Raw genomic sequence first — 55,405 nt, 5'->3', positions numbered from 1 at the left:
GGTCCGGCGCGCGCCTGGCCGAGGTCCGCCCGCTCGTCCGCGGCGACGGCGTGGACGTGCACGTACGCGTCGACCGCACCGGCGACGCGCCGGTCACCGTCACCGCCGACGTGGCGGGCGTGCGCGCCGAGGTCGAACTGGCCCAGGGCGAGCGCGAGGCCGTGCTCCGCCTCGACGTGCCCGGGGCCGAACGGTGGTGGCCGCGCGGCCACGGCGCCCAGCCCCTCTACCCGCTCACCGTGCGCGCCGGCTCCAACCAGTGGCGGCGCGAGATCGGGTTCCGCACGGTCGACCTTGACACGGACGCCTTCCGCCTGATCGTCAACGGCCGGCCGGTGTTCGTGCGAGGCTTCAACTGGATTCCCGACGACTGCTTCCCCGCCAGGACGACCAGGCAGGACCTGGAGGAGCGCTTCGACCAGGCCGCCGCCACCGGCGCCAACGCGCTGCGGGTGTGGGGCGGCGGCGTCTACGAGTCGGAGGACTTCTACACCCTGGCCGACCGCATGGGCCTGCTCGTCTGGCAGGACTTCACGTTCGCCTGCTCGGCCTACCCCGAGGAGGAGCCGTTCCGCTCGGAGGTCGAGGCCGAGGCGCGGGAGAACGTCGCCAGGCTGGCCGCCCATCCCAGCCTGGTGTTGTGGTGCGGCAACAACGAGAACATCGAGGGCCACCAGCACTGGGACTGGCGCGAGCCGCTGGCCGGCCGGAGCTGGGGCGCCGGGTTCTACTACGACCTGCTGCCCGGCATCGTGGCCGAGCTCGACCCGACGCGGCCGTACTGGCCGGGCAGCCCCTACTCGGGCGCGCCCGACCGCGACGTGCGCGACCCCTCGACCGGCACCGTGCACATCTGGACCGTGTGGGGCCAGGGCCGCGACTACACGCACTACGCCTCCTACGAGCCGCGGTTCGTGGCCGAGTTCGGCTACCAGGGCCCGCCCGCCTACGCCACGCTGCGGGCCGCCGTCTCCGACGAGCCGCTCGATCCCGGCTCGGCCGGCGTCACGCACCACCAGAAGGCGGTCGACGGCAACGCCAAGCTGCTGTCCGGGCTCGGCGACCACCTGCCGCGGCCCGCCACGTTCGACGACTGGCACTACTACACGCAGCTCAACCAGGCCCGCGCGATGGCGTTCGGGATCGAGCGGTTCCGCTCGCTCATGCCCCACTGCATGGGCACCGTGGTGTGGCAGCTCAACGACTGCTGGCCGGTGACGTCCTGGGCCGCCGTGGACGGCGCGGGCCGCAGGAAACCCCTCTGGTACGCCCTGCGCCGCGCCTACGCCGACCGGCTCATCACCCGGCAGGACGGCGAGATCGTGCTGGTCAACGACACCGACGAGGAGTGGGCGGGCACGCTGGAGCTGGCCCCGCGCGACCTGGGAGGACGGGTGCTCGCGGCGCGCGAGCAGCCTGTCGCCGTGCCCGCCCGCGCCGCGCTGCGCGTCACCCCGCCCGATGACCCGGCGGCCGGGCTGCTCACCGCGGAGCTCGGCGGCGAGCGCGCCCTGTTCGTGTTCGCCGAGGATCCGGCCGCCGGCTATCCGCCGGCCGAGTTCGCCGCCGCGGTCGAGCCGGAGCCGGGCGGCGTGGCGGTCACCGTCACCGCCGCGACCATCCTGCGCGAGCTGGCGCTCTTCCCCGACCGGCTCGACCCGGCGGCGGCCGTGGACGACCAGCTGGTCACGCTCCTGCCGGGGGAGAGCGTCACCTTCCACGTCACCACCGGGCGCGACCTGGACCCGGCGGCGCTGACCTCCTATCCGGTGCTGCGCTGCGTCAACGAGCCGCGGCCGTCATCCGCCTAGCGGGGTGCGGGCGAGCGCGCGCTTGAGGATCTTGCCCGTGGGGCTCATCGGCAGCTCGTCCACGAACGACAACCGCCGGGGGTACTTGTAGGCGGCCACGCGTTCCTTGACGAAGTCGCGCAGGTCCTCGCGGGTCACCGGGGCGCGCAGGGTGACCGCCGCCTCGATCTCCTCGCCGAGCTCCGGGTGCGGCACGCCGTACACGGCCGCCTGGCGCACGGCCGGGTGCTCGTACAGGACCTCTTCGACCTCGCGCGGGTAGACCGTGTAGCCGCCGCGGATGATCACGTCGCGGCGGCGGTCGACCAGGAAGAAGTAGCCGTCCTCGTCGACCCGGCCGAGGTCGCCGGTGTGGAACCAGCCGTCGCGGATGGCCTCGGCGGTGGCGGCGGGGTCGTTCCAGTAGCCCTTCATCACGTTGGGGCCGCGGACGACGACCTCGCCGATCTCGCCCGGCGGGGTCTCGGAGCCGTCCTCGTCGACGATCTTCATCTCGACGTCCCTGATGGGCCAGCCGATCGAGCCGGGCCTGCGGTGGGCGCCGCCGCGGTTCGTCGCGGACACCGGGGAGGTCTCGCTGAGGCCGTACCCCTCGATGATCTCGCAGCCGAACCGGGCCTCGTAGGCCCGCAGCACGTCCAGCGGCAGCGCCGCACCGCCGGACGCGCAGACCCGCAACATCGACAGGTCGGAGGCGCCGGGGTGGTCGAGCAGCGCGATGAACATGGTCGGCACGCCCTGGAAGACCGTCACGCCGTCCCGCCTGATGACCTCGAGCGCGCGTCCCGCCTCGAAACGCCGCAGCAGCGTCAGCCGCGCGCCCGCCTGCACGGTCGCGTTGAGCGAGCAGGTCTGGCCGAACGTGTGGTAGAGCGGCAGCGCCCCCAGCACCACGTCGTCCACGCCGAGCGCGTGCATGCGGGCCACGGTCGCGGCGTTGCCCGCCAGGTTCGCGTGGGAAAGTTCGATGCCCTTCGGCCGCCCGGTGGTGCCGGAGGTGTAGTGGATGACCGCGGTGTCGTCGTCGCGCGTGGCGGCGACGTCGCGGTCGGGCGCCACCTGGCGCAGCAGCCTGCGGAACTCCTCGGGGACGACGAAGAAGCAGTCGGCCTTCGTGCCCGCCGACCCCGCCTCCGCCGTCTCCGCGAACGCGTGCCAGGCGATCAGCAGCCGCGCCCCGCAGTCACCCAGGTAGGCCGCGATCTCCCGCCGCTTCAGCAGGGGGTCGAGCGGCACCACCACGGCCCCGACCCGCAGCACCCCGTAGTAGACCACGCCGAACTCGGGCACGTTCGGCAACATGATCGCGACCCGGTCGCCGGGGCCGATCCCGCGGCAGCGCAACAGCCCCGCGAGCCGGGCGCTCAGCTCCGACAGAGCTCCGTACGTGAGCTCCGCCTCGTCCAGCGTGAGAACCGCCCTGCCGCCGAGCCGCTCGGCGGTGGTGAGGAGCCGGTCAGCGAGGTTCATGGAAAGACCGTACGTCCGCTCTCCCGCGCCCCTCATTGGTCGCGGTGGCCAGTCTTTCCCGGCCGGAATTGGTCGGCAGAGAGTCCTGGAGAGCGATCGCGACGAGCAGATCGACGAGATCGGTGATGGAACGCAGGCTCCGGCCCGTGCGCTCCTGGATCCGGCGCATGCGGTATTGGGCGGTGTTGGGATGGATCTGTAACCGCTCGGCCGCGGCCCGCAGGTTCAGGTCGGCGGCGGCGAACGCCCTGATCGTGGCCGTGAGCACGCCGCCGCGCGCGCGGTCCTCCGACAGCAGCGCCGTGATGCGCGGATCGACCAGGTGGCGGGCGGTGTCGTCGGCCTTCAGCGCCAGATACTCGAACGGCGTGAGCCGCGGCAGCGCGGCCACGCCGCCCTCCTCCGGCACGAAGTCCAGCACCGCCCTGGCCTCCTGGTAGGCCTGCGGGATCTGCGCCGGGCCCGCCGCCACCGTGCTGATGCCCATGGCCAGCCTGATGCCCTCGCCGGCCAGGCTCTCCAGCACTTCCTGCAGCCGGTCGCAGAGCCCTCCCGGGTCGGCGCCGGGGCCGAGCACGGGGATCGCCACGATCTCCGACTGGCGCACGACCGACAGCGTACGGGTGCCGTTGCCGCCGGTCCTGGCGATCGCCGCGCAGGCCGCGTAGCGCGCGTCGGCCCCCCGGTCAGGGCCCGTCGTCACCGCCGAAGGCGAGCCGACCAGCACCGCGGTCACGACGAGCAGCGGCGTGCGGGACGCCAGGCCGTGCGCCTGCGCCGCGGCCAGCTCCCTGCCGCGCGTCGGCACGCCGCCCACCAGCAGCGTCTCCAGCAGGTCACGGCTCTCGCGCACCGCCTCGGCGGCGGCGTACTGCTGGAACTCCATGTACGCGTTGGCCGCGTGCGTGCTGGCGAAGTCGCAGTAGCGCATCAGCGGGGACGCCAGCGACAGCGCCGCCTCGCGGCCGGCCGGCGTGTGCCCGGCCCGGTCGACCACCGACTGCCAGAACACCTGCTGCCCGACCCTGAACGCGTTGATGTAGTCGGCCAGCGCCACCCCCGCCCTGGCCCGGCGCATCGCCGCCCGCCGGGTGAAGGCGATGTCGTCGAACGTGACCGTGCGCTCCTCCAGCAGCACGGCCAGCTTGGCGCGGTAGTGCTTGACCACCTGGTCGCGCACGTCCGCGTGGAAGTCGGGGCCCTGCGCCGCGTAGGCGGGGATCTCGTCCCGCATGGTGGCGAGCGCGGCGCCGGCCAGGGACGGGAGGTCGCCGAGGAGTTCGGAGAGGATGCGCGCCCGTTGCGCGCGGACCGCCTCCGCACCAGTGAGCGTTTCCGTGCTGGAACCACTGGACATGCCGGGATGATCCATGGCCATCGGCGGGCGGTCAACGGGTCGTAACCGGTATGAGACCCACGCTGTGCTCAGAGGACAACTCGCCTGGGACATCTTGGGTCACCGTGCCCAATGCGGCGCTTCGCGGCCGGATCCTACGCTGAGCCCAACTTCAGAACATTGTTCTCCAGGAGGCCGGATGCTGGAGGTACACGATCTTACCGTTCGCTTCGGGGGCATCACGGCGCTGGACGGCGTCGGCTTCGACGTGGGGCGCGGTGAGATGGTGGGGCTCATCGGGCCGAACGGCGCCGGCAAGACCACCCTGTTCAACTGCCTGACCCGGCGGTACGAGCCCGGCTCGGGGACGATCACGTACGAGGGCGGCGACCTGACGGCCGTGGCCCCGCACGCCATCGCCGGGCTCGGCATCGCCAGGACGTTCCAGAACCTCGGCCTGTTCCCGCGCCTGTCCGTACGCGACAACGTGCTCGTCGGCGCGCACCACCGGGGCCGGGCCGGCTTCCTGTCGGCCGGGCTGCGCCTGCCGGGCGTGCGCCGCGAGGAGCGCGCGCTGCGCGCCGACGCGGACGGGGTGCTGGAACGCCTCGGCCTGACCGGGGTGGCCGGGCATCCGGCGACCGGGCTGCCGTTCGGCACGCTCAAGCGGGTCGAGCTGGCCCGCGCGCTCGTCGGACGGCCCCGGCTGCTGCTGCTCGACGAGCCGGTGAACGGCCTCAACGCGGCCGAGGTCGAGGAGTTCGCGACCACGCTGAACGCGCTGCGCTCCGAACACGACCTGACCGTCATCGTCGTCGAGCACCACATGGGGTTCGTCATGGGGATCTGCGAGCGCATCGTCTGCCTGGACTTCGGCCGCAAGATCGCCGAGGGCCCGCCCGCCGAGGTGCAGCGCGATCCCGGCGTCATCGAGGCCTACCTGGGGACGGCGCCATGACGGATCTGGTGGTGGAGGAGCTGACGGCCGGATACGGCGACGCCCGCGTGCTGCACGGCGTGAGCCTGACCGTCGGCCAAGGGGAGATCTGCGCGATACTCGGGCCCAACGGCGCGGGCAAGACCACGCTGCTCCGGGCGCTGTCCGGCATGATCAGGGCGCGCGGCACGGTCACCCTGGGCGGCGCCGACCTGACCGGGCGCTCGCCCGACACGCTCGCCCGGCAGGGCATCGCCCACGTCCCCGAGGGGCGCGGCACGTTCATGCCGCTCACCGTCGAGGAGAACCTGCGGCTCGGGGCCTACGTCCGCAGGCGCGGCGCCGGCGTGGAGGCCGACCTCGACCGCATCCACGGCTATTTCCCGGTGCTGAAGACCCGGCTCAAGCAGGCCGCGGGCAGCCTCAGCGGGGGCGAGCAGCAGATGCTGGCCATCGGCCGGGCCCTGATGTCGCGCCCCCGGCTGTTGCTGCTCGACGAGCCGTCGCTCGGCCTGGCTCCGCTGGTCACCCGGGAGTTGTTCCGCATCGTCCAGGCCATCAACGCAGAGGAGCGAACCACCGTGGTCGTCGTCGAGCAGAACGCCCATCTCGCCCTCGGCATCGCCCAGCAGGCGCACGTCCTGGAGACCGGGCGGATCGTCCTGTCGGGCACGGCCGAGGAGATCAGGGCCGACGAGCAGGTCGCCCAGTCCTACCTCGGGTACCGGGTGTAGCCGATGGCCGGATTCCTCCAACAGCTCGTCCAGGGGCTCGGCGCGGGCGCCATCTACGCCAGCCTGGCCCTCGCCCTCGTCCTGATCTACCAGTTCACCGGCATCGTGAACTTCGCCCAGGGCGAGCTGGCCATGTTCTCCACCTACGTCGCCTGGCAGCTCACGGCCGCCGGGCTGCCGTTCTGGCTGGCGCTGGTGATCACGCTCGCGGTGTCGTTCGCCGGCGGGATGCTCATCGAACGGGTGATCATCCGGCCCGTCGAGGGCGCGCCCGAGCTGACCCTCGTGATCGTCACCGTGGGGCTGTTCATCTTCGTCAACGCCGCCGCCGGGTGGATCTGGACGTTCCTCATCAAGGACTTCCCGAACCCGTTCCCCGCAGGCGCGCTGGAGGCGGGCGGGATCACCGTGAGCTTCTCCACGCTCGGCGTGCTGGCCGTCGTGGGCGTCGTCATGGGGCTGCTATACCTGCTCTTCCGGCACACCAAGATCGGGCTGGGGATGCGAGCCGTGGCCGCCAACCCCGAGTCCGCGCGGCTGGTCGGCATCCGGGTGGGCCGGACGCTCGCGCTCGGGTGGGGGCTCGCCTCGACCGTGGGCGCGGTGTCGGGGGTGCTCGTGGCGCCGCTGCTGTTCCTCGAACCCAACATGATGGGCGGCGTCCTCATCTACGCGTTCGCGGCGGCGACGCTCGGCGGGTTCGACAGCCCGCTGGGCGCGGTCGCCGGCGGCCTGATCGTCGGCGTCGCGGAGACGCTCGCCGGGGCGTACGTCGGGTTCATCGGATCCGACCTCAAGGTGGGCGTGCCGCTGATGATCATCCTCGGTGTCCTGCTGCTGCGGCCCCAGGGCCTGTTCGGGCGAGCGGTGGTGGAGCGGGCATGAGCGAGGCCACGAACGCCGCCCGGGCGCGGACCGTCACGCCGCCCCCGCCCCCCGCGCCGCGGCCCGCCGAGTGGTGGCGGTCGGCGCGCTGGCGGTGGGGCGCGGCCGCGCTGCTCGCCGCGGCCGCCTGCTACGCGCCGTTCCAGCTGGTGCCGTTCCACGTCTTCCAGCTCACGATGGTGCTGATCTACGCGGTCGCGCTGCTCGGGCTCAACCTGCTGGTCGGACACGCCGGGCAGATCTCGCTCGGCCACGGCGCGTTCTTCGCCGTCGGCGCCTACACGGCCGCGATCCTGCTCGAACACCAGGCCCTGCCGTACCCGCTGACCCTGCCCGCCGCGGCCGGGGCGGCGTTCCTGCTCGGCCTGGCGTTCGGGGTGCCGGCCATGCGGCTGCGCGGCCTCTACCTGGCGCTCGTGACGCTCGCCATCGCCATCTTCCTCGTCCCGCTGCTCAAGCGGTTCGAGGAGCTGACCGGCGGCTCGATGGGGCTGACGCTCGCCAAGCCCGCGCCGCCCGCGTGGAGCGGCCTGGCCGAGGACCAGTGGCTGTACTTCCTCACCCTGGCCGTCGCCGTCGCCGCGTTCCTGCTCTGCGCCGGACTGCTGCGCTCGCGCGTCGGCCGGGCGCTGCACGCCATCAGGGACAACGAGGGCGCGGCCGAGGTCATGGGCGTGCGGCTGTCGGTCCACAAGACGCTCGCCTTCGCCTGGAGCGCCATGTTCGCCGGGACGGCCGGCTGCGTCTACACGTGGGTGATCGGGTTCGTCTCGCCCGACTCGTTCACCGTCAACCTGTCGATCACGCTGCTGGCCGGCCTGGTCGTCGGCGGGCTCGGCTCGCTGTCGGGGCCCGTGCTCGGGGGCTTGTTCGTGATGTTCGTGCCCAGTCTCGCGCAGGACATCAACGATGCCGCGCCCGGCGTCATCTTCGGCCTGCTGATCATCGCGGTGATGTACGTGGCCCCGACAGGGCTGGCCGGGCTGGCCGGGCGCTTGATCAGGAAAATTCCCCGGAAGGAGTAAGAGGGATGCGAGTATCTGCGATCGGCTGTACGGCGCTGCTCGTGCTCGCCGTCGCCGCATGCGGGGGACGGGACCAGGGCGGTGCCACCGGCACGGCCACGTCGGGCGGCCAGTGCCAGGGGCAGCAGACGACCGGCATCACCGACACGAGCATCAAGCTGGGCGGCATCTACCCGCTGTCCGGCCCCGCCTCCGCCTACGGGGACATCCCCAAGGGCATCAAGGCGTACTTCGACTACGTCAACGCCGAGAAGAACGGCATCGGCGGGCGCAAGGTCGAGTTCGTCATCCGAGACGACGGCTACCAGCCGCCGAAGGCCGTCGAGGAGGCCCGCAGGCTGGTCGAGCAGGAGCAGGTGTTCGCCCTGTTCCAGACGCTCGGCACGCCGTCGACCACGGCGACCTGGGACTACACCAACCAGCGCAAGGTGCCGCAGATCTTCGTCGCCACGGGCGCGTCGAAGTGGGGCGCCGACGCCCAGCACCCGTGGACCATCGGCTGGCAGCCCAACTACATCTCCGAGGCCCGCGTCTACGCCCAATACCTCAAGCAGGAGAAACCGGACGCCAAGGTCGCGGTCCTCTACCAGAACGACGACTTCGGCGAGGACCTGCTCGGCGGCTTCAAACGGGCCATCGAAGGCACCCAGGTCAAGGTCGTGGCCGAGCAGAGCTACGAGGTGAGCGACCCGAGCGTCGACCCGCAGATGCGCAACCTCGCCCAGTCGGAGGCCGACGTGTTCCTGAACGTCACGACGCCCAAGTTCGGCTCGCAGGCGCTGGCCGCCGACGCCAAGAACACCACGTGGAACCCGCTGCACATCGTCAACAACGTCGCCGCCTCGATCACCGTGCTCAAGCCCGTCGGCTTCGAGAACGTCCAGGGCGTCGTGTCCAGTACGTACTACAAGGACCCGAACGACCCGACGTGGCAGGACGACGCGGAGATGAAGCTCTACAAGCAGAAGATGGAGCAGTACGCGCCGGGCGCCGACCCCAACGTGCCGTACCACACCTTCGGCTGGGCCGTGGCCAGCAGTTTCCACAAGGCCATGGAGGCGGCCGCCTGCCCGACCCGCGAGGGGCTGCGTGACTCCGTGCGCAACATGAAGGGGATCGCGGTCGACATGCTGCTGCCCGGCGTGACGATGGACACCGGGCAGGGCGACGGGTTCCCGATCGAGTCGATGCAGCTCATGGAGTTCAAGGGCGAGCGGTGGGAACTGTTCGGCGAGGTGATCGACACGCGCAAGGAATTCGGGCCCATGACCAACTGACCTGTCAGGTCGCGGCGACGATCGTGCCCGTCGCGACCAGCCGGTCACCGTCGCCTTGGGCGGCCCAGATACGCTCCTGATGTCCAGTTTCGGAGGTTAAGGGCTTGTCGGGGGTTGTCGCGGCGTTCGTCGCTCTGGTGTCCGTTGCCGTGCTCGGTTACCTCGTCGGCTGGGGCGGGCTCCTGCGGGCCAGCGACGAACTGGTCCTGTCGCGGCTGGCGTTCTTCGTGGCGACGCCCGCGCTGATGTTCGCCACCGTGTCGCGGGCGGACCTGGGCTCGCTGTTCTCGCCGGTGCTGCTGACCCAGATCGTCGCCGTGGCGTGCGTGCAGCTCGCGTACGTGCTGGTGGCGCGGTTGATCTGGCGCAGGGACAGGCGAGAGTCGACGATCGGCGCGCTCGCCGCGTCCTACGTCAACGCGGGAAACCTGGGCATCCCCATCTCGATCTACGTGCTCGGCGACGGCGCGCTCGTCGCGCCCATCCTGCTCTTCCAGATCCTCGTGCTCACGCCGGTCTCCTTCCTCGTCCTCGACAAGGGGGCCAGGTCGGTCCGGGCGGTGCTGCTGCTTCCGCTGCGCAACCCCCTCACCGTCGCCTCGCTGCTCGGGCTGGCGTTCGCGCTGACCGGGACCTCGCTGCCGGTCACCTTCATGCGCCCGATCGAGCTGCTCGGCGGCGCGGCCGTGCCCGTCGCGCTGCTCGCCTACGGCCTCAGCCTGTACGGCTCCCGGCGCGCGCCCGCGACCTCGGAGGACGGCGGCGTCGGGAAGGAGGTCTTCCTGGTGATCGCGCTCAAGGCGTTCGTCCAGCCGGGCATCGCCTACCTGACCGCCCGCCTCGCCCTCGGGCTGGAGGGCGGCGACCTGCTGGCGGCCACCCTGTTCGCCGCGCTGCCCACGGCCCAGAACATCTACGTGTACGCGGTCACGTACGACACCGGGCGGCGGCTCGCCCGCAGCGCCGTGCTGCTGACCACGGGGTTGTCCATCCCGATCATGACGGCGATCGGCGCGGCCCTGGGCTGACCGCGCGGCCACGCGGGGGCCGGCCCGCGCGGTTCTGGCTCACCCCCGGCCGCAGCGCTCGCGCAGGGTCGCGACGCCGTCGCCGTCGAGCTCGTCGCAGTGGGCGGTGCGCCCGGTGATCGCCATCACCAGCGCCAGCGTGGTGCCGGAGACGAGCGGCCCATCCGCCGCGAGCGCCGCCCGCTCGGCGTGGATCAGCGGCCAGGCGTCTTTACCGTGCTTCGTCATCGTGGGTGCTCTCCTGCTGTGGGGTCCGCCGGGAACCGGCTCGTACGGGGAGAGGACTCCCGGACGCGGACAAAGTCATCGCTGCCCCCGGCCATCGCATCATCGCCATCTGAGGGCAAAAGGGATCTTAGGCGTGAAACGTATATTTCACCGCGCGACCCAGGGAGAACATTTACGTAAATGCGTATGATCGCTCTAGAGGGTGCCCGCCCCGGTTGTTACGGTTCTCGCGATACCGCGACTATCCAGGGGGTTTCATGGGCGAGTCCTCGACCGTCCCACTGCACATGCGGCGGGTGGAGTTCGACCCTTCGCCGGAGCTGACGGCCGCGCGCGACGACGAGCGGGTCAAGCGCATCACCACATCGTTCGGCGACGAAGCCTGGCTCGTGACCCGCTACGCGGACGTACGCGAGGTCCTGGGCGACTCCGAACGGTTCAAGATCGCGCCGCAGGGCATCGCACGGCTGCCCGGATCGCCGAAGATGACCGAGGAACAGCTGGCCAAGGTGCGCGCGGGCAACCTGCTCGGCGTCGACCCGCCCGAGCACACCCGGCTGCGCAGGATGCTCACCGGCGAGTTCACCATCCGCCGCATGCGCCGGCTCGAACCGCGGATCAAGCGCATCGTGGACGATCACCTCGACGCCATGGAGGCCGCCGGCTCGCCCGCCGACCTGGTGTCGTCGTTCGCGCTGCCGATCCCGTCGCTGGTGATCTGCGAGCTGCTCGGCGTCCCGTACGAGGACCGCGAGACCTTCCAGCACCGCACCAGCAGGATGCTGGACATGACGGTGCCGGGCGAGGAGCGGCTGCGCATGCAGTTCGAGCAGCGCGCCTACATGGAGCAGCTGGTCACCCGCATCCAGGCCGACCCCGGCGACGAGCTGCTCGGCATGCTGGTCCGCGAGCACCCCGACGACCTGACGACCGACGAGCTCGTCGGCATCGGCGGCCTGCTGCTGTTCGCCGGGCACGAGACCACCTCCAACATGCTCTCCCTCGGTACGCTCGCCCTGCTGCGCCACCCCGACCAGCTCGAACTGCTGCGCAAGGAGCCCGAGCGCATCGACGCCGCCGTCGAGGAGCTGCTGCGCTGGCTCAGCATCGTGCACTCCGGCACCACCAAGATCACGACGACCGAGGTCGAGATCGGCGGCCAGACCATCGGGCCGGACCAGCTGGTGATCTGCTCGCTGCCCTCCGCCAACCGCGACCCCGAGCTCATGTCCGGCGCCGACACGTTCGACATCACCCGGGGCGCGCCCGGCCACCTCGCCTTCGGCCACGGCGTGCACCACTGCCTCGGCGCCCCGCTGGCCCGCATGGAGATGCGTATCGCGTTCCCCGCCCTGCTCCAGCGCTTCCCCGAGCTGCGCGTCGCCGACTCGGGCACGAACTTCCGCTCCTTCAGCGTCGTGTACGGCATGACCGCGCTGGAGGTCGCCTGGTAGGCGTCGCGAATAAGTCGGCCCGGCCGAGCCGCTTCCCGCCCTTGTTCACGCCGTTTCGTGACCATACGATTACACTGTGCTCGCGGTGAAGGGAGAACACCGAGATGGGAAAGCACAAGGACCCCAGCAGCCCCAAAGACCAGCCGTTCAAGGCCGATCCCAGCAAAGCCACCCCCGACGGTCACCGCAAACCGAAGGGAAAGCATGTGGACGACAAGGGTAAGGGCGGCAAGAAATAGTGGAGGCCGTCGCCCGGCACGTCGAGCGTCTGGTCGAGTATATCGGCGGCTTCGACGATATCCAGGGCTTCGTCCTCGATGCGATCCGCGCCGTGCCTCGCCACCTGTTCATCCCTGATGTGGCGCTGGCTGTGCCCGGCGATTCCGAGCAGCCGTTGGTCATCGACCGCGAGGCCGACCCTGGCACCTGGTGGGACACGGTCTACTCACCCAGTCCCATCGTCACGCAGCTCGACGACGGTGCCACCGGCATCAGGGTGGGGGAGGGTGCGTACACCTCCTCCTCGTCCGCGCCGAGCACGGTCGCGCATCTGCTGCAGCTTCTCGATCCGGAGCCTGACGACAGGGTGATGGAGGTGGGGGCCGGCACGGGCTGGACCGCCGCGCTGCTCGCTCACCTGGCCGGTCCGAACGGCAGCGTGACGACGATCGAAATCGACGAGGTCGTGGCGGAAGGTGCTGCCAAGAATCTCGCCGCGGCCGACGCGCACGCGCATGTGGTCACCGGAGACGGCGCGAAAGGCTTCGCGGCGAGGGCGCCCTTCGACCGGGTCCACGTCACCTGTGGCGTGCGTGCGATCCCCTTCCCGTGGATCGAGCAATGCCGCCCGGGAGGGGTCATCGTCGCCCCCTACTGCCCGGGATTCGGCGACGACCATGCGCTGCGGCTGGTGAGGATGCCGGACGGCACCGCGATAGGCCGCTTTCCCGGTCATGCCTCCTACATGATGATGCGCTCCCAGCGGCCGGCGCCGTGCGCCGCCGATGACGGCAGCGGTGTGAGCAGCCCCACGGAGGTGCACCCGCGGACCATCGGGCTCGCACCGCCCGGCGCGGATCTGGCCATGGCGGCCATCACCGGCCTGTATGCGCATGTCTCCCGTGAGGACCACAGATTCCTGACGTACGTGGTTGACCCGGCTGATCCCGGCCGGTGGGCGGTCGCCGTCCATCGGCGCGGCGAAGCCGAGCACACCGTCTACCAGTTGGGAGACCGCCCGCTGTGGGACGAGGTGACCGAGGCCTATTTCCGCTGGGTCGGCTGGGGCGAGCCAGGACGTGATCGGTTCGGGATGACGGTGACCCGGGACGGGCAGCACATCTGGCTGGACACCCCCGATCGCGTGATCAGCGGGTAGGACGACCGTGCCCGATCCGCGGCCTGCTTGACCAAGGCGTTATCCCGCTGTACTGCCCGAAATTGGCTTTCCGGCCTGCTGCCGCACGCTTTAGGGTGGCGTCGTGACCACTAACGTGATCTTGCTGAATGGTGGGTCCAGCTCGGGGAAGTCCGGCATCGCCCGGTGTCTCCAGGCGGTCCTGCCGGACCCATGGCTGGCTCTCAGCGTCGACACCATGGTCGACGCGATGCCCGCCTCCATGCGGGCGTCGGAGTCCGGGATCGAGATCGCTCCGGACGGCGCCGTGAACGTCGGGCCGGAGTTCATGGCTCTGGACGCGGCGTGGACCGAGGGGGTCGCCGCCATGGCCCGTGCGGGTGCCCGGATCGTCATCGACGACGTCTTCCTCGGGGGAGCGGGGTCCCAGGAACGGTGGCGGAAGGCTCTCGACGGGCTGGACGTGTTGTGGGTCGGCGTCAGGTGCGAGAGCGCGGTCGCGGCCGGCCGCGAGATCGCGAGGGGCGACCGGCCCCAGGGCATGGCCGCTCTGCAGGCGGAGGTGGTCCACCAGGGTGTGACCTATGACCTGGAGGTCGACACCACCCGCACCGAGTCCCTGGAGTGCGCGCGGGTCATCGCCGCCCGGGTCGGCTGAGCGAGGGAATCCCCGGTCGAGGGAAGACACAGATGACCCCAGAGTGATCAAACTGTTACTCATAGTTACTATGGGTCGGGTTGGTGCACGTATGCAGCGTGCAGCCGCGGATCACTCCAGGGGGCTGAAATGACCGATGACACCCGGGCCGAGAAGATGGAGATCGACGCCGAGGAGACGGCGGTGGGGGGCGAGGCCACGCTGCTGCACTCCCAGGACGACCCGGCAGCCTCGGCGGCGGTCGACGAGGCGGTGGCGTCAGAGCTGCTGGAAGACGCCTCCGCCCGCACCGCGGCCGAGGCCAGGCGGGAGAGCGAGAGCCAGATCGCCGCACTCGCCGCGCACGATCAGGAGCGCGTACGCGGGCTCCAGCGCGATCTCCGCGCCATGGGCGCGGAGGTCTGGCCGGTGGCCAGGTGGTGGGGTTTCGAGATCCACCTCAACGAGAGCGCGGCGCTGCTGGCCTCCGAGATCGCCCAACCGGCAGGGGAGCTCTCGGGCGCCGTGCTGGGCTCCTGGCTCGCCCGGATCGTCGAGCACTCGGTACGGGACAAAGCCGCCCGGATCGCCTCGGCCGCCCGGCCGTACGGAGTCCGGCTGGTCTCGCCGTGGACCGCGCCCGCCATGCTCGTCCCCGCCCGTGACGACGACAGGCCCGGCGGCGACGCCCAGCTCTACTGGGCGATGCACGAGCCGGACGAGGGATGGAGCGACGACCAGCCGTTCGTCGACCACTTCAGCGTGTCGGGGCCGGCCCTCGCGGAGTTCCAGGACCGCCTCTATCTGGCGCACCGCGGCGGCGACGGCGACTCCGGCCTGTGGTGGGCGGTCTACGACGCCGAGGAGGGCTGGAGCGAGGACCAGCGGTTCCCCGAGCACTTCAGCGACTCGGGGCCGGCGCTGGCCGCGTACGACGGGCAGCTCCACTGCGTGCACCGGGGCGCGGGCGACGACGCGCTGTGGTGGACACGCTGGGACGGCACCCGCTGGACCCCCGACCAGAAGCTGCCGGGCCATGCCAGCTCCGCCGCCCCCGCGCTGGCCGCGTACGACGGGCAGTTCCACTGCGTGCACCGGGGCGCGGGCGACGAAGCGTTGTGGTGGACGCGGTGGGACGGCGCCGAGTGGAGCCCCGACCGGCGGCTGCCCGTCCACTCCAGCCGGTCGAACCCGGCGCTGGCCGTCTACCAGGGCCACCTCTACTGCGTGCACCGCGGCGCCGGCGAGGACACGTCGTTGTGGTGGACGCGCTGGGACGGCGCCGAGTGGAGCCCCGACCAGAAGCTCCCCCGCCACCACGCCGCGGAGGGCCCGTCGATGGCCGTCTACAAGGACCGCCTCTACTGCGTGCACCGCGGCGACGCCGACCAGAGCCTGTGGTGGACCGCTTTCAACGGCTCCGGCTGGAGCATCGACCAGCGGCTGCCCGGCCACCACAGCGGGGAGAGCCCGGCCGTCATCGCCTACCGCGACAAGAACGCCACCCGCGACCAGCTCATGTGCGTGCACAGGGGCCGCCGCTGAAATGCCGGGTGCCGGCCCGAGCCGGCACCCGGTACGCGGGTCACCACCCCGCGAGCTGCTCCAGGAACCACTCGACCAGGGTCGGGGACACGCTGCTGTGCGCCGAGTTGCCGAGGTCGCAACAGAACGCGTCCAGGAACGTCTCGTCCTTGGGCAGGTCGCTGAGGTCGCGGTAGAGCTCGGCCTGCCACTGGAAGGGGTCCCTGGCCAGGGCGACCGCGCTGACCACGGGGACGAAGCAACTGGCGCGCAGGGCGTTGTCGATCGGCAGGCCCATCGCGTCGGCGAGGCGGCCCCACGAGTCGAGCGTGCCGCCCGGAGCGCCGTCGAACGCGGCCACGTGGCTGGTGGCGCTCGTCCACACCGGCCCGCCGAACCGTACGGTGCCGATGTTCTGCAGCTCGCCCAGGTTCGGCTGGATCCTGGCGGTGAGCTGCAGGGAGTCGTGGCGCAGGTCGAAGACCGGCGTGCCCGGCGGCAGGACGGGGCCCGTGCCGTCGCCGATCCCGTTGGCCATCCCCAGCTTGTACGGGCGCATCGGGAACCAGCCGACCCGGCGCAGGTCGTCGAGGAAGTCGGTGCGCAGCGTGCTGGCGGCGGTGACCGGGCCCGAGTAGTTCTCGTTCTCGACCCAGGCCCACAGCAGTTGCTGCGCGGCCGGGCTGCGGATCAGGTCGGCCTGGCCCGGCCCGTCGGAGGCCGGCTGGATCGACTCGTGCAGGTAGGCCAGCTGCTGGAGCACCAGCGGGATCCAGGCGCCGAGGTGCGGCGTGTCGTAGGAGAAGTACTTGTCCGTCTGGTGGTCGACGCGCTCGCTCTCCATGCGGGCCAGCGCGTACCTGGTGATCATGCCGCCCATGCTGACGCCGCCGACGACCAGCGGATCGTCGCCCCGGCGCTCCTCGATGGCGCGCAGAACGCAGGTGACGGCGACGGCGGCGTTGGCCTGGATGTAGGTGTGGCGCTCGTCGAAGCCGAGCAGCACCACGTCGATGCCCATCATCCTGAGCTGGTCGAGGAACCCGGGGACGTTCTTCTGGTAGGGGGCGTTGAGGTGCAGCCAGAGTGCGTCGAGGTCGCTCGGCCCGTGGTTGAAGCCGTCGGCGATGATCAGCGGCCGCGACAGCGCCGTGTGCCCCTCCGCCAGGTGCACGGCGGCCCGGCCGGTGGCCGTGTGACCCTGGTACGGCTCGTCGCCCACCAGGTCCCAGACGAGGTCGGCCCTGGGCGCCTGGCCGTCGCGCGCGGGCGGCGTGGCGAACCAGACCCCCTGACGCCCGAGCGCGTCCGCGATGCGCTGGACCTGGTCAGCGGAGAGAGTGCCCTCGATCCCCTCTGCCTTGGCCTCGACGTCGATTCTCGGTTCCTGGGACATGTGCTCGATCCTCTCGCTCAAAGCGAAGCCCGCTGGGCCACTGACCTCACCTTACGGTCACTCTTAGCGATATAACGAGCACATACGGTAGTGGCGCGACTTGTCCGCAGGTCCCCTGGTTTCACCTTCTCCGGTGGGGTAAACGCAGTGCTGAGGCCAAGCCGGGCACCCGTGCGGCGACGGCCGCCAAGCACTGTCGGCGAGGAGCCGCGATGTCACTCATCGATCCGGAATGCGTCCGCCAACTGCTGGACTCGCGCCACCAGGACGCCACGCTGGTCTACGTCCGCGGCGACTGTGTCGTGCTGCCGGCCGCCGAGGTGGACGACGCCCACCGGAGCCTGGTCATCGCCAGCCGCGACGAGGTGGCGGCCCAATTCCCTGCCGACGGCCCGACCGACGAGACGCTGGAGGCCGTCGCGACCCGGCTGGACAACATCGTCAGAGACCTGGGCGCCTGACGCCGGGCCCGCCCGCTCCCACGCGAGCGGACAGGCTCAGGCGCGCGGCGTAGAGCGGAAGCGTGCTGCCGAACAGGCCGAGCACCAGCCCGAAGCTCCCGTGCGTGAGCGCCCAGGCCAGCTCGCGCCGGGTCGCCGGCTCTTTGAGAGCGGCCCGCAGCCCGGCCGGCAGCGGATGGGGGACGGAGCACCCGCTCCCGTGGCACCGGCTGGCTCCGCCGGGGGAGGAGGATCCCCCGGCGGAGGGAACTCCCGGCGGCCCGCCGCCGACAGGCTGATGGGCATGAAACGAACCATGGCACTTGCCATCCCGATCGCCGTCCTCGCCCTGCTGGCCACCCCTGCCGGGGCTGTCACGGCCTCCGGGGCGCCCGCGTACTCGTTGCGCGGCAGCGCCTCAGGGACGCTGCCCGAGTCGTTCGGCCAGTGGGCGGGGGAGAAGGTGCGCTTCACCATCGACGCCAGGAGCGACGGGGGCAAGACGCGGGGCACCTTCGACGTGTTCCACGCGGGCAAGCCCGGCAAGCCGACCGTGGGCGACTTCCAGGGCAAGATCAGTTGCCTGGTCGCGGCCGACGGCATCGCGGTCGCCACCGGGGTCATCACCAAGGGTCACGTCACCATCGGCGACAAGCCGGCCATGGACGTGAGCGGCAAGAAGGTCTCCTTCACCGTGCACGACAAGGGGCGCCGCGACACCATGTTCTGGATGTGGGAGTTCCTGGGCGCGCCGATCAACGCCTGTCAGGGCACGGTGCCGCTGTTCAAGCCGTCGAAGAGCAGCCTGAAGGTCAAGGGCTGACCGGTCCACTCAATCACCCGACGGGCGCCTGGCCTCACTTCATGGTCCGCGGGTGGCCGTCACGGGCGGAACACGGCCCTGACGCATCCTTCCCGCTTCGTCTTGAACAGCTCGTAGCCCCTGGGCCCGTCCTCCAGGCGCATGGGGTGGGTGAGCAGGGGTGAGGCGTCGATCTCGCCCTTGCTCATCCGGTCGAGGATCATCGGGATGTAGCGGTGGCCGTGCTGCTGGCCGCCGCGGAGCGTCAGGCCCTTGTTCATGACCGCGCCCATCGGGAACTTGTCGACCACGCCGAGGTAGACGCCGAGCACGGAGACGACGCCGCCCTTGCGGCAGGCGTGGATGGCCTGGCGCAGCGAGATCCCGCGGTCGGTCTGCAGGCGCAGGGCGTGCTTGACCCGGTCGTAGGCGTACTGGGCGCCGGTGCCGTGGCTCTCCATGCCGACGGCCTCGATGCACACGTCGGGCCCGCGTCCGCCGGTCAGCTCCTTGAGCGCCTCCAGCACGTCGGACTCGCCGTAGTTCAGGATCTCCGCGCCCATCTCGGCGGCCATGGCCAGCCGTTCGGGGAACCGGTCGATGACGATCACCCGGTCGGCGCCCATGCGCAGGGACGCCAGGGCCGCCATCTGGCCGACGCCGCCGCAGCCCCACACCGCGACCACGTCACCGGGCCCCACCTCGCCGAGGTCGGCGCCCATCCACCCGGTGGGTACGGCGTCCGAGGCGAACACGGCGCACGCGTCCGGCACGTCGTCCGGCACGGAGAAGGCGTTGACGTCCGCGTACGGCACCCGTACGTATTCGGCGTGGCTGCCCGCGAAGCCGCCCAGCGCGTGGGAGTAGCCGAAGATGCCCGCCGAGGCGTGCCCGTTCGCCGTCTCCAGGAAGCCGGGGTTGGGGTTGGAGTTGTCGCACAGCGACCACAACCCCTCCTTGCAGTAGTGGCAGCGCCCGCAGCCGATGATCGAGCACACCGTCACCCGTTCGCCGACGCGCCGCTCGCGCACGTCGGGGCCGGTCTCGACCACCTCGCCGACGAACTCGTGCCCGAGCACGTCACCGGCCATCATCGTGGGCACGTAGCCGTCCAGCAGGTGCAGGTCGGAGCCGCACGTGGAGCTCGCGGTGACCTTGACGACGGCGTCCTGCCGGTTGAGCAGCCCGGGGTCGGGGACGTTCTCGACCGCCACCTTGTTCACGCCGGTCCAGCACAGCGCCCTCATCGTGCGCCCTTTCTCGTGAGATGCCGGAACGCCGGCGTGCCGACGCGGCCAAGCGCGGTGCGGTGGCCCTCGGGTTGCCCGTTGACCAGGAGCACCTCCCCGGTTTCGAGCAGCTGCTTCAGCTTCCGTACGAGGTCGCGCGTCTCCCCGTCGGCCTCGCGTACCGCGATCTCGCTGCCGCGGCCGCCGGGGGCGGGGCTGATGCGGATCTCGTGTCGTTCGGCGATTCTGGCCAGTTCGTCGGGCCGGTCGGGGCCGGTCAGCCGGGCCGGGTCCGTCTCGACCGTGACGGTGAACCATCCGTTCGGGTTGGGCGGCGCGGAGCGTGCCGCGCGCACGATCGCCATCCCGGCCACCGCCGCTCCGGCGAGGAGCACGGCCGTGCGGCCCTTACGCCGCCGGGGGCTATGGGCAGGCAGTTTCGCGCGGGCCCGGGCGGCCCGCCTTGTGCTGGACGCTTTCATGCTCCGCGGCTGCCCGGGGCCGCCCCTGGCAAACCGGCCTGGCGCAGGGACCTGATCGGCAGCACCGGCTGGTTACGGGTCCAGGCGTCAGCGTATGCAGTGCTCATGACTGAGTACGCCGGACGCCGTCGAGCACGATCCGGGTGAGCCTGGTGACCAGCGCGCACGACACGGGCGGCGCCTCGAAGCTCGCGTCAGCGTCCTCCAGCTCCAGCTTTCCGCTGGAGAGTCCGACGGTCACGTAGTGCGCGTCGTTCTTCCTGCTGTTCGTGGCCCGCCGCAGTTCCACGGAGTTCTGGCAGGACTTGGAGACCTTGTGGTCGGACCTGGAGTTGAGGGTGTACAGGCCGTTCATGGTGAGCCGCCGGTTCTTGACCTGCCCGGTCGACGTGCCGCCGGTCTGGCGCTCGTGAAAGGCCAGGCCCGAGGCGAGCGTGAGCTCCTGGTTCTTCGCCTTGTTCGCCAGCTGCAGATCGCAGCTGTACGGGCCGGAGTAGCGCACGTCGATGAGCTTGTACGAGCCGCCGATCGCGGCGAGCAGGTCGTCCTTGCGCGCGCACGGGTCCTTGCCCATGACGCCCACCGCCCGGCCCTTCCTCGGCGGCAGCTTGAGGATCCTGTCCATGACCGCGCCGAGATACTGCTTGGCGGCGGCGCAGCGCTGCGGCCACTCCTGGCTCTCCTTGCCCCGCGGCGGGGTCTTCAACAGGTCGAGGGCGAACGCGCTGCCCTCCACACCCTCATAAGGCACCTTGTAGTGGCAGCTGCGGTGGCTCGCGCTGTCGGTGGAGTATTCCTCGCGGTAAATCGTGCGCCCGTCGAGCTTCTCCTGCTCGGCTTCTTCGGCGTTCTTCTGCTCGAAGTGCGCGTGCAGATCGATTCTGAAACTGTAAACGCTCTTGGAGGCGTCGGAGTATCCGGTCAGGTACTGGCATTCGGTGATGCCGGACCCGCGCACGACGAGCTGCTCGGGGCCGTACTTCTTCAGCATGGGGTGCGGCACGAGGTCGCACGGGTCGGCCGCCCGTACCCGCTTGAAGTGCGCGAACAGGGGGCCGTCTCCGGCGAGGGGGTCGTTCTTCGGCTGGAGGGGCTCCTCGCCCGGGTTCTCGTCCTGGCTCTGCGCCGGGGGGTCGTCGCCCGGCCGCTCCGCCCTCCGCTGGGAGCCGAGATCGATCACGCCGCAGCCGCTCAGTACAACGGCGGAGCCGAGTACGGCGGCAAGTGTTCGTACGCCTTTACTGTGATATTTCGAATTATTTTGAAATATTGTCGAATTCATAGCGGGACGTCACGGTACAGCAAAGGGGTTCGCCACTCCAAACCGGCAACGGGTTCAGGACGGGCACAGCCCGGGAACCCGCCGAGGCGGTGATCATTTCGCGCCCTGGATGATCGCTTATGGTTCCGGGTCGGCGAAGAGAGCGAAACGCATGTCTCGTATCCGGGCAATGGCGGTGTGTCGGCCGCTCGCTCCGAAATATGGTGTTTGAGGGCGCCTACGTGGCAGGATTGCCGGTGGGCGGCCTGGGGTGATGTGCCGATTTAGGAGCATATATGTCGACTGCTCGCGAGATGAGCGATCCGACCGATATACCTGACAGGGATTCTCTGCAGCCCGGACCCACGGCGCTGCGCATATTGGTGGGGACGCAGTTGCGCCGGCTGCGGGAGTCACGAAAGATCAGCCGCGAAAGGGCGGGCTATACCATCCGCGGCTCCCACTCGAAGATCAGCCGGATGGAGGGCGGGCGCAGCAGTTTCAAGCTGCGCGACGTGGCCGACCTGCTCACCCTGTACGGCGTGGCCGACGACACCGAACGCCAGGCCCTGCTCGTCCTCGCCGAGCAGGCCAACGCGCCGGGCTGGTGGCAGGACTACCGCGACACGATCCCCGACTGGTTCGAGGCCTACCTCGGGCTGGAGCAGGACGCGGCGCTGATCCGTACGTACGAGATCCAGTTCGTCCCCGGCCTGCTGCAGACCGAGGACTACGCCCGGGCGGTCTTCGCCCAGGGCCACAAGGACGAGCCCGCCGAGCTGATCGAGCGCCGCGTCGAGATGCGGATGCGCCGCCGGAGCATCCTGTCCGAGCCCGCGTCGCACAGGCTGTGGGTGGTCCTGGACGAGGCGGCGCTGCACCGCCGCGTCGGCGGCGGGACGATCATGCGCGACCAGCTCCGCCACCTCGTCGAGCAGGCCGAGCTGCCGCACATCACCCTGCAGGTGATCCCGTTCGGCCTGGAGGGCGCGGCCGGTGGCGTCGGCCCCGTCACCATCCTGCGCTTCGCCCAGGCGGAGCTGGACGACGTGGTCTACCTCGAACACCTCGCCGGCGCGCAGTATCTCACCAAGGACTCCGAGGTCCGCCCCTACCAGCACCTGATGAACGAGCTCAGCGTGCAGGCGCCGCCGCCGACGGAGACCCCGGAGATCCTGCGTCAGATCATCGCCACGATGTAGCTCACCGCTTGCGGGCCACGCCGCACAGCGCGTCGACCTCTTCCATCGGGGCGAGCGGGTCGGGGTCGGGACGCCACAGCGGCAGGGACACCACCCCGGGCTCCACGAGGTCCATGCCGTCGAAGAACGCGGCGAACCGCTCGGGGGTGCGCAGGTTGTAGGGGACGCCGCCGCCCGAGTTGTAGTCGTCCTGGGCCTGGTCGAGCGCCTCGCCGGTGACCAGGTTGACGCCGTCCCACAGGGCGAGGTAGCTGCCGGACGGCAGGGCGTCGACCAGCCCTCGCACGATGTCGTGGGCGCCCTCCTCGTCGGTGACGTAGCCGACGATGCCCATCAGCATGAGCGCGACCGGCCGGTCGAGGTCGAGTGTCCTGGCGGCGGCGGAGACGATCGCGCCGGGGTCGCGCAGGTCGGCGTGGACGTAGTCGGTGGCGCCTTCCGGCGTGCCGACCAGGAGGGCGCGGGCGTGCGCGAGCACCAGCGGGTCGTTGTCGACGTAGACGACGCGGCAGGACGGATCGGCCCGCTGGGCGACCTCGTGGGTGTTGTCCACGGTGGGCAGCCCGGTGCCGATGTCGAGGAACTGGCGCACGCCCGCCTCGTTGACCAGATGGCGCACGATGCGGGCGAGCAGGTGCCGGGACAGGCGGGCGATGTGCACGATGTCGGGGAACGTCTGGCTGAACTGGTCGCCGGCCACGCGGTCGACGTCGTAATAGTCCTTGCCGCCGAGCCAGTAGTTCCACATCCGGGCGGCGTGCGGCACGGACGCGTCGATGCCGGACGCGGGCACGTGACCGGTGGGAGGGGGTTCACCTGTCATGAGAGGGCTGGGCTCCTTCCGAAAGGGCCTGCGGGAATCTCAACCTAGCGTCCCCCCCGCTCCGAAAGGAGATCATGCACAGAGTCGCGGCGCCGGAGACGGCCGGCGCCGCACGATCCTCTCGCGGCCGGTCAGCCGGTGGCGACCGGTTCGCCGTTGCTCAGGCTGGTGAACAGGCGCTCCCACTGCGGCATCACGACCTGCGGCGTGTACGCGTGGGCGACCTCGGCGGCGGCGGCGCCCAGCCGCCGGCGCAGCGCGGGGTCGCTCATCACCCGCCTGAGCGCCGCCGACAGCGCCTCGATGTCGCGCGGCGGCACCAGCACGCCGTCCACGTCATGCGTCAGCACGTCACCGGGGCCCGTCGGGCAGTCGAAGGCGACGATCGGCAGGGCATGACCCATCGCCTCGATCATCGCCATCGGCAGGCCCTCGATCCGCGAGCTCAGCACGTAGACCGAGGACCGCGACAACTCCTCGGGGATGCGGTCGCTGCGGCCCATCAGCCGGATGGTGTCACCCAGGTCGAACTCGTCGAGCCGCTGCTGCAGCCGGTCCTTCGACGGGCCCGTGCCGAAGATGCGCAGCCGCCAGTCGGGGAACTCGGGCGCGATCGCGGCGTACGCCTTGATGAGCATGTCGAAGCCTTTTTGCGGCACCAGCCGGCCGACGGCGATCACCACCGGACGGGTCAGGTCGGAGTGCTTGCGGCCCTCCATGTCGACCGCGTTCGGGATGCGCACGACCGGGGTGCCGGGCAGCAGTGGCCGGTATTCGTTGACGCTGGTCTCCGTCAGCACCGCCACCGCGTCGAACCGGCCGTAGTGCTTGGCGATCTCCTCGCGGACCGCCCGGTGGTAGGAGCCCAGGTTCATGTGCTCCTGCGCCACCCTGATCACCTTGCGCGAGCCGCGGCGCGCGGAGATGAGGTTGAGCGCGGGCCGGGTGGTGACCAGGATGCCGTCCTGCAGTCCGGACACGTAGTCCATGACCGCGCCCTCGACCCGCTCCGTGAAGTACTCGGCGGCGAACTCGCCGTACGGCACGATCTTGCCGCGGGCACGCCGCCACACCTTGCGGGCCAGCGAGTCGGCGGCGACGCCGTCACGCTGGTCCACCAGGGCCCACACCCGCACGCGCTCGTCGATGGCGAACTGCGGACTGCTCCGCCGGCGTACGACGCTGACGATCTCGACGTCGTGACCCGCCTCCGCCATCGCGTTGGCCTGGTTGACCACCGTCCGGATGGTCCCGCCCATGCCGTACGCGTGCAGCAGCATGTATCGGATCTTCACGGTAGGTACTCCCACGTCCGGCACATGGCGTGCAACACCTCGGGAATCTCCGCCGGCTCGGGCAGGTCGCGGCCCTTCTGCACGGTGCCCGAACGGATCTTGTCCTTCCAGTCGCCGAGCCCCTTGGTCACCACGTCGGGCGTGCCGTAGGAGAGCAGCTCGGGCACCCAGCCGATGCCGAGGAAGTCGCAGATCAGGCGGCTGACCTTCTCCGGGTCGGCGGTCAGCTCCTCGTAGCGCACGGTCAGGCCGGGCAGCGCCTTCCTGGCACGCTCCACCGCCTTCATGTACCGCAACGCGTCGGCCGCCGCTTCGTCGGGCGTGCGCTTGCCGGGACTGGCTTCGTGCCAGGACGTCGCGATCGAGGCGGGGTGGCGCAGCAGGAACACGAACCGGGCATCCGGCCAGCACGCGGCGAGCCGTTCGTAGGCGAAGGCGTTGGCCGGAGTCTTGTCCACGATGTACCGCTTGCCGCTGCGTACCAGCTCCCGGTGGAGCACCCGGTCCCACAGCAGGTGCTCGATGTCGGCGCGGTTGTGCCCGAGCGCCTCCATCGCCTTCTCGGCCAGGGTCGTGCCGAAGTCCACGCTCAACCGGCGTACGTGCAGCTCGTGGGGGGCGTGCAGGTCCGGGTGCGCGTTGAGCATCGACCGCAACAACGTCGAGCCGGACCGGACGGGGGAGATCACGAACACCGGGGCCTCGAGCAGGCGATCGCGGGGGTCGGACGGCGGTCTGAAAGAGGTGTCGGGGGCGGCCTTCCTGGGCCGCTCGACGACCTTCTTCGCGTTCTCCGCTTTTCCTACCCGTTCGATCCGGAATCCTGCGTACTTGGCCAGCGCGCTGTTGAACGTACGCTGCCACATCATGGTGGGCGAGGTTACCTGCCCTTTCTGTGGATTACCTGAAAATCATCGCCGAACTCGATCGTGGCCCAAGAACACGCCGTCTCACGGCAAGAAATGACCATGTGTCACGCCAAGAACACGCGATGCAAACCGTATGTCGAGGAAACATCACGGCTATTACCCGTGCCCATTTTCCCGACGTTCCGGCGGGTGCCTCCCGGGTTGGGTAGATGCTCCAGCATGAAAGAGCACACGGTGCACTGAGGGCGTCATGGGAGCCATCGAGCGGGCCGCGAGAGAGCTGCGGCGCAAGGCCGAGCAGACCCCTGCCCACCGCGACCGCCACGTCGACCTCCTGCGTGCCGTCGCGATCGCGGCCGTGGTGACCGGGCACTGGCTGGCGCTCTCGGTCAGCTACAACGGCGGCCTGCACGGGGTCAACGTCCTGGACGTCGTGCCGTGGACCCGGCCGCTGACCTGGGTGTTCCAGGTCATGCCGATCTTCTTCCTGGTCGGCGGGTACGCCAACGCCGCCTCGCTCGCCGCCCACCGCCGCGAGGGCGGCGGCGCCACCGGGTGGACGCTGCGCCGTACCGACCGGCTGGTGCGGCCCACCACGATGGTGCTGGCGGTGCTCGCGGCCGCCGGCCTGGCCGCCGGGTTCGCGGGGGTCGGTCCCGAGCTGGTCGGCATGGGGGTCTGGCTGGCGGGGATCCCGCTGTGGTTCCTGGTGGCGTACCTGTCGGCGGTGGTCCTGACGCCGGTGATGCACGCGCTGCACCGCAGGTACGGGCTGGCCGTGCCCGTCGTGCTGGTCGTCCTCGTCGCTGCGGGCGACGTGGGGCGTCTGGTGCCGTGGATCCCTTACAGCGGCGCGGGCAACTACCTGTTCGCCTGGCTGGCGGTGCACCAGCTCGGCTTCGCCTGGCAGGACGGGCGGCTGCCGGCCCGCCCGGCCGTCGCGCTGCCCCTGGCGCTGTCCGGGCTGGCCGCCCTGGTGGGGCTCACCGTGTTCGGCCCCTATCCGGTCAGCATGGTCGGCGTGGCGGGGCAGCAGATCCAGAACACGTCCCCACCCACCCTGGCCCTGCTGGCGCTGGCCACCGCCCAGACCGGCGTCGCGCTGCTCCTCCACGGGCCCGTCAACCGGTGGTTGCAGGGAGTGCGGCAGTGGACGGCGGTCGTGGCGGTCAACTCGGTGATCATGACCCTGTTCCTGTGGCACATGACCGCCGCCGTGCTCGGGGTCCTGGCGCTCTACCCCACCGGGCTGCTGCCCCAGGCCGCGCCCGGATCCCTTCCGTGGTTGTGGTTGCGCATCCCCTGGCTCGCCGCGCTCGCACTCATCCTCGGGCTGCTCGTCGCGGTGTTCGGGTTTGTGGAACGGCGCGGCGGCCCCAGCGTGCCTCCGGGACGCGGCGCCGCTGCACTGACCTTCGCCGGGATGGCCGCCGTGGTGGGCGGCCTCCTCGCCGTCGCCCTGGCCGGGCCCGGTCATCACGGCCCCGCCGGCTTCCCCACGGCGGCTCTGATCGGCTATTTCGCCGGGGCCGCGCTCCTGCGGCTCCTGAGAAGCGGCTTCCCCGGCCGCTCCGGCCCGGGCCCCTGACGTACGAGGCCGGCCCGCGTCACGGCGGGATCACCAATGGTTGTCCTGCGTACCCGTCACGCGAGTGCCGTCCGTGCCGATGCCGTACTCGCGGTCGAAGGTGCCGACGCTCAGGTCAGCTCTCGTCCACAGCCTGTGGGCGCCGTGGCCGCGCCTCCCGCCACCCTGGAGCCGGAAGGGTGACGGGTGGTGCGCCGGCCTCTCTCGCGGGGCGGTCAGACCTCTTCGGCCACCCCCAGGTACATCACGCTGGAGTCGGCGGGGTTGAAGGCGATCGAGGTGACCCGGTCGTAGGCGTTGTGGTGGGTGGTGACGCGGTCACGCCAGGAGTCGTACCGGTAGATGTCGGTGCCGAGCGAGGACCATCCGGTTCCCCACACGAAATAGAGCACGCCCGGGTCCCTCGGATGGGCGGCCAGCAGCGGCCCGTTGGGGATCGTGATGCCGTCGCCCTGGTCCACGACGGGGGTGAAGCGGCGGCCTCCGTCCATCGAGCGGTAGATGTGCCGGCCGCCGGACGGCGCGCCCGCATGCAGCTCGTCGAGGTCGAGCCCCATCACGTACACGACGTTCGGCGAGGTGGGCGCGATCGCGGCGCTGAACACGTTGACCTTCCCGCCGGACGCGCTCAGCCCTTTCGCCGTCGTCCAGGTGCGCCCGCCGTTGAAGGTGACGCGGACCCCGGTGTCCGACGCTCCGAGCACGACGTGGTTGAGGTTGTGCGGATCGAACACCGCCGTGTAGACGCTGCGCAGTTCGTCCTTCTCCCAGGCGGGCACGCCGACGGGCTGCCACGTGCGCCCGCCGTCGCGCGACTCGTGCAACTGCCCGTCGCCGTCGGCCACCCGCAACTGGTCGCCGTGGCGGCGGTGGGTGCCGAGCCCGGCCAGCCTGCCGGACGGCGAGGTCAGCGGCGTGACCCCGTCGGGCGTGGCGAGCGAGACGTGGCCGTCGCGGTCCCACGCGTAGGCCCGGTCGCCGCGGGCCGCGGTCAGCTCGACGTACGAGCCCGCCACCTCGCCTACCGGTTCCCATGTGCAGCCGGCGTCCGACGAGCGCGACAACTGGTTGTTGGCCAAGGAGAGCAAGGTGTCAGGGCGGTCGAGCGTGACAAGGCCGGTCGTGTAGACGACCGGTTCCAACCTCTTGCTGGTCGGTGTGATGGTCTTGCCTTCGTCCCGCGTGTACGTCACCGTGCCGTCGCCGGTGACCGTCTCGCAGGAGGGCTGGTGCCAGCGGCCGAAACCGTCGGCGGACGCCGGTGTCGCGGGCGACATGACCGCGAGCGCGGCCGTCAACCCGATGGCGAAAACCTTCTTCAAAGCTGCCTCCCTGGCAGGCATGGGTGCGGAACATCAACAGGTCCATGTCCGTCCTACCGGGAAGCGGATCGCCGGGGCCAGCTCAGCGGTTGGCAGCTTTGCGACATTTCATAAATATGACATGCTTGTGGATCGTGGATCCGCATGACAACGCGCTCGCGGCGGTCGGCGTCGACGCCGAGGACGAGCAAATATACCGTGATCTGCTGCGCCGGCCGCGCGCGACGCTGCACGAGCTGGCCGCGCACACCGGGCGCACCACGGTGGCCCTGCGCCGCGCGTTCGCCCGGTTGGAGGCGCTGGGTCTGGTCAGCCGCATGGCGGGGCGCCCGGTCCGGTTCCTGGCGACCCGGCCGGACGTGGCGGTCTCCGCCCTCATCTCGCGCAGGGAGGAAGGGCTGGCGCAGGCGCGGCTGGCTGCGCTGGCGATGCTCGCCGAGACCCCGCGCACGGAGAACCACTCGCCCGAGGAGCTCGTCGAGGTCGTCCAGGGCCGGGCGGCCGTGGTCCAGCGGTTCACGCAGCTGCAGCAGGCCGCGACCGGGGAGATCCTGGTGCTGGACCGGCCACCGTACGCGCAGGATCCCGGCGAGCAGAACGTCGCCGAGATGGAGCGCCTCGCGCACGGCCTCCAGGTCCGCGGCATCTACGACGCCTCCGCCCTGGAGATCCCCGGCAAGCTGCGCCTCGCCCAGGAGTCGGTGGCCGCGGGCGAGCAGGCCAGGGTCAGCCCTGAGGTGCCGATGAAGCTGGCCATCGCCGACCGGCGGATCGCGATCCTGCCGCTGAGCACCGACGAGTCCGCCCACGCCGACAGCGCGGTCATCGTGCACTCCTCGACATTGCTCGACGCGCTGGTCGCCCTGTTCGAGGTGTTGTGGAGGTCGGCGCTGCCGCTGCCGGCCAGACCGCTCGACGCGCCGTCCGGCGGCCCGGCCGACCTTCCCGACCCCGAGCTGTTCACGCTGCTGGCGGCCGGGCTGAAGGACGAGGCCGTGGCGCGCCAGCTCGGCGTGAGCCTGCGTACGGTGCACCGGCGGGTCAGCGAGATGATGGAGCGGCTCGGCGCGCGCACCCGCTTCCAGGCCGGGCTGCTCGCCGCCCGCCGCGGCTGGTGGGGCGAGGACGCTCCCCGGCACGGTTAGAGCCACCGCCCGCGGCCCGGCTGGACCCGCCGCCCCCGCCGGTGGTGCTCGTCGGCCAGCCGCTCGGCCATCTCGGCGAGCGACCACCGCGGCCTCGCCGTCAGCTTCGCCGCCGCGATGCGCAGCGGCAGCGGCGACCTGTCGCACAGTGCCGCCAGCCAGGTCGCCGCCTCGTGCTCGGCCGACACCCGCTCGGCCCCCACCACACGTTCGAGCAGTTCGACCGACTCCTGCTCGCTCAGGACGTCCAACGGCACCTGCAGCGCGCCGTGGCTCACGGTCAACCCCTCCAACCGGCGCCGCGAGGTGACGATCACGCAGCAGTCCGGCGTGCCGGGCAGCAGCGGGCGCACCTGCGCGGCCGACTCGGCGTTGTCCAGCAGGACCAGCACCCGCTTGCCGTCCAGGGTGCTGCGGAACAGCGCGGTCCGCTCCTCCAGCGCGGGCGGAACCGCCGTCCCCGGCACCCCGAGTGCGCGCAGGAAACGCTCGAGGACGGCCGACGGCTCCGCCGACCTCCTGTCCCGGTCGTAGCCGTGCAGGTTCGTGAACAGCTGACCGTCGGGGAACCGCCCGGCCACCTCATGGGCCCACCGCAGGGCGAGCGAGGTCTTGCCCACCCCCGCGGCGCCGGTGATCACGGCCACCGGCAGGCCGTCCCGGTGCGGCCGCCTCAACCGGCCGAGCATCCGGATCTGCGGCGTACGGCCCACGAACGCCGACACGGCCGGCGGCAACTGCGCCGGACGTACCGTGACCAACGGAACGGGCTGATCCACCTGAGCACCGGACGCGCCCGGCTGCGCGGTGGACGTGCCGGGCGGTGGCGCGGGCGTGTCCTCGTGCGCCGCGCCGGCAGGAGGCGGTCCTGCCAGGATCGCCTGCTGGAGGGCACGCAGGGCCTGTCCCGGCTCCAGGCCGAGCTCGTCCAGCAGATGCCGGCGCCCCTGCTGGTAGCTTTCCAGTGCGTCGGCCTGCCGTCCCGAGCGCCACAACGCCAGCATCAGCCGCTCGCGCAGCCCTTCGCGCAGCGGGTGCTCCTCCACCAGCCCGGCCAGCCGCGCCACGGCCTCGCGGGGACGGCCGCACGCCAGCTCCGCGTCGGCCCACTCCTCGGCGATGTCGAGCCGGGAGTTCTCCAGGCCGCGGGCGGCGGCGGCGATCTCGGTGGTGTCGATCTCGGCCAGCACCGGGCCGCGCCACAGGTCGAGCGCCCGTGCCAGCGTGGCCGACGCCTCCTCCGGCCGGCTCGCCCGCCGGGCGGCGGCGGCCTGCTGCCGCGCCTCGTGCGCGTCCAGCCATACGTCGTCGGTGAGCAGCCGGTAGCCGACCCGCTCGGTGGTGATCAGCTCCGCGTCCCAGCCGGCGGCCTTGACCGCCTTGCGCAGCGTGTGTACGTGGATCGCGACCTGGTTGCGTGCCGAGCCGGGCAGGCGATCCCCCCAGATCGCCGTCACCAGCCGGTCGAGCGGCACGATCCGCCCGGCGTCCAGCAGCAGGGCGGCGAGCAGCGAGCGCGGCCGCGGGCCGCCCAGCTTGACCGGACGCCCCAGGCAGCTCGCCTCCAGCGGCCCGAGGATCCGGAATTCCATCTGCGTTGTCATGTCATCCCCCGTCGACCGTTCGATTACCGTCTCCCCCTAGCGACCGGGCCTTCATGAATCGGTTCGACATCGCCTGTAAAGCCCGGGGCCCTAGCCTCGCACCTGGGCCTGCTGTGCCGTACCAGTTACGTAACAGGGAGGCGGCACGAGGAACGCCGGATCGTCGCCGGCGGTGACGGGCGCCGCGCTGGTGGCTCGGGTGAGAGGGCGATTTCGGGCGAGGAGGTTTACCGGGCCCTGCGATCAGGCAGGAGGAGAGCCCGTACGAACCCGTAGAGCAGGAGCCGACCGTGCACCATTTCACCATCGCGACCGTCGCCGAGGAGAGCGCGGACTTCCGCCGCGTGTTGTGGACGGGGGAGAAGAGCCAGCTGGTGATCATGACCATCCCGCCGGGCGGCGAGATCGGCGACGAGGTCCACGAGGGCATCGACCAGATCCTGACGTTCGTCTCCGGCGTGGGCGAGGCCCGGGTGGGCGGCGAGACCAGGGAGGTACGGCAGGGCGACCTGGTGGCCGTCCCCGCCGGGACCCGGCACAACTTCGTCAACACCGGCGTGAACCCGCTGGTCCTCTACACCGTGTACGGCCCGCCGGAACACGCCGACGGGGCCGTGCACAAGACCAAGGAGGAGGCCGACCGGGCCGAGCACGCCGCCTGACCCCGCCGCAGGCGTGTTGCCCTGTCGGCTGAGTGGGCGGAGGGTCTACCTGGGGGCGTCGAGGGCGAACGGGATGTTCCGCCACGGGCTGCCGGGATCCTGGGTGAGGATGCGGTGCGGGGTGAGCGCGGAGTCGTACATGTGGCCGAAGGCCTCGTCGTCGAAGCGCAGCACCCGTCCCAGGATGTAGCCGGCGGAGAACGACTCCCACGTCCCGTACACCTGCCGGGTCAGCTCGCCGGCCTTGATCACGACCTGCTCCACCTCGTACGGCTCGGCGAAGCGGGCGCTGAGCCCCCAGCGCGCGAAGTTCACCGCCCGGCCGAAGTCGTAGCCGAGTGCCGAGGTCACGTACCCGTCGGGCGGCAGGATGCCGTCGGCGCGGAACCGGTCCTCGTAGCGGGCGATCCGCCCGATCAGCTGCATCATGGCGTCGATGCCGGGCGGGCCCATGCCCTTCTGGGCGAGCACGCCGGCCGCCGCCTGCTGCCACATCGACGGGTCGCGCTGCGAGCCCGGGTACTGGCGGGCCAGATCGCTTCTCACCTGGAGCAGGAACTCCGGCTCGACCGGGCTGTTGCGCCCCTCCAGCAGGGCGGTGACCTGCGTCTGCCAGCCGCCGCGGTCGGTGACGCCCCAGGACTCGCGCAGGTTCTCGACGTCGCCCTCGTAGTGGGTGTAGACGTCGCCGACCTCGTTCCAGATCACCCCGTTGTGCACGGCGAGGTGTCCGCCGCAGGCCAGCCCGTGGGCGAGCGGCCCGTGCAGGGGGCCGGTGTACCTGGTGAGCAGTTGGTCGGCGTCGTGTCCCCGCTTCGGGACGCCCTTCTTGAGCGACTTCCAGTGCCGGCGTTGGCGCTTGGCGTCGTTGAAGTACGCCCCCGACGGGCTCCCCGGGTTGACCAGCAGCCCCTGCAGCTCGCCGCCCCACCACTCCTCGGGAGGGAAGGGCAGGCCGACCTCGCAGGCGACGGCGTCGTGCCGTCTCGGGGGCAGCTCGCCCCGGGTGTAGACGACCAGGCAGTCCTTGCCCTCGGGCCCTTTCTCCGTCAGCCAGTTGACGACCAGCTTGCGGCTGTCGACGCGGTCTTTCGGCTTGTAGGAGAACGTGTCGACGCCCAGCAGGACGCTCACGTACGCGTCCCAGTCGCCGCGCGACTTGGCGTCGAACAATGCCCGCTCGACGTCGGTCGGCGGCACCCAGGGCGGTCCTTGTCCCGGCGGGTTGTTGATCGGCATTCCCATGCAGGCAGACCTTAGTGAACAAACTCCCCGCAAATAGTGAAATTTCGGTCATTCCCCGCGTATGAAGCGGTGAAGCCCTTGGTGACCAGCGGAAAGTCCTGATTCCTGCCGGTCGAAGGCCACCTCGCGGGTCACCCTGGGGGCGGGCGCCTGGTCTCGGCGTTTCGGAGCTCGGCCGGCAGCTCGTCCTGCCCGACGATCACGTCGGTGAGGATCCGGCGTGCCGAGCGCATCAGCTCGGCCACGTCTCCGCTGCTCAGGTCGTAGACGACGGTGGCGCCCTCCTGGGTCGCCGTCACGATTCCGGTCCGGCGCATCACCACCAGAGTCGCCGAGCTCCACATGGCTCACATGCGGGCTGGAGGTTGTGCGGGGGCCTGTCAGGCCTTGCGGCCGACGCCGCCGTAGAGCCACTTCGTGGCCTGCGGGGCCGGGTCGGAGGGGTCCGGGTGCCAGTTGTCGATGGTCACCAGCCCGGGCTCGACCAGGTCGAAGCCGTCGAAGAAGCGGGCGATCTCCCCGTGCTCGCGGAAGAAGATCGGCGTCGGCGTCCTGGCGTAGACGGCCTCGATCTGGGCCACCGCCTCCGGCGAGTGGGCCTCGGTGGTGACGTGGGTGGCCGTGAGGTAGCTGCCGGCCGGCAGGGCGCCGTGCAGCTGGCGCATGATCGGGCCGCGTTCGTCCAGGGTGAGGAAGTGCACCATGGCGATCATGAGGACGCCGACCGGCTCGTTGAAGTCGATGAGCTTGACCGTCTCGGGGTGGCCGAGCACGTCGGCGGGGCGGCGCATGTCGGCGGCGGCCACGCTGGTGTTGTCGTCGGTCGCCAGGATCGCGCGGCCGTGCTGCAGCACCACAGGGTCGTTGTCGACGTAGACCACGCGGGAGTCGGGGGCGATCTCCTGGGCGATCTGGTGGGTGTTGCCCACGGTCGGCAGGCCGGAGCCGATGTCGATGAACTGCCGGATGCCGTTGCGGGCCATGTAGCGCACGGCGCGGCGCAGGAACGCGCGGTTCTCCTGGGCGAGCTCGCGGATTTCGGGCATCGCCTTCTCGACCTGCCGCACGGCCTCCCGGTCGATCTCGAAGTTGTCCTTTCCTCCGAGGTAGTAGTCGTACATCCGGGCTACGCTCGGCCTGGTGACGTCGATGCCCGCCGGTCCGTTACGCCCCTGCTCCACCATTTCCCCGACCTCCCCGGTAGATCATCTCTTACTCAAGTTAGCGCAATCAGGTGGGGCGGGGTGTAAAGAAGGCGTCATTCGACACTGAACCCGCCAAAGACCCCGGATGGTGCATCGTTCGCCGGCGGTCACGCGCGCCGCGACCACGGCGGCCCGTGTGGCGATCATGTCGCACCAGTGCAGGGTCCCGGCAGGGCTTGGGTAGCCGCTAGGGGAGGGTGACGTACTCGTCGAGGAAGTTCCGGGCCGTGGGGGTGTCCAGGCGGTAGTCGTAGTTGGTGCCCCGGCAGGCGTCGTCGGCTCCGCTGATCGAGGTGGCGACGAGGAGGTGCGACTCGGGGCCGCCGAGGAAGTTCGGGCCGCCGGAGTCGCCGAAGCACGTGCTGCCGTCTCCTTCGGCCTTCAGCGACAGGTCGAGCCACCGGCGTGAGAGGTTCTTGAAGGAGATGGTGGCCTGGTTGCGGGTGTCCGGGTAGCGGAACCGCGGGCCGTCCTTCGTCTTCTTGGTGGGGTTCAGCGAGCCGTAGCCGACGGGGGTGAAGGCCGACTTCTGCAGCTCGCCCTCGGCTTCGAGCTCGTCGAGCATGCCCTCGCGGGGGAGCTGGGCGGGTTTGATGCCGGGGATGGGCTTGTCGAAGAGGACCACGGCCATGTCGTGCAGGGCTGATTCGTCCTTGAAACGAGGATCCGGCACGTAGCGCCCGGTGTAGTACGTGGTCCCGGGCCGGTAACGGTCGGCGAATGTGACCCTGGCGGTCTTCTGTCCGCGCGCCCCGCAGTGGGCGGCGGTGAGGAAGACGGTGGGCGCGATGAGCGTACCGGTGCAGTAGGCCCATGAGCCGTCGGGGTGCGCCTTCTTCGCGATGAGAGCGCCGACTTCGGGGTGTGCGTTTCCGTCGGCGACACCGTTGGTGATGGCTGCTGCCGGCGCGGAGGGGCTCATGATCAGGGCAGCGAAAATCATGACAAAAAGGACGAAACGCATTTGACGAGTATAAACACCCCTATCCTGTGCATGAAGATGAGGAAAAAAGATCTACTCATGCCGTTTCCGGCCCGGATCCGGAGCGGATCCAGGCCGGGAACACCTTTCAGAGCGCGTTGGTGTTCTGAGCGGCGCGGTAGACGGCCATCGCCTCGTCGCCGAAGAACGGGCCGAACATGAAGTCCGGGGCGAAGTTGTACTTGAAGCTGTTGACGGAGTTCAGCCAGCCCAGCCCCGTGGACTCGTCGAACCCCTGGAACCACGGGCCGCCGCTGGCGCCCCCGGTCATGTTGCAGCGCAGCCCCAGGTCGCGTGTCTGGACGGTGTCGTTGAACGACCGCCCGCTGCAGTAGATCAGCTCGGAGCCGTCGAACGGCTCCGCGGCCGGATAGCCGAACGAGAACATCTGCCGGATCCTCGGCTGGTTGAACGCCACCCCCTGCCCGCCCACGACGTCGGTCAGCGTCCGGTTCTGCAGCGGCGCGACCACGGCGGCGCCGATGTCGAAATTGATGTCCTCGCGCGCGTTCCACTGCTGGGTGGTCAGCAACCTGCTGGCCACCCAGGTGCCGAACGGCCGCTGCCCCTCATCGAAGGCAGGGACGAACGCCCAGTTGCGGTGGAACTGGCCGTTCAGCTTCACGCAGTGCCCCGCGGTCATCACCACGCTCTCGTTCGCGCTGGTCACGGCCGTGCCGGAGCATGAGGAGTTCTGGCCGTCGGCGGTGGTGAAGAAGACCCGGCCGGTGGTGCGCACCACCGCGCCCGCGTCGGTCCACCGCAGGCCGGGGCTGTTCGGCACCGCGGCCTGCCGCCTGACGGCCGAGGTGGCGCCCGTGTCACGGGACGGGGTGGTGGAGGAGCCGCGCGTGGTCCACGAACCGCGGTTGTCGCTGGTGGCCGAGGTGCCGCGGGCCGACCACGGGTCGCCCTGGGAGGGCTGCTCCGACCGGGCGGCGCGCCGCGGCGCGGGCGACGACAGCGGCTGTGCCGCCAGCATGCGCTGCCGGGTCCAGTACTGCGAGACGGTCCTGCGTTCCGACCACGAGTCCGTGGCCGACCACCTGACGGGCCCGTCGCGGTCAGGGCCGCTCAGGGCGCCGGCCTGCGCGGCTCCCGCGGGCGCCAGGACGCCGGCGACGACCGCGGCGGCGGAGAGCAGGGCGACTCTGCGGTGCATTACGTACCTCCCGAAAACCGGAATCTGCCGATTGGAGGTACGCATGGCGACATCCATGTCGCTCAAGGCATGCGCAGATTGATATGGCGGCACTACATGACGGAACGGCCACGAGACCGTGCGTCACCGCTCGCGGTGTGCCGCCTCCTCGAGTGAGCGCCGGTGCTCGGCGAGCAGCCGCCCGTCGTGCCGGATCTGGACCGCCTCGTACGGGCAGAGCTGCCGGGTCACGTACGTCCTGGCGATCGCGTCGGCGTCGGCCCGGTCGACCCCCCAGCCGACCGTGTTCCACCGCGCGCGGCCGTCGTCTCCCGTGGTGTCCAGGACGACGATCTCGAAGAGCTGGCCGGTGGGCGGAGGTGTGCAGGCGGTATGCCCGCGATATTCCTCGCGTGGCCGGTGCGGGACAGTCACGCCACTCCTTTCCGCCGGGACGAAGCCGGCAGCGATCTCAGGGCCGGGCGAACACGGGCATGCCCTGGCCCTTCGGGCGTAAACATGGCAAGGGATCTGGCTGGTAACGGTAACGGGCGATTCGCGGCGAACGCCTCGGGTAGGAGCGCGGCGGCTGACCAGCATCGCCCCGGCAGGGGCGGCGCGAAGGACCGTTCCCCCCGGCAGGACGAGGGAGAACGATGTGACCAGCTTCACGCCCGGCGACCAGCCGCCGGCCCCATAGCGACCATGAGCCTGTCGGACTGGGAGCGAAGGGCCCTGGCCGAGATGGAGCAGGAGCTCCGCCGGGAGGACCCTCCGTTCGCGCACCGCATCGACGCGCTCAACGCGTCGCCGTGCGGCCTGGACCCGCAGCGGTTCGCCTGCCAGGTGTCCGCGTGCGAGGTCGTGTGCGTGTTCCTCACCGTGGTCGTGCTGGTCGGGCTGTGCGTGCTGGTCATCCTCACCGCGGCCCCCCGCCAGGCCCCGCCGCCGTCCCGGATCGGCGGGCCCGCCACGGCCACCGGCCAGCCGGCCGCACCGCCGGGCGCGCGCATCGGAACGCCGCAGCCCGCCGCCCCGCCCTGACCGCGAGCGGGTGCGCGGCCCCGGGCGGGTGGAGTGTCAGGCCTGGCGTGGCCGCGCCGGGCGGGTGGAGCGTCAGGCGGGCTGGTAGTCGCGCATGTAGCGGGCCACCTCGGTGGTGTAGTCGCGCCACTTCGCCGGCACGCCGTTCGCCTGCTTCAGCGGGGCGACGCCGCTGCGGTAGAGGGCGGCGAGCTTCAGCGCGGGATCGCCGGGGATCTTCGCGACCTGGGGGCCGAGCCGGCACATGAACCGCCCCATGGAGACGATCGACAACTCGGGGCTGAACGGCGGCGACGGCTCGGGACGCTGGAGGCCGCCCGGCTGCCAGTGCCACAACACCTCGGGGGTCCACCGGGCGATGCCGTACTCGTCGTTGGCCTTGTCGGAGAGGTCGGGGTCGAAGCCGGACTCCGCCTTGAGCATCGCGGCGATCAGCGCCGGGCTCAGGCCGGGCAACTCGCAGTAGGTGCCGGCCTGCACGATCCACCCGCGGTATCCGTCGGGGATGTCGGACCCGGCGCGCAGGTGGCCGCCGGTCGCGTCGCCGGTGGACGACGCTGTGGACGACGCGGCCGGCGAGCCGGCCGTCGTGCTCTGCTCGGGCGGCGGATCGACGGGAGGTGACGCGGTCAGCGCCACGGCCGTCACGGTCGCGGCGGCGACGACGACTCCGGTGCCGGCGACGATCGCCGTACGCCGCCCCGGTCGCCACGGGCCCTCGTGCGGCTCCTCCTCGTGCGGCTCGCCGTCGTCACCCGGTGCGGGCACGGGAGCGAGATCGGGAACGGCGGACGACCTCAGGGCCGCGCCGAACGCGGCGGCGTCGGGCCAGCGGACCTCCCGGTCGGGGTCCAGGGCCCGCATCACCGCGACGTCGACCACCTCCGACACCTCGGGGTTCAGCGCGCTGGGCGGCACCCGGTGCTCCGGCTTGGCGGGCACCTTCCCGGTGAGCATGTGGTACGCCAGCGCGCCCAGTCCGTGCACGTCGGCGCGCGCGTCCGGAGCACCGTCGAAGTAGAGCTGCTCGGGCGCCTGGTAGCCGGGCGATCCCGCGGGCAGCGTCAGCCCGCTCAGATGGTCGGTCGACCGCGCGATGCCGAGATCGGCCACCATCACCCGCTCGCCGCCCTCGGGACGGGAGCAGAACAGCACGTTCGACGGCTTCAGATCGCGGTGGACGACCCCGATGCTGTGGAGCACGGCCACACCCTGGCAGATGTCCCGCATCACGCCGAGCGCCTCGTCGACGGGGAGCGGGCGGCTGGCCAGGCGCTCCGCCAGGGTGCCGCGGTCGGCGTACGTCATCACGAAGTAGGGCCGTCCGTCGTCCAGTTCGCCGATGTCGAAGACCTGCACCAGCAGGTGGGAGTCGGCCCTGCGCAGCAGGCGCGCCTCCTGCAGGAAGCGCTCGCGCACGTCGGTCTTGCGGGCCCAGTTGTCCGCCAGGATCTTGACCGCCACGGGCGAGCGCAACTCGTCGTCGTGCGCCAGATGCACGGAGGCGAAACCCCCGACGCCGATGAGCTGCTCGATCCGGTAGCGACCTGCGTGGGATGGCGCCGTCATTCGGCTCATCATGGCCGATGGGCACGGGGTTCGTCCATGTCACCTGGCAGCTGACAGGTTTACCCGATCCCAGGTGGCGTCCAGGATCGGGTTGCAACACCGAAACGGGGAGGAATGCACCATGATTGTCCGACGAGCCGCGATCGCGGGGGCCTTCACCCTGGGCCTCCTGTCCGCCATCGCACCCGCCGCGCAGGCCGCCGGGGACGGCCAGCCGTGCGGCAAGGCGTACAAACACGGCACCTACCAGGTCCAGAACTGCCCTGACTGGTCGCCGAGCGGGAGCATCCCGGTCTACAAGTCGGCGAGGAAGGGCACGATCGTCGGGTATATCAACCCGGCGGGCAACGACTGGTACCTGTGCGAGAAGGTCGGCGCCCGCTACGAGCTCGGCCGCTACCACAACTACTGGTGGGCGGCCACCATGGCCGACAACAACCGATGGGGTTACGTGAACGAGGTCTATTTCCGCGGGGGCGGAAACGACGAGCCCGACGCCGGCCTGCGCACCTGCCGCGGCCCCGGCGGCAAGCCGTTGCCTGAGTGATGTGACCTCGACACCCCTATCAGATCCCGAGTAAGGTCCCTCCGATGCACAGCACGATCCTGATCCAGATGGCGGCCACGCCGACCGACGACCGGCCGTACTCTCTGGAGCTCGGGCCGGGCGAGCAGGCGTTCTTCGGGCGCGGCACCCCGGGCTCGCCGGTGGACATCGTGCTGGACGACCCCGCGGTCTCCCGCCGCGCCGGCAAGATCGTCGCGGTGGGAGACTACTGGCTGCTGTCCAACCTCAGCACGTCGAAGACGTACGTCGTGGAGAACCCCGAGGGCGGCGGGGAGTTCGTGAAGGTGCAGCCGGGACGCGTGGGGGCGCCGATCTCCTTCGAGTTCTCCCGGGTGAGCCTGCCCGCGGTCGACGGCACGGTGTCGTTCCTGGTCTTCGCGCCGCAGCACGTGCACGTGCCGCCGGGAGGCGCCGACGGCGGCGCGGCCACCCAGGTGGCCTACCCCCTCGACCAGAACGCCAAATACTTCCGCATCCTGGTGGCGTTGTGCGAGCCGCGCCTGCGCGACCCGTCGACCTCGCGCATCCCGACCATCCCCGAGATCGCCGAACGGCTCCCCGACCTGGGCCTGAGCCGCACCGCCATCGGCTTTCACATCGGCTATCTCGCGGAGAAGAAACTGCACGTCAAGAGCCCGCAGGGCGGCGACGGCAAGGCCGACTGGCAGCGCCACGCGCTGGTCTCGCTGGCCCTGAGGTTCGACCTGGTGACCAGCGAGCACCTCGCCCTGCTCCCTGTGCCCCGCCGCTGACCGACGGGCGGCGGGTGGGGGATCATCGGGGGGTTCCTGTGAGCTTGCTGCTAGGGACGACCTGGGGCGATGCGGTGCAAAAGCATCCTGACCAATGGGTTTCCCCAGGAAGGTGGCGTAATGTAAAGCGCCGTCCGCGACCCGAGCCGACTGTCAGAGGAGCACCGCGCGCATGTCCGACAATCGTCCCGGCCTCCCGTACCCCCCGGAAGATCTGGTGCCGGACGGTGGTGCGCGGCGCGTGCGCGGCAACGACTACCGCGTTCTGCAGCCGCAGGAGCAGTTCACCCCCGAGTTGCGGGTCAGCGTGATCATCCCGGCCTACGGCGCCCAGGACAAGCTCGACCTGGTGTTACAGGGGCTGGCGCGGCAGACGTACCCGGCCGCGCTGACGGAGATCATCGTCGTCGACAACGGCACCTCGCCCCCGCTGCGGCTGCCCGTGGGCACGGCGGCCCGCCTGACCGTCTGCGACAAGCCGGGCCGGGCCTGCGCCCGCAACGCGGGGCTCGCCGAGGCCACCGGCGACGTGATCTTCTGGCTCGACTCCGACGTGGTGCTGACGCCGGGTGCGATCGAGGCCCACATGCGCTGGCACCACACCGCCCCCTACCTCTCGGTGACCAGCTACATCAGGTTCACCGAGGCCCCGCTGCCCGAGGTGCTGCCCGACGACCTGGAGGCGGCGTTCGAGCCGGCCGCGCCGCACGCCTGGCTCGTCGGCCTGGTGGAGCGCACCGACGGTCTCACCACCAACTCGCCGCGCCCGTTCAGCCTGCACGTCGGCGGCGCCACCTCGGTCAACGCCCGCCTCGTGCAGGCGGCAGGGCCCATGGACGACGACCTGATCGTCGGCCAGGACACCGAGATGGGCTTCCGCCTCCACCAGGCGGGAGCGGTGTTCGTCCCCGAGCCGCGGGCCCGCGCCTACCACCTCGGGCCGACCATGCGGATGCGGCAGCAGAAGAGCATCGACCGGGTCAGCCACGCGTTCGTCGCCGACCGCATCCCGGCCTACCAGTGGCTGCGCACGCACCCCACGCGGGAGTGGCAGGTGCCCTACGTGACCGCCGTCGTCGACGGCACGGCCGGGTACGAAGCCGTCCGCGCCAGCGTGGACGCGCTGCTCGCGTCGACCGTGGTGGACCTGTCCGTCGTCGTGGTCGGCCCGTGGGACACGCTCGACCGCGACTGCCGCGCCCCGCTCAACGACCCCAACCTCGATCTGGTGCTGGTCCACGGCCACTACGAGCACGAGAGCCGGGTGCGCCTGGCGAGTGCGGAAGAGGTCGACCCGCGCGTCCCGTTCGTGCTGCGCCTGCCGGCGGGCTGGGTGCCCGGCGAGGACAGCGTGGCCGTGCTGCTCGACCTGGCCCGCGTCGAGGGGCTCGGCCTGATCGAGGTGGTGCTCGGCGAGCCGGCCGGCGACGCGGTGCCGGCCAGGCTGGAGCGCGTGTCCGCGTTCGCCCGCGCCCGGCTCGTCGCCCGGGAGGGAGAGCCGCTCGACGCGGCCGTGGAGGCCGTCTCGGGCGTTCAGCGGGTCGAGGGCGACAAGCACGGGTTCACCCGCGAGCCCGCCGAGCTGCCCGGCCGGCGCAGCGCGTACAAGGCCAGGATCCAGGCCAAGGCCGAGGCGGCTCGGCTGGCCAAGGAGTCGGAGCGGCTGCGCGCGCAGGTCACCAAGTGGCGGGACGAGGCCGCGCGCTGGCGCAAGAGCACCGTGGAACTGCGCCGCGAGGTCGGCACGCTGCGCCGCGAGCTCTACGCGGCCCAGAAGGCCCAGCGCGGCGTGCGCACCACCCTGGCCGGCACTGTGAAACGAGCCCTGGGCAAGCGGCTGCGCGGCTGACCGGGCGGGCCCCGTCTCCGGCTCAGGCCCCGCAGGGCAGGGTGACTCTGAGGGTTGGAACCACAGCAGGCTACACCCGCAATTATCGCTCTGTTGATGGCTATGTCAGGGCATGTCAGGCGTCGTCAGCCGAGGAACGTTGCGACGGCGCTCACGAAGCGGTCGGCGTCGTCGAGCCACGGGAAGTGGCCCGCGCCGGGCTGGACGACGAGCGTGGCGTTCGTGAACAGGCCGGCGTACGCGGTCATGGCCGGGAGCGGAGCGGCCACGTCCACCTCGCCGGCGAGCAGCAGGACCGGGCCGTCGAGGGCGGCCAGCGCGGCGCGGGTGGCGGCGGGCTCGAAGGCCCCTTCGGCGCCGAACGCGGCCGCCGCCTCGTCGTTGCGCTGCTCCTCGTCGGCCGCGTGGTGAGCCTGGGCCGCCGCGTCCCACCGGCCGTAGGTGAACGGCGTGATGGCCTCCCAGTCGTCCGCCGTGGCCGTGCCGGCCGTGGCCGCCTCCAGGCCCGCGTACGCCCGCGCGAACCAGGGCTCGCCCGCCCGCAGCCGCGCGGTCTCGAGCCGCCACTCCCCGGCGATCTCGATGCCGACCGCCCGCGTGCTCGGCGTGATCAGCGCGAGCCTGCCGGTGTGCTCGGGATACCGGGCCGCGTACCGCACCACGAGGTTCGCGCCGGCGGAGTGGCCGAGCAGGTCGATCCGGTCGAGCCCCAGGTGCAGGCGGAGGGCCTCGACGTCGTCGACGAGGCGGTCGCAGCGGTAGGCGGAGGCGTCCGCGGGCGTCGCGGACCCGCCGGTGCCCCGCGGATCCAGCAGGATCAGGCGCGTGTGCGCGGACAGGCCGCCGAGCTCGCCGAGGCAGGTGGAGGGCAACATCGGGCCGCCGGGCAGGCAGACCAGCGGGGGCCCGTCACCGTGGACGTGGTAGGCGAGTACGGCGCCGTCATGCGCGGAGAGGGAAGGCATGGCGCGGATCCTGGCAGTGCCGCTCCGGCCGGGGCAACGGCTTTTTCCTTCGTCTGATCCAGAAGCGGTAAAGTGCACATGATGCGCAGTTACTAGGAAGGGCGGCCATGCCACCGGCGATCGACGACCCGCACAACGCGCGCAGCCGGCGCACCCGCGACGCCCTGCTCGCGGCCACCAGGGAGATCCTGGAGAGCGACGGTTTCGACGCGCTGACCATGGCTGAGGTCGCCGCGCGCGCCGGCGTCTCCCGGCGTGCGGTCTACCTGCACTTCCGTTCGCGCACCGACCTGGTCACCGCGCTGTTCGGCTATGTGGCCGGCCAGGAAGGGCTGGCCGAGTCGCTGGCCGGGGTCTGGGAGGCCGCCGACGCGACCGAGGCGCTGCGGGCGTGGGTGCGCCACCTGGTCCGCTATCACCCGCGGCTGGCCGCGATGAACCACGCGCTTGACCGCGTCGATCCCCAGGACCCCGACGCCGCCCGGCACAGGAGGACGGTCGCGACCGCCCAGATGGACAACTGCCGCCGCATCGCCGCCCGGCTCGCCGACGAGGGCCGGCTGGCGTCTCCCTGGACCGCCGACACGGCGGCCGACATGCTTTGGAGCCTGATCTCGACCGACCTGTTCGACCGCATCATGGTCGATCGCGGCTGGCCGGAGGAGCGGGTCCTCAAGCATCTGCTCGCGGTCTACGAGTCGACGTTCGTCCGTTGAGCCGCACCTGGCCGGCGGCCGGAAAACCCTCGTTCTAGGACGTCTTCTCCGTTTTCTCTTGCACACAACTTCTCGTGATGTGTAGTTTGCGAACTGCACGGCATGAGAAGTTCGGGGGATCGGGCGGATGGACGGGGAGACCTCGCGGGACCGGTGGTGGCTCGTGGCCGCGAGCGGGATCGCCGTGTTCATGACCCAGCTCGACGCCACTGTCGTCAACGTCGCCATCCCCACCATCCAGGAGCGGATGGGCATCGGGCCCAGCCTCGCCCAGTGGGTGGTGCTGGCGTACACGCTGCCTCTCATCGCCCTGACCGTGCCGAGCGGCCGCTGGCTGGACGGCGTCGGGCCGCGTACCGCCCTGGTGTTGTCCGTCTCCGGCTTCGGCGCCGCGAGTGCCCTGGTCGGGCTGGCTCCGGGCATCGCGTGGCTGATCGCCGCACGGGCCGTGCAGGGCGCGTTCGGCGCCGTGCTGCTCGCGCTGATCTCCCTCCTGGCCACGATCGCGGTACGCGAGCAGGCCCGCGGCAGGGCGATGTCCCTGGTACTGCTCCTGGGCTCGCTGGGCGGGATGAGCGGCCCGGTGCTCGGCGGCCTGCTGATCGAGACGCTGGGCTGGCCCTGGATCTTCTACCTCAACGTGCCCGCGAGCGTTCTCGTGATCGCGATCGGGATGACGCAGCTGCCCCCGGGCGGCCGGCCACGCCTGCCCGACCGGGTCTGGGCCGTCGAGGCGGGGCTGCTCGGCGCCGCCGCCGTGGCGCTGCTGCTCGCCCTCTCGCTCGCCGGCGGATCGGGCGCCGGCTGGGTCGCGCTCGCGGCGGTCGCGGTGCCGTTCGTGCTGGTGTGGCTCCGGTTGCCGGGCAGCCGCCCGGTCGTGGACCTGCTGCGCTCACCCGGGGTGGCCGCCCCGCACCTGGCGCTGCTCGCCGAGATGGCGGCCGTGATGGCCGTGCAGTTCCTGATCCCGTTCCACCTGCAACGCGTCGCGGCGGTCCCGCCGGCCCAGATCGGGCTGACGATGCTGGCCTTCCCCGTGGCGATGTTGCTCACCGGGCCGGTCGGCGGCGCGCTCGCCGACCGCTGGAAGCCCGTGCGGGTGGCCTGGCTCGGGACGGTGCTCGTGACCGCCGGGCTCGCGCTCATCATCCCGCTCGGCTCCGGCTGGGGCCCGGCCGACCTGGCCTGGCGGCTGGCCGTCGCCGGCGCGGGCGCCGGCCTGTTCGCCGGCCCCGACCAGGCCATGGCCATGGCCGGCACGCCCCGGCACCTGCTCGGCACCACCGCCGCCACGACGAGCCTGGCCCGCCAGCTGGGCGTGGCTCTCGGCCCGGCACTGGCCACCGGCGTCTGGGCCCTCTCCGGCTACGACCCGCAGGGAATGCGCCTGGCCGTCGCGCTCGCCACGGCGCTGGCCTGCGCCAGCGTGCTGGCACTGACCTGGCCGGCCCGCCGGCCGCTGATCCGCACCACACAGTGAAGGAAAGACCATGTCCGAACCCGTCAAGACCGCCGTGATCTACTACAGCGCGACCGGCAACGTGCACAAGCTCGCCACCGCTCTCGCCGAGGGAGCGGAGAAGGCCGGCTCCGACGTACGCCTGCGCAAGGTGACCGAGCTGGCCCCGCCCCAGGCCATCGCGAGCAACCCGCAGTGGGCCGAGCACGTCGAGAGCACCCGCGACGTCGCCGAGGCCGGCGTGGACGACCTGCTCTGGGCCGACGTGGTGCTGCTCGGCACGCCCACCAGGTACGGGGCGATGGCCAGCCAGCTCAAGCAGTTCATCGACACGACCGGCCCGGCCTGGCAGAAGGGGCTGCTGGCCGACAAGGTCTACGGCGCCTTCGGCTCGGCCGGCACCCGGCACGGCGGCCACGAAAGCACCCTGCTCTCGCTGTACACGATCTTCTACCACTGGGGCGGCATCATCGTCCCGCCCGGATACACCCACTCCATCCAGTTCCAGGTCGGCACGCCGTACGGCACGACCCACGTCGGCGGTGACGGCGCGCCCGGCGAGCCCGCCCTGGAGAGCGGCCGCTACCAGGCGCGGCGCGCGGTCGAAACGGCGGCGAAGCTCAAGGCGGGCCGCAGCTGACCCTGGCGGGCGTGGACGACGGGCGGCTAGGGGTGCGCGCCCGTCGTCCCGTGCGTCACTTGCGGCGTCTGCCGTACATGCCGACCGACAGCGAGACGCCGAGCGCGGCCAGGGCGACCTGGATGCCCAGCTCGATCCAGTCGACGCCGCCGGTGTCGGCGACCCCCAGAACCGCCGCGATGGCCGTGCCGATCAGCGCGGCGACCACGCCGATCACGATGGTCAGCCAAATGGGGATGCGCTGCCGCCCCGGAATGACCAGCCGCCCCAGTGCGCCGATCACGATGCCGATGATGAGGCCGGAAATGATGCCGGTGATCTCCACGCTGAACTCCCGAAACTCGGTGGGTCCGCCTGTCCGTTCAACGATCGCGCGCTGACGGTGGTTCCTCCAGCCGCCGGCCGGACACAGGGCCCTTCCGCTCGGGGGAGCTTCGTACCGGTCAGCGGATCGTGTAACCGCCGTCCACGAGGATGTCCGCGCCGTTGATCATGTCGGAGCCGTCCGAGGCGAGGAACAGCGCCGTGGCGGCGATCTCCCCGGGGAGGGCGAAGCGGCCCGTGGGGATCTGCGCCTTCAACGCCTCGCCCTTCGGCCCCTCCCACGCCTTGCGCCCCAGGTCGGTGAGCACCACGGTGGGGGAGATGGTGTTGACCGTCACCCCGCGCCCCGCCCACTCGGAGGCGAGCACCTTCGACAGGCCGACCACGCCGAACTTGGAGGCGCAGTACGCGGCGTGCTGGTCCAGGGCCACGGTGGCGGCCTGGGACGCCATGTTGATGATCTTGCCGCCGCCGGCGGCCAGCATGTGCCTGCCGACCTCCTGGCACATCAGGAACGTGCCCTTGAGGTTGATGTCGATCGTCCGGTCGAACGCGCTGACGTCGAGCTCCTCGGCCGGGGCCAGGATCGCGACACCGGCGCTGTTCACCAGGATGTCGATGCGGCCGTAGGCGTCCACCACCGCGCCGGTCGCCGACCGGACCGAGGCCGGATCGGCCACGTCGCACGCGAATCCGGTGTGGCCGGCCCCGAGTTCCTTCGCTCTCGCCCCGGCCGCTTCGTGGTCGATGTCGACCACGGCGACCCGGGCTCCCTTGGCCGCGTACGTGGCGGCGACGGCCGCGCCGATGCCCGACGCGCCGCCGGTCACCAGCGCCACCCTGCCCTCCAGCCCGAACGTGAGGTCGAGGTCCATCTCCGCTGCCGTCGTCATGAGCACTGCTCCTCACTGTTGGTCTGTACGGCCTGCTTGTCCTGTTCGTCGCCGGTGACGAGGGACGAGTGCACGAGCTCCTCGCCCAGGCGCAACGTCTCGGCCTGGTCGGCCAGATCGTGTCCCGACTCGTAGTCGAGCAGGGTCCTGACCTTGGCCGCCGAGCTGGAGTTGGCGTCGAAGCGGTAGCCGAGCCATTCGCTCGCCAGGCGGCGGGCCAGCTCCAGGCCGACGACCCGCTGCCCGAAGCAGAGGATCTGGGCGTTGTTGCTCAGCACGGAGCGTTCGACGGAGAAGCTGTCGTGCGCCGTCACCGCGCGGATGCCGGGCACCTTGTTGGCGCTGATCGCGACGCCCAGCCCGGTGCCGCACACCAGCAGCGCGCGGTCGGCCTCGCCGGCGGCGACCATGCGGGCCGCCGTGACGGCGATATGCGGGTACGGTGTCATGTCGTCGGCCTCGACCCCGATGTCGACGACCTCGGCCACCCTGGCGTCGCCCTCCAGGTCGGCCTTCAGGACGTTCTTGTACTCCAGGCCGGCATCGTCGGAACCGACGATGATCCGCCATTGGTGAGGCATGGCCCCCCATCCCTTCCTCTTCGTACGGCTCAGCGGGCGCGCTCCAGCACGTCCGCGACGGCGAGGGCGCACAGGGCGAACGACGTCGCGCCCGCGTCCGGGGTCCCAACGCTGCGTTCGGCGAGGGGGCGCGCCCGGCCCACCCGGGGACGCAGGCCGGCGGTCGCCCCGGCCGCTGACTCGCACACCCGCGCGGACTCCCGCCAGGCGGCGGGCAGCTCCGCCCCGGAACCGACGTGTTCGGACAGCGCCTCGCAGAACGGGACGAACGCGTCGACCATCGTCTTGTCGCCGGGCTGCGCCTTCCCGAGGTCGAGCAGCGCCTTCAGCCCCGCCGCGACGGCGTCCGCGACGTCGGTGCCGGTGATCTCCTCCCGGTCGTCGCCCAGCCCTCGCCCGACGGCGCACAGGACGGCGCCCCAGAGCACGCCTGACGTGCCGCCGGCCTTCGCGGCCCACGCCTCGCCCGCCGCGAGCAGGACCGACTGCGCCCCGGCGCCCGCTCCTGCCGCCGCACGGCCGGCGGCCAACGCGGCGGACGAGCCCTTGACCATCCCGCGCCCGTGATCGCCGTCGCCGGCCACGGCGTCGATGCGGCCCAGCTCGGCCTCGGCCCCTGCCATGGCGGAGGCGATCGCCTCCAGCGCGGAGACGGCGACCTGGGCGCAGGCGCGGGAGGCGGTCGAGCCGGGCGGAGGCGCGGCCACAGACGGCTCCGCCGGGCGCCCGGCCCCCGCCAGGTCGTCCTGGCGCCCGTCGAGGCGATCGGGCGACGCGGCGTCACCGGGCGCCGCCGCCCTGCGGCGGAACCCCGCACCCGCTTCCACGCGGCCCCTGCGGAAGGCCGGGGTGTCGGCGGGCGCGCACCACAGCCGTTCCAGCTCGTCGTCGAGGAAGACCAGGGTCAGGGAACACCCGGCCATGTCCAGGCTGGTGACGAGCTCGCCCACCTCCGGCGCGACGACCTCGAGCCCCTCTTTCGCGAGCAGCCGGGCCACGGTATGCCAGACGACGAAGAGCTCCTCGTATTTCGTGGTGCCGAGGCCGTTGAGTATCGCGGTCACCCGATCGCCGGAACCGGCGGGCCTCTCCGCGAGCACGCCGGACACCAGCCGCCGGGCCAGCTCCGCGGCGGTCGGCAGCGCGTCCTCGCCCACGCCGGGCTCGCCGTGGATGCCGAGGCCCACGCCCATACGTCCGGGAGGGACAGTGAACAGCGGCGCGGCCCCGCCGGGCAGGGTGCACCCGGCGAAGGCCACCCCGAGCGTGCGGGTCCTGTCGTTGGCGTGGCGGGCGACCCGTTCGACCGCGTCGAGGTCGTAGCCCTCCTCGGCGGCGGCTCCGGCGACCTTGAACACGACGAAGTCGCCGGCGATCCCCCGGCGGTCGCCGATCTCCGACTCGGGCGCGCTGGCGATGTCGTCGGTGACGAACACCACGCGGGTGTCGATGCCCTCCTGGCTCAGCCGCTGCTGGGCGAGGGTGAAGTTCATGACGTCGCCGGCGTAGTTGCCGGTGGAGAAGAGCAGGCCGGCGGTGCCGGCGGCGGCTCTGCCCACCGAGTACGCGTCCTGCGCCGACGGCGAGGTGAAGATGTTGCCGACGACGGCGCCGTCGGCGAACCCGGGCCCGACCACGCCGCAGAAGGCGGGGTAGTGCCCGGAGCCGCCGCCGACGACGACCGCGACCTTGCCCGGCGGTGTCTCGGCGGCGCGTACGACACCGCCCGGCACGCCGGTCACGGTGTCGCGGTGCACGTCCAGGAAACCGGCGAGCATGTCGTCGGTGAAGGTGCTGGGGTCGTCGTACAGACGGGTCATCGGGGTTGTCCCTTCAGTCGCGAGGGGCGAGCGCGCCGGCGTGTCATCGCTGGGGGTTGATCACGGACTTGACGGCGAGCGGGTCGCGTTCGGCGGCGAGCAGCGCCGCCTCCGACTCCGCGAGGGGGAAGTGGCCGGTGACGAGGCTGTCGACGTCGACCCGTCCGGAGGCGGCGAGCGCGATGGCCGTAGGCCAGGTGTTGGCGTAGCGGAACGTGCCCGTGACCTCGATCTCGCGGCTCTGGACGAAGGTGAGCGGCAGCGGCAGCCCGTCGTCGCCCATCCCGACCAGCACGGCGCGGCTCGCCCTGCTCAGGGTGCGCAGCGCGTCGTTGGTGGCGCCCGGGTGGCCGGAGCATTCCAGCAGCACGGTGGGCTCGACCCCCGCCTCGTTCAGGGGCGTGTCCGCGACGTTGATCGTGGCGGTCGCGCCCAGGTCCGCGGCCAGCTTGAGCCGGTGCGGGTTCAGGTCGGCGACCACGATCTCGGTGGCGCCGAAGGCGCGGGCGCACTGCGCCGCCACCAGCCCGATCGGTCCGGCGCCGGTGATCAGGACGCGGCTTCCCGCGTCCACGCGGCCCTTGCGGCAGGCCCAGACCCCGACCGACAGCGGCTCCAGCAGCGCCGCCGCGTCGTCCGAGATCGAGTCGGGCACCGGATGCGCGAAGGCCGCGTGCACGGCGACGAACCCGGCGAGCGAGCCGTCGATCGGCGGCGTCGCGAAGAACCTCATGTCCGGGCACAGGTTGTAACGGCCGGCGAGACACTCCGGGCAGGTCAGGTCGGGCACGCCGGGCTCGACGGACACCCGCTGCCCCATCCGTGAGGCGTCCACGCCGGGCCCCACACCGGCGATGACGCCTCCGGACTCGTGGCCGAGCACCATGGGCCGCTCCACCACGAAGTCGCCGATGCGGCCGTGCTGGTAGTAGTGCACGTCCGAGCCGCAGACGCCCACCGCGTCGACCTGGACCAGCACCTCGCCGGGGCCGGGCTCGGGGACGGGGCGCTCTTCGATCGCCAGGTGCCGGATTCCACGCAGGACCGCTGCCCGCATCGTCGTCATGGAGGATCTCCTCGCTGCTCAGGCCGGTACGCCGGACTACTTGGCCGTCTCCTCGTTGGCGATGTCGCCGGTCTTGAGGTTCGCCTCGATCAGCGCGGGCAGCTGCTGGAGGAACTGGTCCTTCTTGGTGACCACGTGCTCCATGTAGGTGTCGACGTTGTCCGAGGTGACCTTCGGCATGAGGTAGACGGGGTTCTTGTCGACCTCCTCGCCCTTGGCGATCTTGGCGGCCACGGCCAGGCCGGTGGCCAGCTCGACGGTGCCGTGCTGCAGGTTCGTGCCGATGAAGTCGCCGCTCTTGACGGCGTTGAGCCCGTCCTCGATGCCGTCGACGCCGACGATCGGGATCTTGACGCCGGCCTCACGGGTGGCCTGCAGGGCGCCGAGTCCCATGTCGTCGTTCTCCGCGACGACACCGTCGATCTTGTCGCCGAAGCTGGACAACCAGTTCTTCATCTTGTTGACGGCCTCGTCGCGCTTCCAGTTGGCCGTGTCCTTGGCGAGGATCTTGATGCCGGGGTACTTGGCCAGGACGTTCTGGATGCCCTTGGTGCGGTCGATCTCTCCCGACTGGCCGAGCGGGCCCTGGAGGACGACGATGTTGCCCTTGCCGTTGAGCTCGTCCGCCATCATCTGCATCTCCTGCTCGCCGGCCTTGACGTCGTCGGGCAGTACGGTGCCGGCCAGGTCCTTGCTGTCGAGTCCGGCGTTGACGGCGAGGAACGGGATGTTCTTCGCCTTGGCCGCGGCGACCTGCGGGCCGAGCGAGTCGGCCTGGACGGGGACGACCATGATGGCGTCGACGCCGGCGTTGACGTACTGGTCGACCTGGCTCGCCTGGGTGCTGACGTCCAGGTTGGCCGAGTTCCAGAGGACCTCGATGTCGTTGGCCTTGGCGTAGGCGTCGATGCCGGCCTTCCCGGCGGTGATGAAGGACGACATGTCGTAGACGCTGATGCCGACCCGGAGCTTGCCCTCGCCGGACGCGCCGGCGTTGGGATCGCCGGCGCCGCAGGCGGAGGTGGCCAGCAGGGTGGCGCTCGCCGCGGCGAGGGCGACGGCACGCAAGCTTTTCATGCGCATGGAGACTCCATTGGTGCGATTCGTGCAGATCTGTGAGAGGTGGGGCGTCAGCCCCTGCGTTTGGCGGACCAGACGTCCACGGTGACGGCGGCGACGATGAGCGCCCCCTTGATCACGCTCTGCCAGTAGGCGGGGACGACGAGGATGTCGAGGCCGTTGTTCAGCGTCTGGATCAGGAACAGGCCGAGCGCCGTGCCGAGCACGCTGCCCCGGCCGCCGAGCAGGCTCGCGCCGCCGATGACGACGGCGGCGATGGCGTCCAGTTCGTAGCCCTGGCCGAGGTTGGGCGGGCCGGAGATGACCCTGGACGCGAGCATCACGCCGGACAGCCCGGCGAGCAGCCCGCTGAGCGCGTAGACGCTGAACAGGATCCGGGTGGTCTTGACGCCGGCGATCTGCGCCGCGACGGGGTTGCCGCCCACGGCGTAGACGCGCATCCCGTACGAGGTCCGCTTCATGACGAGGGCGAGTGCGACGATGCCGACGATCATGACCACGACGGGGATCTGCAGGCCGAAGATCTTGTTGTTCGCGATCTCGCCGAAGTTCTGCGGCAGGCCGTTGATCGGCGCGCCCTGGCCCACGACGTACGCCAGGCCGGACGCCGTGGTCAGCATGCCGAGCGTGACGATGAACGGTGGCACGTTCACTTTTGAGACGAGGAAGCCGTTGACCGCCCCTGCCGCGAGGCCGACCAGCATGGCGACCAGAAGGGCCAGCCAGAGCCGTTCGGGATGGCCCTTCACCGTGTAGGCCGCGGTCATCGCGCTGAGCGCGATGACGCTGCCCACCGACAGGTCGATGCCGCCGGTGAGGATGACCAGCGTCTGGCCCAGCGCGATGAGCGCGAAGGGCGCTGCCGCGATGGCGATCGTCTGGAGGTTGTCCAGCGTTCCGAACCGGGCGCTGCGGTAGCTGAAATAGGCGATGATCAGGAGCATCACCACCACCATCGAGTGGCGGATCAGCTGGTCCCGGATCCATGGTCCGGACAAGCGCCAGGTCAGGAGCCGCGCGGCCGCTCCGCCAGGCTTCGTACGCTCCTGGGCTGACTCCTGCGTGGTCATCGGCCCTCCTTCTCGGTGTGTTGGGGCTCGGGGCCGCTCTTCGCATTGAGTCCGGCGGCGTACCTGAAGATCAGGTCCTGGACGTGAGGCGAGGAGAGGTCCTCGCGGGTGAGCTCGCCCGCGACCGCTCCTCCGCGCATGACGAGCGCCCGGTGGGCCAGGCTGAGGATCTCGGGCATGTCGGAGGAGGCCATGACCACGGCCATTCCCGAGGCCGCGAGCTCGGTGATGATGCGGTAGATCTCGCTGCGCGCGCCGACGTCGACGCCGCGGGTGGGCTCGTCGAGCAGCAGGACGTTGACGCTGCCGGTCAGCCAGCGCGCGAGGACCACCTTCTGCTGGTTGCCGCCGGAGAGCGTGCCGACCTGCTGGGACAGCCCGCGGCTGCGCAGCTTGACCGAGTCCATCGCCGCGCCGACCTGCTTGCCGCGGCTGCGCTGCCGCAACCAGCCGGCGACGGTGAATCGGGACAGGCGGGGCAGAGAGCCGTTGTCCAGCACGTTCATGGTCAGCACGGCCCCTGCTCCCTTGCGGTCCTCAGGGACGAGGGCCATGCCGCCGGTGATGGCGGCGGCGGGGGCGTTGCGCTTGACGGGCTTGCCGGCGACGGTGATCGTTCCCGCGGTGCTCTTGCGCACGCCGAAGATCGCTTCGAGAAGTTCGGTACGGCCGGCCCCCACGAGCCCGGCCAGCCCGAGGATCTCGCCGCGGCGGACGGTCAGGTCCACCGGCCGCGGATAGCCGCTGACGTGCAGCCCGCTGACCTGAAGGGCGACCTCGTCGCCCGGGTCGTGCAGGTCGGGGAAGAAGCCCTGCAGCTCGCGCCCGATCATCGCATGGACGATCTCGTCGTCGGTGATGTCGCCGATCGGCCGGTCGAGGACCAGCCCTCCGTCGCGCAGGACGACCACCCTGTCCGCGAGGGCGCGGATCTCCTCCATCTTGTGGGTGGTGTAGAGCATGGCGACGCCCTGCTCGCGCAGCCTGCCGATGACGGCGTAGAGCCGTTCGACCTCCCGTTCGGAGATGGCCGAGCTGGGCTCGTCCAGCAGCAGGATCCGGGCGCCGCCGCTCGTGCTCTTGACGATCTCGACGAGCTGCCGCAGGCCGACCGGCAGCCGCCGCATGGTCGCCTGCGGGTCGATCTCCACGCCGAAGACGTCCAGGAGTTCGCGGGCTCTGCGCGCCATGGCCCGCCGGTCGAGCAGCCCCGCCCGCGTGCGCAGTTCCCGGCCGATGAACAGGTTCTCGTAGACCGTCATGTCCATGATCGGCGCGAGCTCCTGGGGGATGATCGCCACTCCGTGCCGGTGGGCCGCCTGCGGATCGGCGTGGGGCAGTGGCTCGCCGCCGACCAGGACCTGGCCGCCGTCCGGCTTGACCTGGCCGGAGGCGATCTTCATCAGCGTCGACTTGCCCGCGCCGTTCTCTCCGGCGAGGGCGGTGACGGAACCGGCATCGAGAGCCAGGGAGACGCCCTTCAACACGGGCACGCCGCCGAATGCCTTGGCCAGATCGCGGCACTCCAATGCGACATCTTCCACGACTGATCTCCAGACCCGGCCTGGCGGCTCGGTGTTTGGTCGGGGTCCACTCGGGGACACGGTGGCGGTCCGGAACGGGTTCGGACACGTACGGAAGGTGCCGGTGCGAGAAGCCGATCCAGGTCAGGGTGGCCGGCGCTCGCCCGACGGGCTCCGAACGAGATTCCTGTTGTTTGCTTGTGTGAACATCACACGAAGCGACATCCCAGTGTCAAGAGTGCGTTACCTATTCGATACAACTCGCACGTCTTCGCACCCGAGACCCCTTGACCAGCAGAAGGCGGCATTACCGTGCCTTGAACAAGCCGGCCGCATCCTCTATCGTTCACTCGCCAGCAGGTCCATGGCGTCTCCAGGCGAGACTCCGGATGTGACAGTTGACAAGACTGAACAGCAAAGGAGAACGAAGGCGGCATGGGCGTCAGGAGCAGCGTCGACCTGGAGAGCAGACGCCAGGCGCTGGCCGAGCTGCTGTCGTCCAGCGGCAGCCTGCGCATAGAAGACCTGGCCGCCCGCTTCGAGGTCAGCACCATGACCATCCGCCGGGATCTGCAGGCGCTGGAGGACGAAGGCCTGGTCCGCCGGGTGCGCGGCGGCGCCGTCAGCTCGGCGCAGCCCTTCGAGGCCCGCAAGAGCCGGGCATGGAGGGCCAAGGAGGAGATCGCGCGGAAACTGACCAGCCTGGTGCCCTCCGGCGGGGTGGGCATCTGCATGGACGCCTCGTCGACGCTGGCCGTGCTCGCCGGCTCGATGCCTCCCGCCGAGAACCTCTCCGTCGTCACCGACGGGATCGAGACGTTCCTGACCCTGACCAGGAACCCGCGGTTGCACGCCTACCTGACCGGAGGCCAGAAGGACCCCAACGCGGGCAGCCTCGTCGGCCCCCTGGCCTCACTGACACTGAAGCAGTTCTCGTTCGCGCGGGCGTTCCTGTCCGCCGCCGCCATCGACCCGCACTTCGGCACCAGCGAGTTCAGCGCGGAGGAATGCGAGATCAAGCGGCTCATGGCCGAGCTGTCCGAGCACGTCGTCATGGCGGTCGACTCGCAGAAGCTCGGCACGGGAGCCG

General features: G+C 71.0%; 54 protein-coding genes (2 of these 54 running past the window's edge). 26 read left to right on the top strand and 28 right to left on the bottom strand.

What is annotated here, in order from left to right:
- Positions 1–1,811 carry the 3' portion of a glycoside hydrolase family 2 TIM barrel-domain containing protein gene (locus ABGA98_RS20025; RefSeq protein WP_347619986.1) on the top strand. Its footprint begins 508 nt before the window's first position, so the window shows 1,811 of its 2,319 coding nt (coding positions 509–2,319); its start codon lies off the left edge, out of view; the stop codon is at positions 1,809–1,811.
- Here ABGA98_RS20025 and ABGA98_RS20020 read toward each other — a convergent pair.
- Together ABGA98_RS20020 and ABGA98_RS20015 are read right to left on the bottom strand one after the other, a co-directional pair.
- Positions 1,800–3,281 carry a long-chain fatty acid--CoA ligase gene (locus ABGA98_RS20020; RefSeq protein ID WP_347619850.1) on the bottom strand — a complete coding sequence of 494 codons (1,482 nt, stop codon included), beginning with the start codon at positions 3,279–3,281 and terminating at the stop codon, positions 1,800–1,802. The two genes, ABGA98_RS20025 and ABGA98_RS20020, sit on opposite strands and share 12 nt — an antisense overlap.
- The gene (locus ABGA98_RS20015) at positions 3,268–4,638 is read right to left on the bottom strand and encodes a helix-turn-helix domain-containing protein (RefSeq protein WP_347619849.1); all 1,371 of its coding nucleotides are present in this window, start codon (positions 4,636–4,638) and stop codon (positions 3,268–3,270) included. The genes ABGA98_RS20020 and ABGA98_RS20015 overlap by 14 nt, the downstream gene beginning before the upstream one ends.
- 178 nt (positions 4,639–4,816) lie before the next feature.
- Between ABGA98_RS20015 and ABGA98_RS20010 the strand changes: the two genes are divergently transcribed.
- The 6 genes from ABGA98_RS20010 (at position 4,817) to ABGA98_RS19985 (ending at position 10,503) form a co-directional block, all read left to right on the top strand.
- Positions 4,817–5,575, top strand: a complete 759-nt coding sequence (locus tag ABGA98_RS20010; RefSeq protein ID WP_347619848.1) for an ABC transporter ATP-binding protein — start codon at positions 4,817–4,819, stop codon at positions 5,573–5,575.
- Positions 5,572–6,288, top strand: coding sequence for an ABC transporter ATP-binding protein (locus ABGA98_RS20005; RefSeq protein WP_347619847.1), 717 nt, complete (start codon positions 5,572–5,574; stop codon positions 6,286–6,288). The genes ABGA98_RS20010 and ABGA98_RS20005 overlap by 4 nt, the downstream gene beginning before the upstream one ends.
- Before the next feature lie 3 nt (positions 6,289–6,291).
- Positions 6,292–7,173: a branched-chain amino acid ABC transporter permease gene (locus ABGA98_RS20000; protein WP_347619846.1), complete on the top strand. Its 882-nt coding sequence runs from the start codon at positions 6,292–6,294 to the stop codon at positions 7,171–7,173.
- Positions 7,170–8,198 carry a branched-chain amino acid ABC transporter permease gene (locus ABGA98_RS19995; protein WP_347619845.1) on the top strand — a complete coding sequence of 343 codons (1,029 nt, stop codon included), beginning with the start codon at positions 7,170–7,172 and terminating at the stop codon, positions 8,196–8,198. Before ABGA98_RS20000 ends, ABGA98_RS19995 begins: the two co-directional genes overlap by 4 nt.
- 5 nt (positions 8,199–8,203) lie before the next feature.
- Positions 8,204–9,475, top strand: a complete 1,272-nt coding sequence (locus ABGA98_RS19990) for an ABC transporter substrate-binding protein (RefSeq protein WP_347619844.1) — start codon at positions 8,204–8,206, stop codon at positions 9,473–9,475.
- Between the two features lie 104 nt (positions 9,476–9,579).
- Positions 9,580–10,503, top strand: a complete 924-nt coding sequence (locus ABGA98_RS19985) for an AEC family transporter (protein ID WP_347619843.1) — start codon at positions 9,580–9,582, stop codon at positions 10,501–10,503.
- Positions 10,504–10,542: 39 nt separating this feature from the next.
- Here the strand turns inward: ABGA98_RS19985 and ABGA98_RS19980 are convergent, their stop codons facing one another.
- Positions 10,543–10,731, bottom strand: a complete 189-nt coding sequence (locus ABGA98_RS19980) for a hypothetical protein (protein ID WP_347619993.1) — start codon at positions 10,729–10,731, stop codon at positions 10,543–10,545.
- Positions 10,732–10,988: 257 nt separating this feature from the next.
- On the opposite strand from ABGA98_RS19980, the gene ABGA98_RS19975 reads away from it, so the two are divergent.
- From ABGA98_RS19975 to ABGA98_RS19955, 5 genes are all read left to right on the top strand, one after another.
- Complete coding sequence (locus ABGA98_RS19975) at positions 10,989–12,185, top strand: cytochrome P450 (protein ID WP_347619842.1); 1,197 nt, start codon at positions 10,989–10,991, stop codon at positions 12,183–12,185.
- 104 nt (positions 12,186–12,289) lie between these two features.
- Positions 12,290–12,424: a hypothetical protein gene (locus ABGA98_RS19970; protein WP_347619841.1), complete on the top strand. Its 135-nt coding sequence runs from the start codon at positions 12,290–12,292 to the stop codon at positions 12,422–12,424.
- Positions 12,424–13,563 carry a methyltransferase domain-containing protein gene (locus ABGA98_RS19965; protein WP_347619840.1) on the top strand — a complete coding sequence of 380 codons (1,140 nt, stop codon included), beginning with the start codon at positions 12,424–12,426 and terminating at the stop codon, positions 13,561–13,563. Before ABGA98_RS19970 ends, ABGA98_RS19965 begins: the two co-directional genes overlap by 1 nt.
- Positions 13,564–13,666: 103 nt before the next feature.
- Positions 13,667–14,200, top strand: a complete 534-nt coding sequence (cpt, locus tag ABGA98_RS19960; protein WP_347619839.1) for a chloramphenicol phosphotransferase CPT — start codon at positions 13,667–13,669, stop codon at positions 14,198–14,200.
- Between the two features lie 129 nt (positions 14,201–14,329).
- The gene (locus tag ABGA98_RS19955) at positions 14,330–15,724 is read left to right on the top strand and encodes a hypothetical protein (RefSeq protein ID WP_347619838.1); all 1,395 of its coding nucleotides are present in this window, start codon (positions 14,330–14,332) and stop codon (positions 15,722–15,724) included.
- A 40-nt stretch (positions 15,725–15,764) separates the two neighbouring features.
- Here the strand turns inward: ABGA98_RS19955 and ABGA98_RS19950 are convergent, their stop codons facing one another.
- Positions 15,765–17,099 carry a hypothetical protein gene (locus ABGA98_RS19950; protein ID WP_347619837.1) on the bottom strand — a complete coding sequence of 445 codons (1,335 nt, stop codon included), beginning with the start codon at positions 17,097–17,099 and terminating at the stop codon, positions 15,765–15,767.
- Positions 17,100–17,311: 212 nt separating this feature from the next.
- Here ABGA98_RS19950 and ABGA98_RS19945 point away from each other — a divergent pair, with 212 nt between their 5' ends.
- Together ABGA98_RS19945 and ABGA98_RS19940 are read left to right on the top strand one after the other, a co-directional pair.
- The gene (locus ABGA98_RS19945; RefSeq protein ID WP_347619836.1) at positions 17,312–17,560 is read left to right on the top strand and encodes a hypothetical protein; all 249 of its coding nucleotides are present in this window, start codon (positions 17,312–17,314) and stop codon (positions 17,558–17,560) included.
- 283 nt (positions 17,561–17,843) lie between these two features.
- Positions 17,844–18,362, top strand: a complete 519-nt coding sequence (locus ABGA98_RS19940; protein ID WP_347619835.1) for a hypothetical protein — start codon at positions 17,844–17,846, stop codon at positions 18,360–18,362.
- Positions 18,363–18,421: 59 nt separating this feature from the next.
- Here ABGA98_RS19940 and ABGA98_RS19935 read toward each other — a convergent pair whose 3' ends face one another.
- The 3 genes from ABGA98_RS19935 to ABGA98_RS19925 form a co-directional block, all read right to left on the bottom strand.
- Entirely contained in the window at positions 18,422–19,588 is a 1,167-nt protein-coding gene (locus ABGA98_RS19935) for a zinc-dependent alcohol dehydrogenase (protein WP_347619834.1), read from the bottom strand.
- A complete protein-coding gene (locus tag ABGA98_RS19930; RefSeq protein ID WP_347619833.1) occupies positions 19,585–19,965 on the bottom strand; it encodes a hypothetical protein in 381 nt (126 codons plus the stop codon). The genes ABGA98_RS19935 and ABGA98_RS19930 overlap by 4 nt, the downstream gene beginning before the upstream one ends.
- A 190-nt stretch (positions 19,966–20,155) precedes the next feature.
- Positions 20,156–21,232 (bottom strand): hypothetical protein, encoded by a 1,077-nt coding sequence (locus ABGA98_RS19925; RefSeq protein WP_347619832.1) that lies wholly within the window; start codon positions 21,230–21,232, stop codon positions 20,156–20,158.
- 377 nt (positions 21,233–21,609) lie between these two features.
- Here ABGA98_RS19925 and ABGA98_RS19920 point away from each other — a divergent pair, with 377 nt between their 5' ends.
- On the top strand, positions 21,610–22,515 hold the full coding sequence (locus ABGA98_RS19920) for a helix-turn-helix transcriptional regulator (RefSeq protein ID WP_347619831.1): 906 nt from the start codon (positions 21,610–21,612) through the stop codon (positions 22,513–22,515).
- A 1-nt stretch (position 22,516) separates the two neighbouring features.
- Here the strand turns inward: ABGA98_RS19920 and ABGA98_RS19915 are convergent, their stop codons facing one another.
- The 3 genes from ABGA98_RS19915 to ABGA98_RS19905 form a co-directional block, all read right to left on the bottom strand.
- Entirely contained in the window at positions 22,517–23,338 is an 822-nt protein-coding gene (locus tag ABGA98_RS19915) for an SAM-dependent methyltransferase (protein WP_347619830.1), read from the bottom strand.
- A gap of 131 nt (positions 23,339–23,469) precedes the next feature.
- On the bottom strand, positions 23,470–24,633 hold the full coding sequence (locus ABGA98_RS19910; RefSeq protein WP_347619829.1) for a glycosyltransferase family 4 protein: 1,164 nt from the start codon (positions 24,631–24,633) through the stop codon (positions 23,470–23,472).
- Positions 24,630–25,502 (bottom strand): sulfotransferase, encoded by an 873-nt coding sequence (locus ABGA98_RS19905; RefSeq protein ID WP_347619828.1) that lies wholly within the window; start codon positions 25,500–25,502, stop codon positions 24,630–24,632. The genes ABGA98_RS19910 and ABGA98_RS19905 overlap by 4 nt, the downstream gene beginning before the upstream one ends.
- Before the next feature lie 250 nt (positions 25,503–25,752).
- On the opposite strand from ABGA98_RS19905, the gene ABGA98_RS19900 reads away from it, so the two are divergent.
- Positions 25,753–27,090, top strand: coding sequence for an acyltransferase (locus ABGA98_RS19900; protein WP_347619827.1), 1,338 nt, complete (start codon positions 25,753–25,755; stop codon positions 27,088–27,090).
- Between the two features lie 215 nt (positions 27,091–27,305).
- Here the strand turns inward: ABGA98_RS19900 and ABGA98_RS19895 are convergent, their stop codons facing one another.
- Positions 27,306–28,412: a sialidase family protein gene (locus ABGA98_RS19895; protein ID WP_347619826.1), complete on the bottom strand. Its 1,107-nt coding sequence runs from the start codon at positions 28,410–28,412 to the stop codon at positions 27,306–27,308.
- Between the two features lie 134 nt (positions 28,413–28,546).
- Between ABGA98_RS19895 and ABGA98_RS19890 the strand changes: the two genes are divergently transcribed.
- Complete coding sequence (locus tag ABGA98_RS19890) at positions 28,547–29,557, top strand: LuxR C-terminal-related transcriptional regulator (RefSeq protein WP_347619825.1); 1,011 nt, start codon at positions 28,547–28,549, stop codon at positions 29,555–29,557.
- Here the strand turns inward: ABGA98_RS19890 and ABGA98_RS19885 are convergent.
- Positions 29,554–31,161 carry a BTAD domain-containing putative transcriptional regulator gene (locus tag ABGA98_RS19885; protein WP_347619824.1) on the bottom strand — a complete coding sequence of 536 codons (1,608 nt, stop codon included), beginning with the start codon at positions 31,159–31,161 and terminating at the stop codon, positions 29,554–29,556. The two genes, ABGA98_RS19890 and ABGA98_RS19885, sit on opposite strands and share 4 nt — an antisense overlap.
- Positions 31,162–31,451: 290 nt before the next feature.
- Between ABGA98_RS19885 and ABGA98_RS19880 the strand changes: the two genes are divergently transcribed.
- Positions 31,452–31,823 carry a cupin domain-containing protein gene (locus tag ABGA98_RS19880; RefSeq protein WP_347619823.1) on the top strand — a complete coding sequence of 124 codons (372 nt, stop codon included), beginning with the start codon at positions 31,452–31,454 and terminating at the stop codon, positions 31,821–31,823.
- 45 nt (positions 31,824–31,868) lie between these two features.
- Here ABGA98_RS19880 and ABGA98_RS19875 read toward each other — a convergent pair whose 3' ends face one another.
- From ABGA98_RS19875 to ABGA98_RS19850, 6 genes are all read right to left on the bottom strand, one after another.
- Positions 31,869–33,068 (bottom strand): DUF1266 domain-containing protein, encoded by a 1,200-nt coding sequence (locus ABGA98_RS19875; protein WP_347619822.1) that lies wholly within the window; start codon positions 33,066–33,068, stop codon positions 31,869–31,871.
- A 131-nt stretch (positions 33,069–33,199) separates the two neighbouring features.
- Entirely contained in the window at positions 33,200–33,385 is a 186-nt protein-coding gene (locus tag ABGA98_RS19870; RefSeq protein ID WP_347619821.1) for a hypothetical protein, read from the bottom strand.
- A 63-nt stretch (positions 33,386–33,448) separates the two neighbouring features.
- A complete protein-coding gene (locus tag ABGA98_RS19865; RefSeq protein ID WP_347619820.1) occupies positions 33,449–34,252 on the bottom strand; it encodes an SAM-dependent methyltransferase in 804 nt (267 codons plus the stop codon).
- 208 nt (positions 34,253–34,460) lie between these two features.
- Entirely contained in the window at positions 34,461–35,216 is a 756-nt protein-coding gene (locus ABGA98_RS19860) for a trypsin-like serine protease (RefSeq protein ID WP_347619819.1), read from the bottom strand.
- A gap of 127 nt (positions 35,217–35,343) precedes the next feature.
- Positions 35,344–36,417, bottom strand: coding sequence for a peptidase (locus tag ABGA98_RS19855; protein ID WP_347619818.1), 1,074 nt, complete (start codon positions 36,415–36,417; stop codon positions 35,344–35,346).
- 123 nt (positions 36,418–36,540) lie between these two features.
- Positions 36,541–36,831: a hypothetical protein gene (locus ABGA98_RS19850; RefSeq protein ID WP_347619817.1), complete on the bottom strand. Its 291-nt coding sequence runs from the start codon at positions 36,829–36,831 to the stop codon at positions 36,541–36,543.
- 270 nt (positions 36,832–37,101) lie between these two features.
- Here ABGA98_RS19850 and ABGA98_RS19845 point away from each other — a divergent pair, with 270 nt between their 5' ends.
- Positions 37,102–37,440, top strand: coding sequence for a DUF3040 domain-containing protein (locus ABGA98_RS19845; RefSeq protein ID WP_347619816.1), 339 nt, complete (start codon positions 37,102–37,104; stop codon positions 37,438–37,440).
- Positions 37,441–37,512: 72 nt separating this feature from the next.
- Here ABGA98_RS19845 and ABGA98_RS19840 read toward each other — a convergent pair whose 3' ends face one another.
- Complete coding sequence (locus ABGA98_RS19840; RefSeq protein WP_347619815.1) at positions 37,513–39,009, bottom strand: serine/threonine-protein kinase; 1,497 nt, start codon at positions 39,007–39,009, stop codon at positions 37,513–37,515.
- Positions 39,010–39,130: 121 nt separating this feature from the next.
- Between ABGA98_RS19840 and ABGA98_RS19835 the strand changes: the two genes are divergently transcribed.
- The 3 genes from ABGA98_RS19835 to ABGA98_RS19825 all read left to right on the top strand — a co-directional run bounded on the left by ABGA98_RS19835 (position 39,131) and on the right by ABGA98_RS19825 (position 42,178).
- Complete coding sequence (locus ABGA98_RS19835) at positions 39,131–39,556, top strand: hypothetical protein (protein WP_347619814.1); 426 nt, start codon at positions 39,131–39,133, stop codon at positions 39,554–39,556.
- A gap of 44 nt (positions 39,557–39,600) precedes the next feature.
- On the top strand, positions 39,601–40,329 hold the full coding sequence (locus ABGA98_RS19830; RefSeq protein ID WP_347619813.1) for an FHA domain-containing protein: 729 nt from the start codon (positions 39,601–39,603) through the stop codon (positions 40,327–40,329).
- Between the two features lie 172 nt (positions 40,330–40,501).
- Entirely contained in the window at positions 40,502–42,178 is a 1,677-nt protein-coding gene (locus tag ABGA98_RS19825) for a glycosyltransferase (protein WP_347619812.1), read from the top strand.
- 125 nt (positions 42,179–42,303) lie between these two features.
- Here ABGA98_RS19825 and ABGA98_RS19820 read toward each other — a convergent pair whose 3' ends face one another.
- Positions 42,304–43,143: an alpha/beta hydrolase gene (locus ABGA98_RS19820; protein WP_347619811.1), complete on the bottom strand. Its 840-nt coding sequence runs from the start codon at positions 43,141–43,143 to the stop codon at positions 42,304–42,306.
- A 107-nt stretch (positions 43,144–43,250) separates the two neighbouring features.
- Here ABGA98_RS19820 and ABGA98_RS19815 point away from each other — a divergent pair, with 107 nt between their 5' ends.
- The 3 genes from ABGA98_RS19815 to wrbA all read left to right on the top strand — a co-directional run bounded on the left by ABGA98_RS19815 (position 43,251) and on the right by wrbA (position 45,958).
- Positions 43,251–43,859 (top strand): helix-turn-helix domain-containing protein, encoded by a 609-nt coding sequence (locus ABGA98_RS19815; protein WP_347619810.1) that lies wholly within the window; start codon positions 43,251–43,253, stop codon positions 43,857–43,859.
- A 127-nt stretch (positions 43,860–43,986) separates the two neighbouring features.
- On the top strand, positions 43,987–45,339 hold the full coding sequence (locus tag ABGA98_RS19810) for an MFS transporter (RefSeq protein ID WP_347619809.1): 1,353 nt from the start codon (positions 43,987–43,989) through the stop codon (positions 45,337–45,339).
- Between the two features lie 10 nt (positions 45,340–45,349).
- Positions 45,350–45,958: an NAD(P)H:quinone oxidoreductase gene (gene wrbA / locus ABGA98_RS19805; protein WP_347619808.1), complete on the top strand. Its 609-nt coding sequence runs from the start codon at positions 45,350–45,352 to the stop codon at positions 45,956–45,958.
- 55 nt (positions 45,959–46,013) lie between these two features.
- Here wrbA and ABGA98_RS19800 read toward each other — a convergent pair whose 3' ends face one another.
- The 8 genes from ABGA98_RS19800 to ABGA98_RS19765 form a co-directional block, all read right to left on the bottom strand.
- Positions 46,014–46,283 carry a GlsB/YeaQ/YmgE family stress response membrane protein gene (locus tag ABGA98_RS19800; RefSeq protein WP_347619807.1) on the bottom strand — a complete coding sequence of 90 codons (270 nt, stop codon included), beginning with the start codon at positions 46,281–46,283 and terminating at the stop codon, positions 46,014–46,016.
- A gap of 118 nt (positions 46,284–46,401) precedes the next feature.
- Positions 46,402–47,175 (bottom strand): SDR family oxidoreductase, encoded by a 774-nt coding sequence (locus tag ABGA98_RS19795; RefSeq protein ID WP_347619806.1) that lies wholly within the window; start codon positions 47,173–47,175, stop codon positions 46,402–46,404.
- A complete protein-coding gene (locus tag ABGA98_RS19790; RefSeq protein ID WP_347619805.1) occupies positions 47,172–47,756 on the bottom strand; it encodes a ribose-5-phosphate isomerase in 585 nt (194 codons plus the stop codon). Before ABGA98_RS19790 ends, ABGA98_RS19795 begins: the two co-directional genes overlap by 4 nt.
- 29 nt (positions 47,757–47,785) lie before the next feature.
- Entirely contained in the window at positions 47,786–49,576 is a 1,791-nt protein-coding gene (locus tag ABGA98_RS19785) for a dihydroxyacetone kinase family protein (protein ID WP_347619804.1), read from the bottom strand.
- Between the two features lie 43 nt (positions 49,577–49,619).
- A complete protein-coding gene (locus ABGA98_RS19780) occupies positions 49,620–50,642 on the bottom strand; it encodes an NAD(P)-dependent alcohol dehydrogenase (protein ID WP_347619803.1) in 1,023 nt (340 codons plus the stop codon).
- 36 nt (positions 50,643–50,678) lie between these two features.
- The gene (locus tag ABGA98_RS19775) at positions 50,679–51,725 is read right to left on the bottom strand and encodes a substrate-binding domain-containing protein (protein WP_347619802.1); all 1,047 of its coding nucleotides are present in this window, start codon (positions 51,723–51,725) and stop codon (positions 50,679–50,681) included.
- 47 nt (positions 51,726–51,772) lie between these two features.
- On the bottom strand, positions 51,773–52,792 hold the full coding sequence (locus ABGA98_RS19770; protein ID WP_347619801.1) for an ABC transporter permease: 1,020 nt from the start codon (positions 52,790–52,792) through the stop codon (positions 51,773–51,775).
- Positions 52,789–54,336, bottom strand: a complete 1,548-nt coding sequence (locus tag ABGA98_RS19765; RefSeq protein WP_347619800.1) for a sugar ABC transporter ATP-binding protein — start codon at positions 54,334–54,336, stop codon at positions 52,789–52,791. The genes ABGA98_RS19770 and ABGA98_RS19765 overlap by 4 nt, the downstream gene beginning before the upstream one ends.
- A gap of 414 nt (positions 54,337–54,750) precedes the next feature.
- Here ABGA98_RS19765 and ABGA98_RS19760 point away from each other — a divergent pair, with 414 nt between their 5' ends.
- Positions 54,751–55,405: the 5' portion of a DeoR/GlpR family DNA-binding transcription regulator gene (locus tag ABGA98_RS19760; RefSeq protein ID WP_347619799.1), read on the top strand. It continues 104 nt past the right edge of the window; only the first 655 of its 759 coding nucleotides appear in the window; its start codon is at positions 54,751–54,753; its stop codon lies off the right edge, out of view.

It is taken from the genome of Nonomuraea sp. B1E8 (assembly GCF_039871515.1).
GTDB lineage: Bacteria > Actinomycetota > Actinomycetes > Streptosporangiales > Streptosporangiaceae > Nonomuraea.
This window is presented reverse-complemented; position numbering and strand designations above follow the sequence as displayed.

Excerpts from the sequence above, each read along its gene's own strand:
- ABGA98_RS20020 (WP_347619850.1), bottom strand. The coding sequence starts at position 3,281 with ATGAACCTCGCTGACCGGCTCCTCACCACCGCCGAGCGGCTCGGCGGC.
- ABGA98_RS20015 (WP_347619849.1), bottom strand. The coding sequence starts at position 4,638 with ATGTCCAGTGGTTCCAGCACGGAAACGCTCACTGGTGCGGAGGCGGTC.
- ABGA98_RS20010 (WP_347619848.1), top strand. The coding sequence starts at position 4,817 with ATGCTGGAGGTACACGATCTTACCGTTCGCTTCGGGGGCATCACGGCG.
- ABGA98_RS20005 (WP_347619847.1), top strand. The coding sequence starts at position 5,572 with ATGACGGATCTGGTGGTGGAGGAGCTGACGGCCGGATACGGCGACGCC.
- ABGA98_RS20000 (WP_347619846.1), top strand. The coding sequence starts at position 6,292 with ATGGCCGGATTCCTCCAACAGCTCGTCCAGGGGCTCGGCGCGGGCGCC.
- ABGA98_RS19995 (WP_347619845.1), top strand. The coding sequence starts at position 7,170 with ATGAGCGAGGCCACGAACGCCGCCCGGGCGCGGACCGTCACGCCGCCC.
- ABGA98_RS19990 (WP_347619844.1), top strand. The coding sequence starts at position 8,204 with ATGCGAGTATCTGCGATCGGCTGTACGGCGCTGCTCGTGCTCGCCGTC.
- ABGA98_RS19980 (WP_347619993.1), bottom strand. The coding sequence starts at position 10,731 with ATGACGAAGCACGGTAAAGACGCCTGGCCGCTGATCCACGCCGAGCGG.
- ABGA98_RS19975 (WP_347619842.1), top strand. The coding sequence starts at position 10,989 with ATGGGCGAGTCCTCGACCGTCCCACTGCACATGCGGCGGGTGGAGTTC.
- ABGA98_RS19970 (WP_347619841.1), top strand. The coding sequence starts at position 12,290 with ATGGGAAAGCACAAGGACCCCAGCAGCCCCAAAGACCAGCCGTTCAAG.
- ABGA98_RS19955 (WP_347619838.1), top strand. The coding sequence starts at position 14,330 with ATGACCGATGACACCCGGGCCGAGAAGATGGAGATCGACGCCGAGGAG.
- ABGA98_RS19950 (WP_347619837.1), bottom strand. The coding sequence starts at position 17,099 with ATGTCCCAGGAACCGAGAATCGACGTCGAGGCCAAGGCAGAGGGGATC.
- ABGA98_RS19945 (WP_347619836.1), top strand. The coding sequence starts at position 17,312 with ATGTCACTCATCGATCCGGAATGCGTCCGCCAACTGCTGGACTCGCGC.
- ABGA98_RS19940 (WP_347619835.1), top strand. The coding sequence starts at position 17,844 with ATGAAACGAACCATGGCACTTGCCATCCCGATCGCCGTCCTCGCCCTG.
- ABGA98_RS19935 (WP_347619834.1), bottom strand. The coding sequence starts at position 19,588 with ATGAGGGCGCTGTGCTGGACCGGCGTGAACAAGGTGGCGGTCGAGAAC.
- ABGA98_RS19920 (WP_347619831.1), top strand. The coding sequence starts at position 21,610 with ATGTCGACTGCTCGCGAGATGAGCGATCCGACCGATATACCTGACAGG.
- ABGA98_RS19915 (WP_347619830.1), bottom strand. The coding sequence starts at position 23,338 with ATGACAGGTGAACCCCCTCCCACCGGTCACGTGCCCGCGTCCGGCATC.
- ABGA98_RS19905 (WP_347619828.1), bottom strand. The coding sequence starts at position 25,502 with ATGATGTGGCAGCGTACGTTCAACAGCGCGCTGGCCAAGTACGCAGGA.
- ABGA98_RS19900 (WP_347619827.1), top strand. The coding sequence starts at position 25,753 with ATGGGAGCCATCGAGCGGGCCGCGAGAGAGCTGCGGCGCAAGGCCGAG.
- ABGA98_RS19885 (WP_347619824.1), bottom strand. The coding sequence starts at position 31,161 with ATGACAACGCAGATGGAATTCCGGATCCTCGGGCCGCTGGAGGCGAGC.
- ABGA98_RS19875 (WP_347619822.1), bottom strand. The coding sequence starts at position 33,068 with ATGGGAATGCCGATCAACAACCCGCCGGGACAAGGACCGCCCTGGGTG.
- ABGA98_RS19870 (WP_347619821.1), bottom strand. The coding sequence starts at position 33,385 with ATGCGCCGGACCGGAATCGTGACGGCGACCCAGGAGGGCGCCACCGTC.
- ABGA98_RS19865 (WP_347619820.1), bottom strand. The coding sequence starts at position 34,252 with ATGGTGGAGCAGGGGCGTAACGGACCGGCGGGCATCGACGTCACCAGG.
- ABGA98_RS19860 (WP_347619819.1), bottom strand. The coding sequence starts at position 35,216 with ATGATTTTCGCTGCCCTGATCATGAGCCCCTCCGCGCCGGCAGCAGCC.
- ABGA98_RS19855 (WP_347619818.1), bottom strand. The coding sequence starts at position 36,417 with ATGCACCGCAGAGTCGCCCTGCTCTCCGCCGCCGCGGTCGTCGCCGGC.
- ABGA98_RS19845 (WP_347619816.1), top strand. The coding sequence starts at position 37,102 with ATGAGCCTGTCGGACTGGGAGCGAAGGGCCCTGGCCGAGATGGAGCAG.
- ABGA98_RS19840 (WP_347619815.1), bottom strand. The coding sequence starts at position 39,009 with ATGACGGCGCCATCCCACGCAGGTCGCTACCGGATCGAGCAGCTCATC.
- ABGA98_RS19835 (WP_347619814.1), top strand. The coding sequence starts at position 39,131 with ATGATTGTCCGACGAGCCGCGATCGCGGGGGCCTTCACCCTGGGCCTC.
- ABGA98_RS19830 (WP_347619813.1), top strand. The coding sequence starts at position 39,601 with ATGCACAGCACGATCCTGATCCAGATGGCGGCCACGCCGACCGACGAC.
- ABGA98_RS19825 (WP_347619812.1), top strand. The coding sequence starts at position 40,502 with ATGTCCGACAATCGTCCCGGCCTCCCGTACCCCCCGGAAGATCTGGTG.
- ABGA98_RS19820 (WP_347619811.1), bottom strand. The coding sequence starts at position 43,143 with ATGCCTTCCCTCTCCGCGCATGACGGCGCCGTACTCGCCTACCACGTC.
- ABGA98_RS19815 (WP_347619810.1), top strand. The coding sequence starts at position 43,251 with ATGCCACCGGCGATCGACGACCCGCACAACGCGCGCAGCCGGCGCACC.
- ABGA98_RS19810 (WP_347619809.1), top strand. The coding sequence starts at position 43,987 with ATGGACGGGGAGACCTCGCGGGACCGGTGGTGGCTCGTGGCCGCGAGC.
- wrbA (WP_347619808.1), top strand. The coding sequence starts at position 45,350 with ATGTCCGAACCCGTCAAGACCGCCGTGATCTACTACAGCGCGACCGGC.
- ABGA98_RS19795 (WP_347619806.1), bottom strand. The coding sequence starts at position 47,175 with ATGACGACGGCAGCGGAGATGGACCTCGACCTCACGTTCGGGCTGGAG.
- ABGA98_RS19790 (WP_347619805.1), bottom strand. The coding sequence starts at position 47,756 with ATGCCTCACCAATGGCGGATCATCGTCGGTTCCGACGATGCCGGCCTG.
- ABGA98_RS19785 (WP_347619804.1), bottom strand. The coding sequence starts at position 49,576 with ATGACCCGTCTGTACGACGACCCCAGCACCTTCACCGACGACATGCTC.
- ABGA98_RS19780 (WP_347619803.1), bottom strand. The coding sequence starts at position 50,642 with ATGACGACGATGCGGGCAGCGGTCCTGCGTGGAATCCGGCACCTGGCG.
- ABGA98_RS19775 (WP_347619802.1), bottom strand. The coding sequence starts at position 51,725 with ATGCGCATGAAAAGCTTGCGTGCCGTCGCCCTCGCCGCGGCGAGCGCC.
- ABGA98_RS19770 (WP_347619801.1), bottom strand. The coding sequence starts at position 52,792 with ATGACCACGCAGGAGTCAGCCCAGGAGCGTACGAAGCCTGGCGGAGCG.